We start from the raw sequence: 57671 nt of genomic DNA, 5'->3' as shown, positions 1-57671 counted from the left end.
ATTAGACGGGCTCAATGATAAACAAAGAGAAGCGGTGGCAGCGCCGTTGGGTAACCACCTCGTACTGGCTGGCGCCGGTAGTGGTAAGACACGAGTGCTGGTTCATCGCATTGCTTGGTTGTTATCGGTAGAGCAAGCATCACCGTATTCGATTATGTCGGTGACCTTTACCAACAAAGCGGCCGCAGAAATGCGTGGGCGTATTAATGAGTTAATGCACGGCTCAAGTGCGGGGATGTGGAATGGTACGTTCCACGGACTATGTCACCGCATGCTACGTGCTCATTACCTTGATGCGCGTTTGCCGGAAGATTTTAATATTTTAGATTCTGATGATCAGATGCGTTTATTGCGTCGCTTGATCAAAGCGCAGAATCTAGATGAAAAGCATTGGCCCGCTCGTCAGGCTGCTTGGTATATCAATGCCAAGAAAGATGAAGGCTTACGTCCTAAACACGTTGAAACCTATAGCGATCCTGTAGAGCAAACTTGGCTGCGTATTTACACCGCTTACCAAGAAGCGTGCGATCGTGCGGGTATGGTCGATTTTGCTGAACTATTGCTGCGATCTTACGAGTTATTGCGCGATAACAAGCATATCCGTGAACATTACCAAGCACGCTTTAAGCACATTCTGGTTGACGAGTTCCAAGATACCAACAGCATTCAGTTTGCGTGGTTACGCTTAATGGCGGGACCTGATTGCCATGTGATGATCGTAGGTGATGACGACCAGTCTATTTATGGTTGGCGTGGGGCAAAAATTGAAAATATTCAGCGTTTCTTAAATGAATTTAAAGATGCGTCGTCGATTTTCCTTGAACAAAACTACCGTTCGACCGGCAATATTCTAAATGCTGCCAATGAGTTGATTGCCAATAACAACGAACGTATGGGCAAGAAACTTTGGACTGACGGTGGTGAAGGTGAGCCGATTTCGCTCTATTCTGCGTTTAACGAACTCGATGAAGCGCGTTTTGCGGTGGGGAAAATCAAAGAATGGCGCGATCAAGGTGGCAGCCTCAACGAAACGGCTTTCTTGTACCGTAGTAACGCCCAATCACGGGTATTAGAAGAAGCATTAATTCAAGCTGGACTGCCGTACCGTATCTACGGTGGTATGCGATTCTTCGAACGCCAAGAGATCAAAGATGCGTTGTCTTACATGCGTTTAATCTCCAATCGTAATGATGATGCCTCGTTTGAGCGTGTGGTAAATACCCCGACGCGTGGTTTGGGCGATCGCACGTTAGAGACGATTCGTTTAGCTGCTCGCGATCGTGGTTTAACCATGTGGCAATCGAGTATTGCCTTGCTTGAAGAGCAAGTTTTAGCAGGTCGTGCGGCGAATTCATTACGCCGTTTTATCGAGCTGATTAATGCGCTTGAAGACGATACCGCTGACTTGCCAATGTATCAGCAGACTGATGAAGTCATTCGACATTCCGGTTTACGTGCAATGTACGAGCAAGAAAAAGGCGAAAAAGCCCAAGCGCGTATTGAAAACTTAGAAGAATTGGTCACAGCAACTCGCCAGTTTGAAATCCCAGAAGAAGCAGAAAGCATGACGCCACTGGCGGCCTTCTTAGCCCATGCGGCATTAGAAGCCGGTGATGGTCAGGCGGATGACTTTGAAGATGCGGTGCAGTTGATGACGATGCACAGTGCTAAAGGTCTAGAATTCCCAGTAGTATTTATGGTGGGTGTAGAAGAGGGGATGTTCCCTAGCTCACGTACCACAGAGGAAGTGGGACGTTTAGAAGAAGAGCGTCGTTTGTGTTACGTGGGGATGACCCGTGCAATGCAAAAACTGTATATCACGTATGCTGAAATGCGTCGTTTATACGGTAAAGATAACTTCCACAAACCTTCACGCTTTATCCGCGAAATTCCCGACCAGTTCGTCGAAGAAGTCCGCATGAAAGCGCAAGTGTCACGTCCGGCAAGCAGTGGTCGTTTTAGCCAAACACAGGTGAATAACAACTTTAATGAGACAGGTTTTAACCTAGGTCAGCGTGTTGAACATCCAAAATTTGGTGAAGGCACCATCATTAACTTTGAAGGCAGTGGCGCACAAAGCCGTGTGCAGGTGGCGTTTAATGGTGAAGGCATTAAGTGGTTGGTGACTCAGTACGCCAAGCTTACACCAATGTAATAGTATGCGTTTTTAATTGTTCGTAACACTTAACAATAAAGCCCAGCAATCATCTTTTGAGTGCTGGGCTTTTTTCTTTTATCTGCGTATTAGCGCGGTTATTGGCTGATCACTTTACCTTCTCGACGAGGATCGGCTGCCCCAATAAGCTGATTTGGCGCAATACTTATCGCTTGAATACCTGAATTCAGATCTTTGATTTGGATTTTATAGCCCAGCTTCTCAAGCTTTGGCGCCCACTCTGCCGCGGGCGTGTTTTTTTCAAGTTCAAAGGTACCGAAGCGATTATTCATATTCGGTAAGTTGATCGCTTGTTGTAAATCCATCCCCCAATCAATATACGCGACTAAGGTTTTTGCAAGATAACCAATGATCTGACTTCCTCCGGGTGAGCCGATGGTTAGCACTGGCTGGTTGTTTTTCATCACAATCGTGGGTGTCATTGACGAGCGAGGTCGTTTACCTGGCTCTATTCGGTTAGCAACAGGAACTCCCTCAATTTGGCTGCGGAATGAAAAGTCCGTTAATTCATTATTGAGTAGAAATCCCCTGACCATTAACCGTGAACCAAAACTGTTTTCAATCGTCGAGGTGAGTGAGACCACATTACCTTCTTTATCTACAATCGATAAATGGCTGGTGGAAGGCAGTTCGATCGCTTCATCACTGGCGCGGTTATTGGCATGATTCCAAGGTGGCATTCCCGGTTTTACTTGGGGTAATGCTTTATTTCCCTCGAGTAATTTAGCACGCTCGGCAAGGTAGTTCGGATCGAGTAAGCCACGAACAGGCATTGGCACATAATCACTGTCTGCCATATAGCGACCGCGATCAGCAAAAGCTAAACGCGAGGCATCACCAATTAACTGCCAACTTTTGACGTTATCGGCACCGAGCTTATCCAAGGGATAATGATTGAGCATGGCCAATATTTGCCCCAAGGTTAATGCGCCAGAGCTGGGTGGCCCCATTCCACAAATTTGATATTGACGGTAGGGGGCACAAATAGGCTCACGTTGTTTAACGCTGTAGCTGGCGAGATCCATCGTGTTTAATACCCCAGGATTACCTTCTGCGTTTTGGACGGTATTAACAATATCTCGTGCAATATCGCCTTGATAAAAGGCTCTTGGGCCATAATCAGCAATTTGACGTAAGGTATTTGAATAAGCGTTATTAACTAACTTACTTCCTGCTTGAAGTGGTTTGCCTTGTGAGTCAAAAAAGTAGGCTTTAGTCGTAGGGTAGCGACTAAGATTTTCTGCATCGTTCTCAACCATTGCAGCAAGCCGAGGGCTGACGATGAACCCTTCTTTGGCTAATTTGATCGCAGGAAGAAACAGCGTTTTCCATGGCAATTTTCCGTATTGCTGATGACTGCGCCATAGCAGTTTAATCGTACCCGGTGTACCGACAGATCGTCCACCGACAACGGCATCATAGAATTTTAGCGGCTGACCTTGATTGTCTTGAAACAAACGGGGAGTCACAGCAAAAGGGGCTGTTTCTCGACCATCAAATGTCGTCATTTGGTTATTGTCATTATCCCAATACACCAAAAATCCACCACCACCGATCCCTGATGATTGTGGCTCAACTAAGCCTAATATTAGTTGCGCGGTGATCATTGCATCAACAGCACTGCCACCCTGACGTAAAATATCAGCTCCTGCTTGACTGGCATAAGGATTGGCCGTGGCGATCATCCACTCTTTACCTGAAACCAACGGTTGTGATTGTTGGTTAGTACTCGGCTCAGGTTCAATGTGATCAGAGGCTTGTTGAACTTCATTGGCTAATGCTGGAAATGAAAAACAACAAACACTCAATAAAAAGGCTGTAGCGGAGGTGAACCTTGGCATCTTCAATCCTTATGAGTGGAGTAATGTCGTTAACTGAACGCTATTTTATACTTTTATTTGCTTGAGTTAGATAATAAAAATGAGAGTTCTATCATACATGTCGAATGATTATCTAAAGGCAAACAAGTTAGCTGCTAATTTTTATTATTCGATGATTTCTGATGAGTTCGGATCCCATCAATACTAAATAACAACAGCGCTAACCAAATACAGCCAAAGGTAATGCCATGTTCTAATTTAAACGGCTCTTTATAAATAAAAGTCGCTAATACGAACATCAAACTAGGGCCGATATATTGTAGAAAACCTAAGGTAGAGAGCTTTAATTTCGTTGCAGCACCGGTAAAACACAGTAAAGGCAAGGTAGTGACAATACCGGCAGCGACTAACAGTAAATTGAGATTGAAGGAATTATCCGTCAGGTTAGCCGTTGGGCTGCTACTGATAAAAAAGAGATAAATAGCGGCTAACGGTAACAACACAAAGGTTTCAATAAATAAGCCAGTTTGAGCATCAATATTGATTTTTTTTCGTAATAGGCCATAAAACCCAAAGCTGGTCGCAAGTGCAAAGGCAATCCAAGGTAATGACCCAAATTGAATGAGCTCGGCAATAACACCGATCGCAGCGATTAAAACTGCCGCCCACTGTAAGCGACGTAACCTCTCACCCAGTAACAACATGCCGAGTAGCACATTTAACAGTGGATTAATGTAGTAGCCTAAACTGGCATCTAAAAGATGATTGTTATTGACCGCCCAGATGAAAATAAGCCAATTACAACCGACAAGTAACGCAGATATTGTGAGTAGGAAAAGCGTTTTCGGTTGAGTGAGAACGGCTTTGACACGCACCCACTGGCGGCTGAATGCAATAATGAGTGCAAGGAAGAAGAACGACCAAATCACGCGATGACTCAGTATTTCGAGCGGAGGAACGCTGGTAATGGATTTGAAGTAGATCGGCGCTATTCCCCACATGGTATAGGCAGAAATAGCGAGAATGATCCCACGCTTAGCGAGATTGTTGTTATCTTCCATGAAACTCCAAATCTAACATTGGTTAACTTTTATTCTATAGCAGTATATAAACAAGATCGCTTGATATACCAGTATTTATTTTATTGCTGAAAAGATGATGGAAAACCAGAGCATCGAGTTTTTAATTGATAGCCAAGTTACTACCTCGCATCAAAGGGGGCTTTAGGTATAGAATGAACGCCCCGTTTAGCCAAGAGACTTATCATGTCATCCGTCTGCCATCATGGACCCAGTTCTGCATTATCAGCATCTACGAGCGAGTCTGTTTTACAGGAAATTTTCGGTTATCAGCAATTTCGTGTAGGTCAACTGGATGTGATTGATGCCGTCAATCGTGACGAAGATTGCTTGGTGATTATGCCAACGGGTGGTGGTAAGTCATTGTGTTATCAGATCCCTGCCTTATTAAAAGAAGGGATCACGCTGGTTATTTCACCGCTTATTTCATTGATGAAAGATCAGGTCGATCAACTTAAAGCCAATGGTGTTGCTGCCGCCTATATCAATTCGACGATGGAACGTGATGAGATCCTCGCCGTGTTTGATGCGATGAAAGATGCGACTGTAAAGCTAGTCTATGTCTCGCCAGAGCGCGTATTAACGTATGATTTTATTGATCGTTTACGTGACGTACCGCTGGCGATGGTCGCGGTTGATGAAGCGCATTGTATTTCGCAATGGGGACATGATTTTAGACCAGAATATGCCGCTCTCGGACGATTGAAGCAGTCGTTTGAAAACCTACCGATAATGGCATTAACTGCCACGGCAGATGAAACCACCCGCCATGATATTGTTAGCCGCCTAGGATTGCAGAGTCCTCATGAGTATCTAGGCAGTTTTGATCGCCCGAATATTCGTTATATTTTGTGGGAAAAACATAAACCGTTAACACAAATTATTCGCTATGTTGAAGGTATGCGTGGGCAGTGCGGCATTATTTATTGCAATAGTCGTAAGAAAGTAGAACAGATCAGTGAAAAACTGCGAGATAAAGGCATACGTGCAGAGGCCTATCATGCGGGGTTAGATCATGTTGAGCGAGCCAATGTTCAAGAGGCGTTTCAACGGGATGATATTCATATCGTGGTTGCCACTGTTGCCTTTGGTATGGGGATCAATAAACCCAATGTGCGTTATGTCGTGCATTTTGATATTCCTCGTAACATTGAATCGTATTACCAAGAAACAGGTCGAGCAGGGCGTGATGGTTTACCTGCTGAAGCGGTAATGTTATACGATCCTTCAGATTTAGCATGGCTTCGCCGTTGTTTAGATGAAAAAGAAGAAGGGCAGCAAAAGGACGTCGAGCGTCATAAACTGCATGCGATGGGCGCTTTTGCTGAAGCACAAACCTGTCGTCGTCAGGTATTGTTGCATTACTTTGGTGAGCACCGTGATGAGCCATGTGGTAATTGCGATGTGTGTTTAGATCCGCCGCAGCGTTTTAATGCGGTCGAAGTGGCGCAAAAAGCCTTGTCTTGTGTCTACCGTGTTAACCAAAGTTTCGGTATTACCTATATCGTTGAAGTGCTTCGTGGGATGCAAAACCAACGAATCCGCGAGCATGGACATGATAAATTAAGTACTTATGGTATTGGGCGTGAATACAGCCATGAATATTGGGTGAGTGTATTACGCCAGTTAATTCATTTGGGGTACTTAACCCAGAATATTAGCCGTAATTCCGTACTGCAATTAACAGAAAAAGCCCGCCCACTATTACGTGCTGAGATTGGTTTAGAACTTGCAGTTCCGCGACTGGATAATATTGCCCGTAACATGAAAGTGAATAAACTCGCGAATCGCCAGTACGATAAAAAATTGTTTGCCAAGTTACGTAAATTGCGAAAAGCGATTGCTGATGAAGAAGATCTACCGCCTTATGTGGTGTTTAACGATGCCAGCTTAATGGAAATGGCAGAGCGATTACCGACGTCAAATGGCGACTTTCTTGCGGTGAACGGGGTGGGTCAGCGTAAACTAGAAAAATACGGAGAGGTTTTTTTAGGCTTGATCCGTGATCATTTATTGGCAATTGAAGAGCCGCATTAAAATATCGAATCTAGCAAGTTGAGTATAGATATAAAAAAACCGGGCTCATGGTAAGCCCGGCTAGAATGCGTTAAAGAAACAGCCTTAATAGGGTGTTTGGTCACGACAAAACAGCTTGCGTATTTTTGGTGGAATATTCATTTCACCGAGCTGCTAGGTTATGCGACGGGACTCGCGATAACGTACTCCAGCAGCAGCCCAATAAGACCACGATGATAAGTGGAATACTAGAGCAACCTTAACCTTTGTAATGCTAATTAACACTTGGTTACATCAAGGGATAACAAGGATTGAAGCCCGCTATTTAAAGCAATAAATAGGAGTCATGATGACAGCAGTAATAAGTCACGTATTCGGTATTCGTCAGTTTGATCGCGACGCACGTTTTTTATCGATTAAAAGCCCGGCATTTGATTTCGATAGTTTTGATACGATCGCAGAATCTTTCTTACTCGCCATTGATGCTAAGATGGTAGAGAAAGAGAGTAATGCAGATCTACATATTTGGTTGATTGATTTTGAAGGTTGTCGTTTGCTGTTAAAAGGTGAGCATTACAGCGGTGAGTTATGGCTTGAAGCCATGAGTGATGACGATGAAGAAACACTCACTTTTATTGCGAGCTTATTAAATTAATCTCGCTGGTAAGATCAAAAGCTAGGCAAGCAAGCTGGTTTCTGTATAATCGCCGACCTGGTCGTTGTTGGCGATAAAACGCTGGCAGCAAAGTATGTTTGGGTTCCCTCCCCCCATTGACAAAAAGGTCTCACATGACGACTGCTTTATCTCAATCTAATGCTATAGCTTCACCCTCTTTTACTCCACAACAGCAACGTAAAGCCCTAGGTTATTTAGTGCTATTTCATTTACTCGTAATTGCATCGAGTAACTATTTAGTGCAGTTACCTTTTACCGTATTTGGTTATCACACCACCTGGGGAGCGTTTACTTTTCCGTTTATCTTTTTAGCTACCGATCTTACCGTGCGTATTTTTGGGGCTGGAATGGCGCGTAAAATTATTTTCCGTGTCATGATGCCTGCACTGCTCGTATCGTATTTATTATCGGTCTTGTTCTTCCAAGGCGAATACCAAGGGCTAGGACATTTAACGGAATTTAATCTGTTTGTTGCTCGTATTGCGATTGCCAGTTTTATGGCTTACTTGTTAGGACAAATTTTAGATGTGTCGGTATTCAACCGCCTACGCCAATTAAAACAATGGTGGATAGCCCCTACGGCCTCCACTATTTTTGGTAATGCGATTGATACCATTGCGTTCTTTGGTATAGCGTTTTACCACAGTCCCGATCCGTTTATGGCAGCAAATTGGACGGAAATTGCGTTGGTGGATTACAGCTTTAAGTTAATTATTAGTCTCGGACTATTTGTGCCTATTTATGGCGTATTACTTAATTACTTAATTGATAAGCTGACAACGTTACCACCGCAAACGTTAGTGGCGGCAAAGACTAATCAATAGTTTTGTTACTAGTGATAAGGGTTAAAGAAGAAACCGATCCTAAGATCGGTTTTTTTATACAGTGAAGACACTGGTTAAAAAATATCGTGTCAAATGACAATTATTCTCAATAAAATACTTGCATCTCAAGTGAGAATGGTTATTATTAACATGCACTCAGGCGATAGGGATGGAACATAATCATATCGTCTTGATGGCACGACATTGCTCACATTGCTTCCAGTGTACTACAGCTCCGGTTGCGTGTTATTAGTGTAGGGCTAATAACCGAACACCACTTCTGCTGAGCGACGCTACTCATCGTAGCGTCGCTTTTTCTTTTTTAAGATCTGTCTAGTCTATTCTTATCTTCCATTGATCCGTTATCGTTAAGCCGTTTATTTTTTTCTATTGCATTCACGATGGCATAGTCTGTCTTTATGTGTGATTTTACTGTGCCACGATCGAAGCGTCTTTATTGATCACTATTAAGATAAAAAAGAGATCAACTTTCTATGCTTTAGTTTTTTATCGAAGATAAATTTTCACTGATAGGTATCTCTGCCATTAAATAGTGTATAAGCGGCTAAAATTACCGCAATTTAGTTATTTTTGGTTTTGATACTAAACAAATCGTCTGATTTTTATGATGTTATTACCGCATTTGGCTTTATCACTATGAGGTTTTCCACAATTAATGATCAAATAGGGATCGAGGATCGAAATTAAGGTTCATGTCTAAGTTGTTGATTGTGTTTGTAATAGTTTCTTATTTGTCAAATTACCCAAAAAACGATCAACTGGCGTAAATTAAATACTAACAAAGTTATCCACAGAAAAAGTGAGAATAGAATAAAACATTGGTTAACACTTGCGACAGGGCGTGGCATTCTATGGTTATTGCATTTTTCCTGTCGCTCAACGCCTAATATGGTCGATAATAGAGCTACTAACCTGAACGACAAACGCTTGGATATAAGAATAACCCTATGGCAACTATTCCAGAAAATCCATTGATCCTGATTGATGGATCCTCTTACCTTTATCGCGCTTACCATGCTGCACCGAATTTCACTAATTCTGACGGTGAGCCGACGGGCGCAATTTATGGTGTTGTAAACATGCTACGTAGCATGTTACGTCAATTTTCAACCGAACATATCGCAGTGATCTTTGATGCGAAAGGGAAAACCTTCCGTGATGATATGTATCCTGAATATAAAGCCAATCGTCCACCGATGCCGGACGATCTTCGCAGTCAGATCGAACCATTGCATGCGGTGATCAAAGCGATGGGGCTACCATTGATCGCGATCTCTGGGGTTGAAGCTGATGATGTGATTGGCACGTTATCCACACAAGCATCACAACAAGGTATGCCAGTACTTATCAGTACAGGTGATAAAGATATGGCGCAGCTGGTGGATCAAAATGTTACTTTGATCAATACCATGACTGATGTTGTGATGGATCCCGCTGGTGTTGTGGATAAGTTTGGGATTGGTCCTGAATTGATCATCGACTACCTTGCTCTGATGGGCGATAAAGTGGATAACATTCCAGGTGTGCCTGGGGTTGGTGAGAAAACAGCAAAAGCATTGCTTACCGGTATCGGTGGGTTAGATGCCTTATACGATAATTTAGATGATATTGCTGCTCTCGGTTTCCGTGGTTCAAAAACCATGGCGAAAAAGCTGATTGATAATAAAGAAGCAGCTTACATGTCATATAAGCTTGCCACCATCAAATTGGATGTTGAGCTAGATGTAACACCTGATGAACTGCGTAAGGGCGTACCAGATACAGATGCTCTCACCGAGCTGTTTGGTAAGTTACAGTTCCGTCGTTGGTTAACTGAAATGCTTGATGGAAGTGATGGCCGTATTGTTGCTGACGAAAAATCAGGTGATGTGCCAGCTGAAAAAAAAGTCGTTGCACCAACGATTGATCGTAGTGGGTATGAAACGGTTTTAGATAAAGAAAGTTTTGCAACATGGCTTGAACAATTAACAGCGGCAGAGGCGTTTGCCTTTGATACCGAAACCGATGGTTTAGATTACATGACGGCGAATGTCGTCGGTGTGTCTTTTGCGATTGAAGAAGGTAAAGCGGCTTACGTCCCTGTGGCTCACGATTATCTTGATGCGCCAGCGCAGCTTGACCGTGATTGGGTACTTGAGCAGTTAAAACCGTTACTTGAAGATCCAAAACAAGCGAAAATTGGCCAAAACCTTAAGTTTGATGCCAGTATTGTTGCTCGTTATGGCATTGAAATGCAGGGTATTGTGTTCGATACCATGCTTGAATCTTATGTATTTAATAGCGTTGTTGGGCGTCATGATATGGATAGCCTTGCCCTACGTTATTTAGAGCATAAGAATATCAGCTTTGAAGAGGTTGCAGGTAAAGGTAAAAAGCAGCTAACGTTCAATCAAATCGATTTAGAGCAAGCGGGCCCTTATGCTGCTGAAGATGCTGACATTACTTTGCGTTTGCACAATACGTTGTATCCTAAAGTAGAAGCTGACGACAAACTTAAGCATGTCTTTGAAACTATCGAAATGCCATTAGTGCCAGTACTTTCACGTATGGAGCGCACGGGTGTTTATGTCGACAGTATGTTGCTTGGCGCACAATCAACAGAGATCGCTGCTCGACTTGATGAAATTGAGAAAAAAGCGTTTGAAATTGCGGAGCAAGAATTTAATTTAAGCTCGCCAAAACAGCTTCAAGCGATCCTATTTGAAAAAATGGGATTACCTGTTTTAAAGAAAACGCCATCTGGTACACCGTCAACCAATGAAGAAGTATTGCAAGAGCTGGCGCTTGATTACCCACTGCCTAAGTTACTCTTAGAATATCGTGGACTTGCAAAACTGAAATCTACTTACACCGATAAGTTGCCTAAGATGGTGAATCCTGCAACGGGTCGAGTGCATACTTCTTACCATCAAGCCGTGACTGCAACCGGACGTCTATCATCAAGCGATCCAAATTTGCAGAATATTCCAGTACGTAATGAAGAAGGTCGTCGTATTCGCCAAGCGTTTGTCGCACAAAGCGGCTATAAGATCTTAGCGGTCGATTACTCTCAAATTGAATTACGTATTATGGCGCATTTATCCGGTGATAAAGCATTATTAGATGCTTTCCGTCATGGTAAAGATATCCACGCCGCAACGGCCGCTGAAATCCTTGGCTTAGATATTGAGCAGGTAAGTAGTGAGCAACGTCGCCGTGCTAAAGCGATCAACTTCGGTTTGATCTATGGCATGAGTGCATTTGGTTTGGCGAAGCAGCTAGATATGGGACGTAATGAAGCACAAAACTACATGAATGTGTATTTTGAGCGTTATCCAGGTGTTTTAGAATACATGGAAAGCACGCGTAATGCGGCTTCAGAGCAAGGTTATGTTGAAACGCTCTTTGGTCGTCGCTTATATCTACCAGACATTAAATCACGTAATGGTTTACGTCGAAAAGCAGCGGAGCGTGCAGCAATCAATGCGCCAATGCAAGGAACCGCAGCTGATATCATCAAGTTGGCGATGATTGCGGTTGATGGTTGGGTGCAACAACAACCGGAAGGCGATGTGCGTTTATTAATGCAAGTACACGATGAATTAGTGTTTGAAGTGAAAGAATCAGCACTTGAAGCGGTAACTGCATCAGTTAAAGCATTAATGGAACAAGCAGCGACGCTGGATGTACCGCTTATCGCAGATACTGGTTACGGTGATAACTGGGATCAAGCGCACTAATTTTTATTGGTAATAATAAGAATAATAATAAATAGTCAGCACGATGCTGGCTATTTTTTTTGTTAAAAATAAGCGACAAATAAAAACCAATATGTAAAATTTACTTACAACAAAGTGAAAAAAAACTACATTTAGGGGTTCCAAAAACTGCACGTTTGATATACAGTTACAGGTGTAGGGTACAGAGGTAAGATGTTCTATCTTTCAGACCTTTTGTTTCACGTTATTGGATTTGGCTGATTCAGCCGCCCTGGTCTCACTTTGGACCGGGGCGTTTTTTATTGTGCGCTCGAAAATTTTTTCTCTCCGTTTATACCTTTCTTTGTTGTCTGTTGATTATTTCTTTCTTTTTCGTTTCTCTCTATTTAGCTAATTACTAATCAAATTATGGTCGTTCATTGGTCTATTTGATCTTTTTGGCTTATTTGTTCGCCTTTTTCTCTTAAATTTTCTTTTTAGTTGTTATTTTTTTAGAGTAAATACTTTAAAAAATAAAAACAGTCGCTATACTAAAAACAGCTTCTTGTTCATATTTGCTGTCAGTGCTGATGACATTATCAGCCGTTCAACAAATCCATGAAATAACCATTCCTACACTATTGGGAGTGGTTTTTTTTTGCTCTTTTTTTGGTTAAATGTGTTTGTAATAAACTTCCAGAACTAAACATGGTTTATTAACATTTTATGTTGTTATTTTGTTAAGAAAATAATGTACTAAGTAGAGGCGGGTAAGCAATATTTATATCGGAATTCAGAGGGGAATATGGTCGAGAGTCGCAAAAAAACATGTAAGTTGAGTCATATAAAGGGAAGGGATTGCACTAAGAGTGGAAATCATTATTGTTTGTTGCACAAAACTAAAATACCTCCTGTTTCTCTCTTAATTTGCCCCACCGAGATGGTGGGGAACTTTTATAGCTCCAATCCTTAGAGCTATATAAACAACGTATTTTACTCGTTGTCTTCTTCTACTTGCTCAGGGAAAGCATCATCACCACCGGCAAGCACACGTTGGCGCTCTAGCTCTGGTGCGTACCACTCATCCAATTTACGGCGAACTTGATCGACGCCAATACCTTTTAACGAAGAGAAAGCTTCAACTTGTACGTCACCTTCTAACTCTTTAGTCATTTGGCGGATTTTTAGCACCTGTGCTTTACGAGCACCACTTTTTAGCTTGTCTGCTTTAGTCAGTAAGACCAGCACAGGTAAACGGCTTTCAAGTGCCCAATTAATCATTTGTTGGTCAAGATCTTTCATCGGATGACGGATATCCATCAATACCACAAGGCCTTGTAAGCACTCACGACGCTGAAGGTATTCTCCTAGCGACTTCTGCCATTTTAATTTCATTTCAAGAGGGACTTGTGCAAAACCATAACCCGGTAAATCGATAAGGTTACAGCCTTGAACCACTTCAAACATATTGATCAGTTGAGTACGACCAGGCGTTTTTGAAGTACGCGCTAACCCTTTTTGATCGGTTAAGCGGTTTAGCGCACTCGACTTGCCCGCGTTAGAGCGACCAGCAAATGCAATCTCAACGCCTGCATCTTGCGGCAAGTGACGAATATCTGGCGCACTTGTGATAAAACTTGTATTTCTGTAGTTGAGAGGTTGATTCACTGTTAACTCCGTCCAGTCTTCATGTAGTCGACTGATTGCTTTTATGTGAAGATGTGTAAAATATGTGAAACCGAGCTTGGTTTGTGATCGTATTGTATACTATGTAAGTGAGCATTACTTGTGGTAGTGGAAGCCCTATAATTATAAACGGAATGTCATGAAGAAATTAATATTAATATTAAGCCTTCTTGCTAGTTATTCGACCACGGCTGAAGAAGGCAACATCGAAGCAGGTAAACTGAAAGCTGTAACGTGTGCCGCCTGCCATGGTACAGATGGCAATGCAGCATTGATGCAGCAATCCCCGAAGCTTGCTGGACAGCATCCTAAATATCTTGAAAAGCAATTAAAAGAATACAAACAGGCAATGGCTACCGGCGGAAAACAGGGACGTAATAATCCTGTTATGGGAGGAATGGCCATGGCCCTTTCTGATCAAGATATCGCAGATATCGCAGTATATTATGCTTCTCTGCCTATATCAGATAATACTTCCCCCAAAGAATCCGTTGAAGTCGCGCAACAACTTTATCGTTTTGGCGATACTGAACGTGGTATTGCTGCCTGTATTGCGTGTCATGGTCCTCGTGGCAATGGTACGAGCTTATCTGGATTCCCTAAGATCTCTGGTCAAAATGCAGAATACGTAAAACTTCAACTGGAAGAGTTCCGTTCAGGTGTCCGTGCTAATGATATGAACGCGATGATGCGTTCGGTTGCTGCAAAATTAAGTGATGATGAAATTAATGCGTTGTCACAATATGTCGGCGGCTTGCACTAAAATCGCTTGATCCGAATTGAAAAAAAGCAGCCTAAAGGCTGCTTTTTTATTGCCTGATAGTTATCGTTTTATATCTTTTAGTGTTTCATTCAGCAAGACTATTTTTACTTCTGTCTTATTTGCTCAACAGCTTGTAAGAGATCTGCCATTTGTGAGGGTTGTTTTAGCTCGAAATTTTGCAGATAAAAATACATTATCCTTCAATAACAATGGTTTGCGTTTTTTTAGTGGTTTGTGCTTTTAAAAGTGTGATATCGGTACATTGTTTCAGTTTTTGGTTACTGTAAATTATCTCGTGTCGACAGGGAAAGCGACAAGGGATGGAAACGCTAGGATGGCATGAGCAGGAGCTCAAAGGATCACAGGACGTCTAGTTAGGATGACTAGGGTTGACGCAAGAAGCGTATTGGATTGTCAGGAAGACACTTACGGATAAGATTTTGCAACGACATGATGTCGTCGCAATAAGTGGTACGTTATGGATAACGTGCTCACAAGGATGGTGGCATTATTATCAGGATGATAGTAAGCGAAATGGAACGCCAACTCAGGACGAGTTGAATTACTATGGACAGGACACGGAAGAGTAAAACTCATCAGGATGATGACGAACAACAAGTTCGCAAGGAAAGCACTAATAACAAAGGGAACGTTGCTTAACCGGGACGTTACACGCTAGTTAGGATGACTAGACAGAATATAAGCCAGTGGCTTACATATAGAGCGATAGGTGCAAGCCTATCGCTTTTTTCTTTTCCCCTCTTTTTCTATCTGCATTATAAACAAGTTAACTTGTTGATCTTTTATCTATCATTATCGTATTTACAGATAAACTTGCACAATTTGTCGGCAAAACTACATCTTGACCGCGATTGGGTATAGAATAGCCCGCTCGATTTTACACCAGTTCCGATTTTGCTAATAATCGGCAACACCGGAGAAGTGATCATGCAGCCATGTCCACTGTGCCATAGTGAACAGCATGGAGTATTTGTTGAAGATAAAAATCGCTGCTATTTTCGTTGTCAGCAATGCGCGTTAATTTTTGCTGATCCTGAGGCTCAGTTATCGCCAGAACAAGAAAAAGCGGTTTATGATCAACATCAAAATAATCCAGATGATATGGGTTATCGCCAATTTTTAGGTCGTTTAGCGACACCATTAGTGGAACGTTTACCGGCTGGGCCATTAGATGGTTTAGACTTTGGCAGCGGTCCTGGTCCAACACTTTCCATTATGTTGGACGAAATGGGATATAATATGGCGATTTATGATCCATATTTTGCACCTGATCCTAGTGTATTAACGCGTCAATATGACTTTGTTACGTGTACCGAAGCCATAGAACATTTTAATCAGCCTGCGAAGGAATGGGGGCTGCTGCTGAGTATGATTAAACCTGGCGGATGGCTGGGGTTGATGACAAAGCTAGCAACCGATGCCGAAGCGTTTACACGTTGGCATTACAAGAACGATCCAACCCACGTTAGTTTCTTTAGTCGCGATACGTTCCGCTTTTTAGCGCAACGTGATGGCTTAGAAGTTGAGTTTGTTGGAAATGATGTGATTTTGCTGAGGAAAACCCAGTAATGACCCGTAAAAAAAGAGGCCGTAAGATTGGCTCTGAAGGCCCAGCGGTATACCGCGATAAAACGCCGAACCAATTAGAGATCGAATCTCGCCAGCGCCAGAAAGCGAAAAAGCGTAAAGGCTTAAAAACTGGTAGTCGCCATTCTGCCGTTGAAGAAACTAAGCAGCGTAATGCCGCGCAGAAAAAAGACCCACGTCTTGGTAGTAAAAAACCAATTCCTTTGATTGTTGAGCCGAAAAAGCCAATGACCAAACAGCAACGCCGTATGTCAGCAGAGCAAGAATTAGCAATGCTTGAAAATGATGCGCAGCTGATGGTTCTTCTTGATCGCTTAGATGCTGGTGAAAAGTTAGGTGCAGGCTTACAGAAACAAGTCGACCAAAAACTTGATCGTATTGAGCAGCTTATGAAGCAGCTTGGTTTGATGGAAGAAGATGAAGTTGAATTGTTCGAGGAAGATGAGTACCGCCCAGCGGTTAAGTCTGATGATGATTTACTCGATCAATTTGAAAAGATGGATTTAGATAAATTCGGTAAGGAGTAACCGTTGCAGGATTTGACGCTTCTGCTTGTTATTGGTGGCACAATTGTAACCGCGCTTGGTATTTATGCGGGCACGCTACTTGTTAAGCTATACCAACAAAATCAACGCCATAAAGTTTTTTTAGCCCGTGCTGAACAACAGCAAAAAGAGGCGATAGAAACGCGTAATAATACGATTTTAGAGAGCGTTTATGTGATTGCCGCAGCGACCAAGCAAGGACAATGTGATTTGTCTGAAGCGGCGATTCGTTTGTATAAGTTGATGGAAGCGCTACAGGCTGATAAGAGTGTTGATTTTGCAGCCACTTATCCAGCAATTACAGAGCTGTATGAGGTAGTAAAAGATATGCCTCGCGGTGAAGCGCGTCAACAAACAGAGAAACGTGCTCGAATGCGCTTTGATCTGGAGCGAATGAAGGCTGAAACTCGATTACAAGAAGCTATTGCGATCGAACTGGATGCCATCCTGTCTACGAAGTCTTAATGACTTGATCTGAACGATTACAGTCATCGTCTAATCTGATTAGGCGATGACTGTATTGTCTTATAAACTATAAGTGTTATTCGTCTTACTATCATTACACGTTTAACTCTTTATTCTCCCTACAATATTGGAAATATGTCATGTCAAATGAGCAGATTATTTGGGATCAGGCCCTGATTGAAAAGTATAACTACTCAGGCCCGCGTTATACCTCTTACCCAACTGCATTAGAGTTTAATGAAGCGTTCACGTCTGCTGAATTTGAGATGGCATGTAAGCAATATCCTGATCGTAAGCTATCGCTTTATATTCATATCCCATTTTGTCATAAGCTTTGTTACTACTGTGGCTGTAATAAAATCATTACCCGTCATCAGCATAAAGCGGATGACTACTTGGATAAGCTAGAACAAGAAATTAAACAACGTGCGACTTTATTGGGCAATCGCCAAGTGAGTCAATTGCACTGGGGCGGTGGTACACCGACGTTCCTTACTGCAGCGCAGATCAGTCGTTTAATGAATAGCTTGCGTGCAGCGTTTAATTTTGATGATGATGCTGAGATCAGCATAGAAGTCGATCCGCGTGAAATTGAACTCGATATTCTTGACCATTTACGTGGCGAAGGCTTTAACCGTTTAAGCATTGGGGTGCAAGATTTCAATAAAGACGTGCAAAAATTGGTTAACCGTGAGCAAGATGAAGCGTTTATCTTTGCGATGGTTGAGCGTGCACGTGAATTGGGATTCCGTTCAACGAACCTTGATTTGATTTATGGTTTACCGCTACAAAATCGTGAAATGTTTGCGAAAACATTAGAGCAAGTACTGGCGATGAATCCGGGGCGTTTATCGGTGTTTAACTACGCCCACATGCCTAAATTGTTTGCGGCACAGCGTAAGATCAGCGAAGAGCTATTACCGAGTGCCAAAGAAAAATTAGGTATTCTGCAAGATACCATTGCGACGTTGACGGGGGCAGGATACCAATTTATTGGTATGGATCACTTTGCCAAACCGGATGATGAATTAGCCATTGCCCAGCGTGAAGGGATTCTGCACCGTAATTTCCAAGGTTATACCACTCAAGGTGAGTGTGATTTATTAGGTATGGGTGTATCCGCTATTTCTATGATTGGTGATTGCTACGCACAGAACCAAAAAGAGTTAAAGCATTACTACCGCGATATTGAAGAAAAACAAAACGCACTGTGGAAAGGGGTTTCGCTCGATGCGGACGACTTACTGCGTCGTGAAGTGATCAAAGCCCTTATTTGTAATTTCCAGCTTGATAAGAAAGTGATTGAAGCGGAATTTAATATCAATTTTGATCAATATTTTGCTGAAGATTTAGAGCTTTTAAAGACCTTTATTGATGATGAGTTAGTAGCAGTGGATCAGCAACATATCTTCGTTGAGCTGAAGGGACGTTTATTGATCCGTAATATTTGTATGTGTTTCGATAAATACTTACGTGATCGCGCTCGCCAACAGCAGTTTTCACGAGTGATTTAATCTTCTTGGATTAAATAATAAGCCCCATTCGAGCAATGCTGGAATGGGGCTTTTTGTTATCTGATTTTTATCGCGTGAGTGATTAACTGCGTTGTGCTGCCATCTCGCGAAGTGCTTGTTTCTCGCTTTCATTCAAGAAGGCGATCTCTAAGCCATTGCGTTGTGCTTGTTCGATTTGCGCTTGGCTTAATCCAACAGCGGGTGCTGCTACCTCATATTCGTAAGGTAATTCAATACCTTCAACGGCAGGGTCGTCAGTGTTGAGGCAGGCTAAAATGCCATGCTCGAGGAATGGCTTGATAGGGTGATCTTTGATATTGCTAATAGTACTGGTTTGAATGTTTGAGGTAATGCACGATTCAATACCAATTTTATGCTCTGCTAGATAATCCATCAGTTTTGGATCTTGAATTGCCTTTACACCGTGACCAATACGTACTGCGCCAAGCTCATTAATGGCTTGCCACATACTTTCAGAGCCAGCTGCTTCACCAGCATGAACGGTTACACGTAAGCCCGCATCACGAACCTGTTTAAAGTGTGCGTTAAATTGTGCGCCTGGCTGACCTAATTCATCACCGGCTAAATCGATAGCGACCAATTTATCTTTGTGAGCGAGTAAGCCATCAAGCTCTTGCTGGCAAGCCTCAACACCAAAGGTACGACTCATAATACCGATCAAGTTCGCTTTGATGCCAAAGTCACGACAACCAGCTTCTACTCCATCAATAATGGCTTCAACCACACCAGCGATCGGCAAGTTGTGCTTCATTGCCATGTAGTAAGGTGAGAAACGTAGCTCGGCATAATCAATTTGTGCATGCAAGGCATCTTCAACGTTTTCATAAGCGACACGACGACAAGCATCGAGATCGCCTAATACAGCAACACCCCAGTCTAGCTTTGATAAAAAAGCCACAAGACTTGGCTCAGCTTCAACGATCTGAACGTGTGGGCGTAAACTTTCTAGATCATGGCCCGGTAGCGCCATATTAAATTGCTGGCCAAGTTCTAGGATAGTTTGAGGGCGAATATTGCCATCAAGGTGACGGTGTAGATCCGTTAAAGGAAGATGCTTGTTGATCATTATGATTATTCCGATGAAAACTGAGCGTTAAGTATAAGCAAAGTGTATAACGTGAACATAATCGTTGCAGCTAAATGTGATCGTCTTCACCTGCAACCCGATTTATGTTGTGATAGTTAGTCGTTAATACCCAGCTCTTTGAGCTTTCTGGTAAGGGTATTTCTTCCCCAGCCTAATAATCGAGCCGCTTCTTGCTTATGACCGTGGCTATGTTGTAGCGCAGTCTCTAGCAAGATTTTTTCAAACTCAGGTAGGGCTTCTGCCAATAAGTTTTCATTACCTTGCTGTAATTCTTGCTTGGCCCATTGCTGTAAGCCTTGTTGCCAATGTCGATTATCTTGCTGAGTTGATAAAGTGTTTTGAGTATTTTCAAGTAACTCAGGGGGGAGATCGCTAGGTAAGACCTCGCTGCTGCTTGCCATGACAGTAAGCCAGCGACAAATATTTTCTAATTGGCGAACATTACCCGGCCAATCTAGTGCTGCTAGCTGTTCGGTCGTGTCAGGGTGCAGGGTTTTGACTTCTACTCCTAACTCGTTCGACGCGCGTTGTAGGAAGTGGCGCGCCAGTTGAGGGATATCTTGGCGACGATCTTTTAGAGACGGTAAATGCACCCGAATAACGTTTAAGCGGTGAAACAAATCCTCACGAAAATCACCACTTGCGACAAGACGCTCTAGGTTTTGGTGCGTTGCTGCAATAATACGGACATCGACGTTAACAGGAGAATGCCCACCGACACGATAGAATTGCCCATCCGCTAAGACACGCAGTAAACGGGTTTGAATATCTAATGGCATATCACCGATTTCATCGAGAAACAGTGTTCCACCATTGGCTTGCTCAAATCGCCCCTGACGAACACTGTTGGCGCCAGTAAATGCGCCTTTCTCATGCCCAAACAGTTCTGATTCAATCAAGTCTTTGGGAATAGCAGCCATATTCAGGGCAATAAAAGCATTTTTACTGCGTGGACTATGGCGATGTAAAGCGTGAGCGACAAGCTCTTTACCTGTGCCAGATTCGCCGTTAATTAACACCGAGATGGATGAGCGAGAAAGGCGACCAATAGCACGGAAAACTTCCTGCATAGCAGGGGCTTCACCGATAATTTCAGGTACTGCTTTTATTTCTGTTTCTGGTTGCTGTTGACGTTTCTGCTCTTGGCTATGACTAACCGCGCGCTCAACCAAACTTACGGCTTCATCAATATCAAATGGCTTAGGGAGATATTCAAATGCCCCACGTTGATAGGCGTTCACAGCGGCATCTAAGTCTGAATGTGCCGTCATGATTATCACCGGTAAGAGTGGGTAATCTTGTTGTAAGAGTTTTAGTAACGTTAAGCCATCTGTTCCCGGCATTTTAATATCAGAGACCAATACATCTGGGACATTGCGCTCTAGCGCTTCAAGTACACTATCGGCATTGGCAAAGGTTTCACACTTCATGCCTGCTGTTATAAGTGTCTTTTCCATTACCCAGCGAATAGAGCTGTCGTCATCGACAACCCAAATTAATCCTTTGCTCATACGTTACTCTCCTATCGTTATTATTGTATTGGTAAATAGATCGTAAAGTTGGTGTGTCCTGGCCAGCTAATCACTTCAATTTTGCCGTTATGTTGGTCTATTAAGTTTTGCGAGATCGATAGCCCTAACCCTGTGCCATCAGCATTACCGGTTACCATTGGATAGAATAAGGTGTCTTGGATTTCTGCTGGGATCCCCGGACCATTATCGATAATTTCAATTTTCGCGGCGATACGGGCATATTTGCCTTGGATCAAGGCTTGATGGGCTGTGCGAGTTTTGAGTTTAATGATCCCGCCATTTTGTTTTTTTAGAACATGAGCGGCGTTACTGACAATGTTGAGTAAGGCTTGCTCGAGTTGTTCGGTATCCATTTCTATCTCGGGCAGACTTGGATCGTAGTCGCGCTCAATCACAAGGTTATTGTCGTTTTCCAGTATGACCAGCTGACGTACTTTTTCTAATACGAGATGAATATTATCGGTCTTTCTGATGCCTGGCCGTTGCGGGCCTAATAACCTATCGACCAAATTACGTAATCGGTCGGCTTGCTCAATAATCATTTGGGTATATTCGACATAACTAGGGTCGGGTAGTGCTTTTTCAAGTAGCTGTGCAGCGCCTCTTAAGCCACCTAGTGGGTTTTTTATCTCATGAGCTAACCCTCGCACTAATTCTTTCGCTGCTTGCTGCTGAGCTAATTGAGAGAGCTCTTGGCTAATACGACGTTGTTGATCGATAGGTTTAAGCTCCAGCATCACGAAAAGATTTTTTTGCCACGAAATAGGGCTGGCATTCAAGCTGAGAAGTTGACGCTGTTCATCAATCACAAAAGCGACATCGCTATCAGCTAGGCCTTGACCACTTTGTAGTGTGGCTGCGATTAAATCGAGATCAAGAGATGAATACTGTAATAACTCTGGTAACGTAATGCCCAGCAAACGGCGCTTACTCGACGATAACAGTTGTTCTGCGGCAGGATTGACATAACGAATCGTTAAGTGCTCATCCAGTAAAATGATTGCAGTAACAAGGTTATCAATAATTATAGGGGTAAAAGCGGTAGTCACAATCAGCATCCTTGTTGATTACCTAAACCATCAATAGGCTTATTTAGGTCAAATGCACCAAATTGGTGCATCTGAGTATAACCTGTTTATTGCTGATCGGGCACTGTTAATTGGTGAAACTGTGGATTAGCGAGGCTGTACTGGCATTGGCTTGTTCGCCTTCACTGTGGCTCGATGCAGATAAACGGTAATACTGTCTGACGATGCAATAACCTTGCCGCCTTTAACTAGTTGAATTTGTAATTGGTGGCTGCCACGATCAATGTTATCTAATGTCCAAGTGAGTTCCGTTTGAGGCTCGCCTTTCAGCACGCCATCTAATACTAATTGCGCTTGGGTTTGATTGTTAAGTTTGCTGTTGGTGACCGCATGAATATTGATGATACCTTCGTTATTGCGGATGGTTTGCTCATGCATAGGCGAAACTAAACTGACGGTTGTAATGGTTTTTGCTGGCTCTTCTACCACGGTAATATCAGTGGTTTGAGTGTCAATAGTATCTGCGGTTTGTTCAATATTGCCACTGACTTCTGTCACGCTTAAAGGGTAAGCAGTGGCATCGGGGGTTTGAGGTTGATCGGTAAAGTGCACCACGCCATTTTCATCTGTCCATGAGTAGATGGTAGAGGCTTGGGCTGAACTCGCAGCGGTCCATATTAGGGTAATAAAAATTGGGCTGAGTAGATTAAAAAAACGAGAGAGTTTCATCCGTTAACTCCAAGTTTGTTTGCACGAACAAGAGTGGTCGTGAATAAGATTCATCATTGTCGTTGGTTTGCGGGTGACAACAAGATCAAAAAGGCCTGCTTGTGAAGCAGGCCTAAGTATTTAATGTTTAGTAATTAAGTGATTACTTAAACAGAGTAGTAAAGTTCAAACTCTAGTGGGTGAGTTGTCATGTTTACTTTCTCAACGTCTTGAGATTTCAGTGCGATGTAAGAATCGATGAAGTCATCAGAGAATACGCCGCCAGACGTTAGGAACTCACGGTCGTCGCTTAGTGCTTGTAATGCGCCTTGTAGCGATTCTGCAACTGTTGGGATTTCAGCTGCTTCTTCTGCTGGTAGGTCGTACAAGTCTTTATCCATCGCTTCGCCTGGGTGGATCTTGTTCTGGATACCGTCAAGGCCAGCCATTAGCATTGCAGCAAATGCTAGGTATGGGTTAGCCGCTGGATCACCGAAACGTACTTCGATACGACGTGCTTTAGGGCTTGGTACTACAGGAATACGGATAGACGCTGAACGGTTACGCGCAGAGTAAGCTAGCATTACTGGAGCTTCAAAGCCTGGAACTAGACGCTTGTATGAGTTCGTAGCAGGGTTAGCAAATGCGTTGATTGCACGCGCATGCTTGATGATACCACCGATGTAGTAAAGTGCCATTTCAGAAAGGCCGCCGTACTTATCACCAGAGAATAGGTTTACACCATCTTTTGCTAGTGATTGGTGAACGTGCATACCAGAACCGTTATCACCTACTAGTGGCTTAGGCATAAAGGTTGCTGTTTTACCGAATGCGTGTGCAACGTTATGAACAACATACTTGTAGATCTGAATTTCATCCGCTTTTGTTGTTAGCGTGTTGAAACGTGTTGCGATTTCGTTTTGACCTGCTGTTGCTACTTCGTGGTGGTGAGCTTCAACAACTAGACCCATTTCTTCCATGATTAAACACATAGCAGAACGGATGTCTTGTGATGAATCAACAGGTGCTACTGGGAAGTAACCGCCTTTAACACCTGGACGGTGACCTTTGTTACCGCCTTCGAAATCAGAACCGGTATTCCATGCAGCTTCTACGTCATCAATTTTGAAGAAAGAGCCAGACATGTCAGTGTTAAACTTAACATCGTCAAATAGGAAGAATTCTGGCTCAGGGCCGATAAGAACCGTGTCTGCGATACCTGTTGAACGCATGAACTCTTCTGCACGCTTCGCGATAGAGCGAGGATCACGGTCGTAACCTTGCATTGTTGCTGGCTCTAAAATATCACAACGGATATTTAGCGTAGCGTCTTCAGTGAATGGGTCTAGTACCGCGCTTGATGCGTCAGGCATCATTACCATGTCTGATTCGTTGATACCCTTCCAACCTGCAACTGAAGAGCCATCAAACATTTTACCTTCTTCGAAGAAATCAGCATCAATTTGATGAGATGGGATCGAGATATGCTGTTCTTTACCTTTTGTATCGGTAAAACGTAGGTCAATAAACTTAACTTCATTTTCCTGGATCAGCGCTAGTACGTTTTCTACTGACATCTTGAGTAACCTCCGGTGTTATATAAGGGCATGGCCGCAAATCTAGTGTTGCTCATTTCTGAGAATGAGCAGTTCTGAATGTTCTTAAGCGAAAACCATGCCAATTTTTAAAAGCTTTAAGAATGCGGTTTTTACGCATTGCTAAAGCTTAATTAATCCATTTTTGCACTATCTTGATGCATCGGTGCACTGTTTTGGTGCGACGATGTGTCATTAACAATAATAGAACATGCTTACTATCGCGATGTTAAAAATTATTGTCAATTCATAATCTCCTTAAAAAAGAGTTTTTATTATTAAAGGAGAACTGTGTGCCTCTAATGATGTTTTTATCCGTAGGGAGTGAGAAAACAGGGTTAAGTGGGGATTTATGGTCTGAATAGAAGGGTTCAAAAAAATAAAATCAGGCCAAAAAGCGAGTAAAAATGCGGCTCTAGAGCATGGTCATAAAAAAGCTGGTGATATAAATCACATATTTCGTGGGTTTTGGCGTAAAATCTGTTAAATTATGAGCCGTTTTTTTAATCAAGTAGCCTCTAGTGAAGATGCTGCATGTTCTGAGTGAATGTGAAACTAATGTCTAATCAATCGATCGATAAATTAAGAAATATCGCAATTATTGCTCACGTTGACCACGGTAAAACTACCTTGGTTGATAAACTTCTACAGCAGTCTGGCACGTTAGAGGGTCGCGGCGAAGCCGAAGAACGTGTGATGGATTCTAACGATATCGAGAAAGAGCGTGGCATTACCATTCTTGCTAAGAACACAGCAATCAACTGGAATGACTACCGCATCAACATCGTAGATACCCCTGGACACGCCGATTTCGGTGGTGAAGTAGAGCGTATCATGTCTATGGTTGACTCTGTATTGCTTATCGTTGATGCAGTTGACGGCCCGATGCCTCAAACTCGTTTCGTAACGCAAAAAGCGTTTGCATACGGTCTTAAGCCAATCGTTGTTATCAACAAGATTGACCGTCCAGGTGCACGTCCTGAGTGGGTTATGGATCAAGTATTTGACCTATTCGATAACCTTGGTGCAACTGACGAACAACTAGACTTCCAAGTGGTTTACGCATCAGCACTAAACGGTTGGGCAACACTAGAAGAAGGCGAAACTGGCGAGAACATGGAACCATTGTTCCAATCTATCGTTGATAACGTTGCAGCGCCTTCAGTAGATGTTGATGGCCCACTACAGATGCAAATCTCTCAGCTAGATTACAGCTCTTACGTTGGTGTTATCGGTGTTGCGCGTATTACTCGTGGTACAGTGAAAGCTAACCAACAAGTCACTATCGTAAGTGCTGACGGTTCTAAGCGTAACGGTAAAGTAGGTACAGTTCTAGGTTACCTAGGTCTTGAGCGTCATGAAGTTGAAGAAGCGAAAGCGGGCGACATCATTGCAATCACAGGTCTTGGCGAGCTTAAGATTTCTGACACTATTTGTGATCAGAACTGTGTTGAAGCGCTAACGCCTCTTTCTGTTGATGAGCCAACAGTTACTATGACTTTCCAAGTAAACAACTCTCCGTTTGCTGGTAAAGAAGGTAAGTTCGTTACTTCACGTAACATCCTAGAGCGTCTTCAAAAAGAACTAGTACACAACGTTGCACTACGTGTTGAAGAAACAGCTGACCCAGATAAATTCCGCGTATCAGGCCGTGGTGAACTTCACCTATCTATCCTGATCGAAAATATGCGTCGTGAAGGCTACGAGCTAGCAGTATCACGTCCAGAAGTTATCATCAAAGAAGAAGACGGCCAGCTAATGGAACCGTTTGAAACTGTGACAATCGACGTGGTGGAAGAGCACCAAGGCGGTATCATGGAAAATATCGGTCTTCGTAAAGGTGAGCTAACTGATATGGCACCAGATGGTAAAGGCCGTGTTCGCATGGACTTCATGATGCCTTCTCGTGGTCTTATCGGTTTCCAAACTGAGTTCATGACACTGACTTCAGGTTCAGGTCTTCTTTACCATACGTTTGATCACTACGGTCCTCACAAGGGCGGTACTATCGGTCAGCGTAACAACGGTGTATTGATTTCTAACGCAACAGGTAAAGCACTGACTTATGCATTGTTTAACCTACAAGAGCGTGGCCGTCTATTTGCTGAGCACGCAGACGAAGTTTACGAAGGTCAGATCATCGGTATTCATAACCGTTCTAACGACCTTACAGTTAACTGCCTGAAAGGTAAGCAGCTTACAAACGTTCGTGCTTCTGGTACTGACGAAGCGCAAACTCTTTCTCCAGCTATCAAGTACACACTTGAGCAAGCACTAGAATTCATCGATAACGATGAACTAGTAGAAGTGACACCTTTAAGCATCCGTATTCGTAAGAAACTTCTTACTGAAAACGATCGTAAGCGTGCTGGTCGTACAAAGTAATTACTGATTAATTTCATTAGTTATTAAGCAATCCCTCGGTTGGTAACAATCGGGGGATTGTTGTATCTGAAGGGTGGAAATATGGGGGGATTGTGGCGAATGGTTGAAGATAAGTGTCGGGCAGGGAAGTTAGGGCAAAGAAAAGGTGAGCCGCTGGCGCTGACTCACCTTGTCGATAGCTTATTTCTTTAGATGACCAATAAAGCGGTTAGATTCTGCAATAGCGCTGTTCATATCGCGGATTGCTTGTTGGATCTCGCGTTGCAGTGAGTTGAACTCACCTTGTAGTGAGCCAATGGCGGCAGCATTTAGGTTATGCTTTAGGTATAATGTGTTATCACGCAAAGTATCTAACACCGGCTCCATTTTTTGCTCTGCACGTTTCATCGCAGATAGCATTTTTTGATACTGTACTTTGGTAGCGCGTAGCTTGTTTGCACTATCACGTTTCAGTGTTGCACTCTTATAAAGCGCAAGCTCGTCATTCCATTCTTCAAACAATGCATCAGCCACATCTTCAATAGCAGCGATACGATCTTTGACTTTATTGACTGCTGCTTCACTGTCTTTGTATTGATCATTAACGTCATTGTATGCGGCTTCTAACTCACCACCATTGAAATTATTTAATGCTTTAAGCCCTTCAAGCGCACTGGTAAATTGCTGTTGTGCATCTTTTTGTGCTGCGTTGGCGTCTTCTACCCGATCAACCATGATGTCACGTTTGTGGACGCCAACTTGCTCCATCGCTGAGTAATAGGCTGATTGACAGCCTGAAAGTAAGCTAACGCTAAGTAAAATAGCAAGAAAATAAGGCATGTTATGCTCCTAGTAAGGCATGCTGCGCTGAAATAAATCAATCTTAACGTTTGTTCTAACAAGAGAGAATTGATTGATAAGACGCAAATAAAGAGTTGAGAGAAGGCAAAAAAATGAAAGCCTTTTCACAATGTGTATAAGATTAATAGAACAAAGTTATAAGGCTGACAACAAACCAATGGCGAAGTTGCAATTAGGTCCCAAAATCCATCTGATGATGGATTATTTTTCGTATTTAATCCAGCGAGTGAATCATGATCGTTTAACGGTTACCGCAGGCTCAATGGCTTATGTCACTTTATTATCACTGGTGCCGCTCATTACTGTTGTTATTTCGGCGTTATCAGCAGTGCCAGTATTTGCAGGACTCGGTGAGCAATTACAAAACTTTGTGATCGAGAATTTCGTACCAGCGGCTGGCGCGGTCGTGAAAACCTACTTAAATGAGTTCGTTTCTAATGCTGGCAAAATGACGGCTGTCGGTATTGCGGCTTTGTTTGTGGTTGCCATGATGTTGATTTCATCAATAGATACCTCGTTAAATTATATCTGGCGAATTAAACAGAAACGTCGTTGGGTTATTTCATTTTCAATCTATTGGATGATTTTAACGTTAGGACCGATTCTGTTGGGTTCTAGTATTGCGGTAAGCTCTTACCTTGGTTCACTGGCATTGCTTGAACATCAAGCATTACACGGCCTTTTACAGCAGTCCTTACGCTGGTTTCCTTCTCTTATGTCTAGCTTGGCATTTTTATTGCTCTACTTATTAGTGCCGAATGGTAAAGTGACGTTCCGCCATGCACTGATTGGTAGTCTAAGTGCGAGTATTTTATTTGAGCTAAGTAAGAAAGGTTTTGCGATTTACCTCGCGCATTTTCATTCTTATCAGATGATTTACGGCGCCTTAGCTGCAATTCCTATCTTATTTGTTTGGATTTATTTATGTTGGTGCATTGTTTTACTGGGCGCAGAGATCACCGCTAGTTTAGGTGAGCGTGGTTTTTGGGATCAGGCGAATCAGTTATCATTACCGACAGAGCAAAAATCGGATGACACGTCGCAGAATATGAAAGAGGAAGAAAAATGATTGCACTGATCCAACGAGTTACTGAGGCTAGCGTGACGGTGGATGGACAGATCACTGGCGCGATTGGCAAAGGCTTGTTAGTGCTGTTAGGCGTTGAAAAAGGTGATGACGAAGCAAAAGCACAAAAGCTGCGTGATAAAGTGCTCGGTTACCGTGTCTTTAGTGATGACGATGGCAAAATGAATTTAAACGTGCAGCAGGCGGGTGGCAGTGTGTTGGTGGTTTCACAATTTACGTTAGCGGCGGATACTAAAAAGGGTATGCGGCCAGGTTTTTCGAGTGGGGCTGCACCTGTTGATGCTGAACGTCTTTATGAATATTTTGTCGAACAATGTAAGGTAAAAGAAATTCAAACTGAAACGGGTATCTTTGCTGCCGATATGCAAGTAGCACTAAATAACGATGGTCCAGTGACGTTCTGGCTACAAGTCTAGAAAATCACATTAGTATCAGATATACACCATAAACCGAGAATGGAAAGAGAGGGAATTCATGTTTCGATTAGTGACGCCTCAAACAGATGAGCAGTTGGCGAGCTATTACCATTTTCGTTGGCGGATGTTGCGTGAACCTTGGCAGATGCCACAAGGCTCTGAACGTGATGCGTATGATGAATTGAGTGAACATCGTATGATCATCAATAATCGTGATCAGGTGGTGGCGATTGGGCGTTTATATTTAACGCCTGATAATGAGGGACAAGTACGTTACATGGCGGTTGATCCTAATGTTCGCCGCCATGGTTTAGGTGGCTTAATTTTAATGGCTTTAGAGTCACTCGCAAGGCAAGACGGTGCTAAGCGGATGGTGTGTAATGCCCGTGAAGATGCTATTCCTTTTTATTTAAAAAATGGTTTTGCCAGTGAAGGTGAATTGAGTGATGAGCGAGGTCCTGTTCGTCACCAACAAATGCTGAAACATCTAGAGCCATTAAATGAAGTTGTGCGTCATCCTGAATGGTGTCAGGAGTTACAAACACTGTGGCAACAACAGATCCCGATCAGCGATAAAATGGGGATAAAAATCAACCAATACACAGGTTATCGCTTTGAGGTGAGTGCGCTGTTTAATGCTAATTTAAACCCCAATGAGTTTATGTTTGCGGGGAGCATTTTTACCATGGCAACCTTAGCGGGATGGGGTTTTATTTGGTTATTGCTGAAAGAACGTGGATTAGAGGGCAATATCATTTTGGTTGATAGCCATATCCGCTATTCAGCACCTGTGACTGAACGACCTAAAGCGGTGAGCACCATAGAAAACTTACGTGGTGATATTGATCGCTTAGCGAAAGGTCGTAAAGGTCGTATCAGTGTCGATGTGAATGTGTATAGCGGTGGTAAAGTTGCTTCCAGTTTTACCGGTACTTATTTGATCTTGCCGCTACACGTTGAAAACGAATTCACTTCTATTTGATCGGCATGCCAACGACGATCGACTTGTTGGCAGTTTTCCTTTAATACCCACTCCAGTTGTTGCTGTGTTGGGAGCGCCAGATCCCATTGACTGGTGAGTGATAGGCTAAAATTATCATTGCTTGCGAGCCAAGTAGGAATGGTAATTCTTCCCCTTTCAGCCGTGATATTCAGTGGCGATAGTATTAATGCTTGAGCATTACTATCGCTATTTTCATTGCTGCTACCTAATACCGTACCGAGTAAATTCCCTTTTGTTTTCCAATGAGTGAGTAATTGGGTTGGTGCAATATTATCTAAATGAATATCTCTAAAGGTGAGAGCGGTTTGTCCAGATAAACTGTAATTGAAGCTTTGGCGATTACTTGCTAATCCTTGTGCGTGTAATGTTCCGTCAATTTTACCGTTTAATGGCAGTGGTAATTTGAACCAACGATAAATGAGAGCAGCGGGAACACTATCGCTAGAGATAGAAAGAGACCAAGGCTGACCTTGTTGTGCTAATTGAATATCCGCATTAGCTGTTAGCATGCCATCAGTAAAAGGTAAGACAAATTTATTGATCGCCCAATCGCCATTGGCACTGCTCATTTCTACAATCGGATCGATAAAAACAATTTGGTTGATGCTGGCAAAGCCAAGGCTGGTATCAAGGTTGCCTTGCCATAAGCCCCATTGATGCTGATGCTTTACTACTACACCATTACCATCAATATTGATCCCGGCGAGTTGAAACGGTAGCTGAGTGTCTGTTGATGTTAACTGTATATTATTGATATCAAGCTTGTCGATAGTTAGCTCTGATAGCCTTGAGGTTAATGTTTTTGTCGTATGGAACCAGTGTGGAGGAAGAAAGCCTTTTATTCCTGAGGCCAACAATTTTTTTAGTTTGATCTTGTCAGGTGAAATGTCACCATCCATACGTATATAACCATTGAGTAACTGAGCCGAAATACCCTGACTGTTGATCTTTTCCGGCATGAAATTCAGCTCAACGATCGGTTGTTCAAATACGATATCGTGCCATTTCGCATTACTGGCACTGACAGATAAATGGGCGTTATCTTGTTGCCAGTAACTGTTAGGCCATGACCAGTTTTCTAATGACAAACTAATATTATCAGCAGCCCAAATAGGTTGTTCAATACTACTATCTAAAACGTCAGCGCGTTTAATCATGATATGACGAACGGGTGTGGCATCTGCTAACCATTGCGGCCATGCGGCTAATGGTTGTGATTGTTGGATGCGAAGGTTGGTTAGCGTGAGTTGATCTAACGTTAATAACTGGGTGTCACTGTTATAGTTTGCCGTACCATTAAAGTTCGCTTGTTGCCATCTCCCTGAAAATCCTGTCAGTTGCCACTGTTGCTTCTGTTTTGTCCCGTTTAATAACAGATTTTCTAGCGTTTGATTGTGCCATGTTATTTGAGGAACGCTTAATTGAAACTGCCCGCTAAATTGCAGCCACCAAGGTTGCTGAGGATCAATATATTGCCAATTATCGATTTGAAGCTGTGCATGGTTGATTGTTATCGCGGGAGTGGCTATTGAGAGATCATTAATTGCTAAACGATCAATAGAAAAGGCTGAGAGTTGTTCAAATTTATCCCATTGCTGATGATGTAAATCGATCCCATCAATAATGACATTGGAAAACACCAGACGCTGCGTTTGTAATGAACGTGATGAAAGTTCGAGAGTGATACTGTCAACTGACAATAAGGTTTTATTCGCCTTTTTTACAGTGAGTGGTTGAAGCGTTATTTGTAGTGGTTGTTTTATATCATAGTGTAATTGTGTTTCAGCTAACTGATAGTGGGAGAAAAAGGCGAGGGTATGGTTGAGTATGGGAGTGGCATAGCGGGTTTGCAGCAATACGAGCAGTGCCACAATACTCAGTCCGCCAAGCAGTAATACAGAAGCAATAAGTTTGGCAACCCAACGCATAATTCATTCCCTGAAAGCCATTAACACATTTTATTATCTATATGATGAGATTGGCGCAAATATTAGTACTTGGCAAGATATGTGAGTCGGATTTGAGGCACGCTATGGTTTTGAATTTATAGTAGATCAGTGATGTGAGAGATAAAAAAGCCCCTACCGATAGGGGCTGGGTTGTTTGACACTTAATCGAGCTGCGGGCCTGCTTTGACTAAAGACTCGCCTTCTGCGGTATCAGTATATTTATCGAAGTTTGCGATAAATCGACTGGCAAGATCTTTGGCTTTACTTTCCCATTGTAGTGGGTCGGTATAGGTATCACGAGGATCTAGAATTTCAGAGGCGACACCGGGTAATGCCGTTGGTACGGTTAAATTGAAAATAGGAATTTGTTTGGTTGGTGCGCTATCAATTGAGCCATCTAAAATCGCATCGATAATGCCACGAGTATCTTGGATCGAAATACGTTTACCGGTGCCATTCCAGCCTGTATTGACTAAGTAGGCTTCAGCTCCCGCAGCTTCCATACGTTTCACTAACACTTCAGCATATTTTGTTGGGTGGAGGGTTAAAAAAGCATTACCAAAACATGCAGAGAAAGTCGGTGTCGGCTCTGTAATACCACGTTCCGTTCCCGCGAGTTTTGCAGTAAAACCTGATAAGAAGTGATATTTAGTTTGCTCGGGGGTTAGCTTTGATACCGGAGGTAATACACCAAAAGCATCTGCCGATAAGAAAATAACCTTATTGGCATGGCCACCTTTTGAGATAGGTTTTACGATATTATTGATATGATAAATCGGGTAAGACACGCGAGTGTTTTCTGTTTTTGAATTATTATTAAAATCGATAGAACCATCATTACGTACGGTTACGTTCTCCAGTAACGCATCACGACGAATAGCATGGTAGATATCAGGTTCAGCTTCTTTTGAAAGATTAATGGTTTTTGCATAACATCCACCTTCAAAGTTAAACACACCGTTGTCATCCCAACCATGCTCATCATCACCAATTAATGCTCGCTTAGGATCCGTTGATAAGGTTGTTTTACCTGTGCCAGATAAGCCAAAAAAGATAGCGGTATCACCATTTTCCCCTATATTGGCAGAGCAATGCATAGAGGCAATGCCTTTGAGAGGTAAAAAGTAGTTCATCATCGCGAACATCCCTTTTTTCATCTCACCGCCATACCATGTACCGCCAATAAGTTGCATTTTTTCAGAGAGGTTAAATACCGTGAAGTTCTCTGAGTTCATGCCGTGCTCTTGCCATTTAGGATTAGTACACTTCGAGCCATTCATGATCACAAAATCGGGCTCAAATGTTGCTAACTCTGCTTCTGTTGGGCGAATAAACATGTTTTTAACGAAGTGTGCTTGCCAAGCGACTTCAGTGATCACTCGAATACATATACGTGTATCAGGGTTAGCGCCACAATAGCCATCTACCACAAAAAGACGTTTGTTAGAGAGTTGCGCTGTTACGAGAGATTTAAGATCATGCCATGCTTGTTGGCTAAGTGGTTTATTATCGTTTTTGCCTTGATCTGACCACCACAAGGTATCTTGGGTGGTGTCGTCTTTGACAATAAATTTATCTTGTGGTGAACGACCAGTAAATATCCCTGTATCAACAGCAATTGCACCGAGCTCGGTGACAATGCCTTTTTCAAACCCTTTTAACTCTGTTTTCGTCTCTTCTGCGAACAGTATTTCGTAAGAAGGATTACGAATCACATCTGTAACATTGAGTATTCCGTATTGGGACAAATCCATGTTCGTTGCAACCTTATTATCGACACACATTGTGCTCATTGGCGCTCCTTGGGTAAGATGTTGTTTAACTATTAACCATAACGGGCTAAATCAGGGATATACATCATAAATAACCCTAGCTTTTGCAAAGGCTAACGGGCGTGTGAATTAGATGTTTTTATTTAGTTTACAGGGCGGTTAAAGCAGAAATCTAGGGGGTTGAATTATTATTTCTGGTGAAAAAAGAAGCGCTTTTTAGTGATTCACTTTCAAGTTTTAGCTGGAATGTTGTTTTGCAATATGAGAAAGCCGGCATATATGCCGGCTTTGTAATTATATTTCAGGCTTAATACGAAGCGAGAATTAATGAACCTTGCTATCGTCAGCATTGCCTGCATTTTCACGAAGTGCTGCAATATCAATGCTATCGAAGTCATAGTCGGTACCACAGTAATCACAATGCAGTGATACTTTTCCATCTTCCGCTAAGATTTTTTCAATCTCGTCAGGGTGAAGGCTAATAACTGCTGAACCACTACGATCACGAGAGCAGCTACATTCAAAGCTGACGGCTTGTGGTTCGAATACTTTTACTTCTTCTTGGTGGTATAAACGGTACAGTAGATCTTGTGCATCTAAGCTAAATAGTTCGTCATCTTTTACCGTATCAGTAATTGTTTCTAAGTGCTCAAAATCGCTTTCACCGCCCTGACCATCGGGCATTACTTGTAATAGCATACCCGCAGCTTTAGGTTGGCCTTCAAACTCACCGGTACGGAGCCAGATACGTGTTTTTAGCTGCTCAGAGTTTTTAAAGTAAGTCTCTAAACATTCCGCCATGGTTTCACCTTCAAGACCAACGACACCTTGGTAACGCTCACCTTTGGTAGGAAGGATTGTGATCACCATGTAGCCTTTGCCCATTAGATCATGGATAGTGCTACCGTCTTTAATGTCACCTTCCCAACGAGCTACACCACGTAGCTTTTGGTTCTGATCGCCATTAATCACAGCGAGGCTAACAGGACCATCACCTTGTAATTGTACGGTGATTGAGCCTTCAAATTTTAGCGTTGCTGTTAATAGACTGGTTGCGACTAACAATTCACCAAGTAGTGTTTTGATTGGTGCTGGGTACTCAGTGGTTGAAAGAATTTGTTGGTAAGTATCACCTAACTGTACTAACTCACCACGTACTGAAACGCCATCAAATAGGTAACGGTTTAAAAAATCTTGTGTCATTTTCTCTTTCTCTCCAGCTGTGGTGCCAACCCTGCATCATATTTGGTAGTGCATCTAAGTGCGTTATACCCAGTATTTCAATGAACTCATGTGGCTCAGCATTTGGCTTACTTGATATAAAGTACTCTGCTATTACCAACGATGAATTGATTAAGGCTGGCAACCTTTTATTCTGATGTATTGATGTTTTTGAATCTCATGATGTCACGACGCTGTTTTTTATCTGGTCGTTTGATCGGACTCGGACTATCAAAAGCATTGAGTTTGCGCATTTGTGCATGGCGTTCCCGTAATTCAATACTTTGTGCTGTTTCTTGATATAGCAATTGTGCTTCCGGTGCACCACGGCGGGTATCAGAGATTTTTTCGATGGTAACGGTTTTTTCATCGTTACCTTGGCGCAATTTTACTTCTGCGCCAACTTCAACCATCTTACTTGGTTTTGAGCGTTGTCCGTTATATTGCACTTTGCCGCCATCTATCATCGTGCGAGCAACAGAACGTGTTTTATAAAAACGTGCAGCCCATAACCATTTATCAAGACGAACCTGTTTTAGTTCGGATGTCGCTTGACCCATAACGGTTCCTTTATTCAAAGGGGCGATAAAATATCATATTGTTTTAATAGCGTCAGCTATCACCTATTTCTAATAAATGGTGATGTTAATCGGGGTTTTCAATCATCAAGCAAGAATTTATTACAAATTATCGTTAGTCTTTTGAGTAATTTGCTTCTTTTTTACAATAATGAATAGCATTCAATGTGTTAAAAAGAGATCATAAAAGTTGATTACAATACCCCTTGTTTATATAGGGAGCGATAATATACCTCCCGATATTCATTGAATGGATTTCCACTATGCAAGTATCTACATGGCTGCCCATGATAATCACAAAGCGCCCGCTATCTCAGCGTACACTTACACGACTACTAACGTGGCTACTAGTGGTTATTTTAGCGTGGATTTCTGGTCGTATGGTGTGGATGTTATTAGCGCCGCCAGCGACAGTGGCACCTTGGCAAGCGAAGTCAGTAAAAGTGGCTACATCAGGATCTGATATTAATGTCGGTAACTTATTGTCCATGAATCTATTTGGGCAATATAACGCGCAGCCAAAGCCGGTTGAAGCCACGGTTAAAAAAGACGCGCCACAAACGCGATTGAATTTAAAGTTAGTTGGGGTTGTCGCGAGCAGTGATCCTCAATCCGCCTTTGCCGTGATCACAAACAACGGTAAGCAGAATACTTATGGTGTCAATGAAGTTGTTGATGGTACCCGTGTGACATTAAAAGCGGTGTATAACGATCGCGTTATTATTAGCAATAGTGGTCGTGATGAAACCGTGATGCTTGAGGGATTAAAATTCTCTAAATCAGCCCAGCCAGCTACGCAAAAATCAACCTCGAATAACGCGACTAAACCGAATGTCGACAGCTCGAAATTAGCTGAGATCAAAAAGAAAATTTTAGCTCAACCTCAATCTCTATTTAGTTATATCCGCTTATCTCAAGTGAAGAAGGATGGCGAAGTACAGGGATATCGAGTGAATCCGGGTAAAGACCGAATTTTATTTGATTCTGTTGGCCTGAAAGCGAATGATTTAGCGGTGGCGATTAACGGAAATAGCCTGACCGATCCAAGTGTGATGGCAAAGCTCTGGGCTGAGCTTTCTTCAGCGACTGATTTTACTTTGACGGTTGAACGCGGCGGTCAAGTTCATGATATTCACATTGAACTGCAATAATAGCAGTGCATTGCGTGACAAAAAAGACGAAAACGCAGGAGTTTTTTGTGAAAAAATTAATGGGTAAAAGTGCCCTATGGTTAGCAAGTAGCTTGCTTTGTAGTTCGGCAATGGCTGATGAGCTAAGTGCCAATTTCAAAGGGACAGATATTCAAGAGTTCATCAATATTGTTGGACGCTCATTACATAAGACGATCATTATTGATCCTGCGGTTCGTGGTCAGGTAAATGTGCGCAGTTATGATCTTCTTAATGATGAACAGTATTACCGTTTCTTCCTTAACGTATTGGAAGTCTATGGTTTTGCTGTTGTGGAAATGGAAGATGGCGTACTAAAAGTTATTCGTGATAAAGATGCCAAAACCTCTGCTATCCCAGTTGTGGGCGCGAATGACAGTAATGTGCCTGGTGATGCTGTGGTTACGCGTGTGATTGCAGTAAAAAACGTGTCAGTGCGAGAGCTCTCCCCATTATTACGCCAACTTAACGATAATGCGGGTGCAGGTAACGTTGTCCACTACGATCCTGCCAATATCATTATGATCACTGGTCGTGCTGCGGTGGTTAACCGTTTAGCGGATATTATTGAGCGTGTCGATCGTGCTGGTAATAAAGACGTGACCGTCGTGTCGCTGAATAATGCTTCGGCACCTGAGATGGTGCGTATCGTTGAGGCGTTAAATAAAAGTGCTGATGCGAAATCAACCCCAGGATTTTTGATCCCGAAAGCGGTAGCAGATGAACGTACCAACTCAGTATTAATTTCAGGCGATCCTAAAGTTCGGGAACGTTTAAAAGCCTTGATTCATAAGCTTGACAAAGAAATGGCAGCAAGCGGCAACAGTCGCGTTATTTACTTAAAATACGCCAAAGCCGCTGATATGGTTGATGTGCTAAAAGGCGTGTCTGAAAATATCCAAGCGGCAAATAAGAGTAATACGCCACAAGTGAGTCAATCGAGTAAAGATGAAGTCATGATTTCTGCGCATGACGCGACTAACTCTCTGATTATCTCTGCGCCAAGTGATGTGATGAATAAACTTGAGTCGATTATCTCTCAATTAGATATTCGTCGTGCCCAAGTCCATATCGAAGCCATGATTGTTGAAGTACAAGAAGGTGATGGTGTCGATTTCGGTGTGCAGTGGGGCTCACAAGACGGCGGTGTTATCCAGTTTGGTAACAGTGGTGCACCAATTGGTGGTTTGCTATCTGCGCAAGAAGCAGCGAAAGACAAAACGACAACACAAAAACGTTACGATCCTGATACCGGTGCGGAATTACCCCCTATCGTGACGACAGAAAGTGGTGATTTAGCACCAATGGCTGCTTTCCTTGGTGGTGTGAAAGGGGCTGCTGCTGCAATTGCATTGGGTGATTGGACTGCGTTAGTGACAGCCGTTCAAGCAAACCGAAATGTGAATGTATTATCGACACCGAATATCACGGTATTGGATAACCAAGAAGCGAATTTATCGGTTGGTCAGGAAGTCCCTGTGACGACTGGTTCACAAACCGGCTCTAATAACGATAATCCGTTTACTACGGTTGAGCGTAAGGATGTCGGTATTCGACTTAAAGTCACCCCGCAGATCAACGAAGGGGACTCGGTTCAAATGAAGATTGAACAGGTTGTCTCGCAAGTGGCTGATGCTAATGGTGCCGTTGATATTCGTTTTGATAAGCGAGAGCTAACCACATCGGTATTGGTTAAAGACGGTAACATGATCGCTTTAGGTGGCTTAATGCAAGAGAAGACCCTTGAATCTGAGCAAAGAGTACCGATTTTAGGTGATATTCCTGTGCTTGGTGCGTTATTCCGCTCTACCAATAACCAAACTGAAAAAACCAACCTAATGGTTTTCATTCGCCCAACTATTTTACGTGATGGGATGAGTGCTGACGGTTTGACTCAGCGTAAGTACAACTATATTCGTGCGCAGCAGTTATACAAAGCAGAGCAAGGTATGCGCTTGATGGACGCAGATATGCCGGTATTACCAAAATACGGTGAAGACATGGATTTACCAGCTGAAGTGCGTGCCTTTGTTTCTCAGTTGGAGCAACACTAATGGCTGATGGGTTTTTAGAAACAGAATCAATGGTAACGTTTCGATTACCTTTCTCTTTTGCCAAACGCCATCATGTGGTGGTAGAGGCTGGTGAGCAAGGATGGCAACTCTATTTCAGTGGACAACTGTCTGCTGCAGTACTTGCTGAAGTGCGTCGAGTGCTAGGTTGCTGTTTTACGCCCATCGCATTAAATGACAGTGAGTTTGAGCAAAAGTTAACACAAGCATACCAACGTGATTCATCAGAAGCGCGCCAGTTAATGCAAGATTTGGGCTCTGATAGCGATGATTTCTTTGCGCTTGCTGAAGACTTACCTGAAACAGAAGATTTGCTGGAATCGGAAGATGATGCACCTATTATCAAATTGATCAATGCCATGTTGGCCGAAGCGATCAAAGAAGGGGCATCTGATATCCACATCGAAACCTTTGAAAAAGTACTGTCAATCCGTTTTCGTATTGATGGCATGTTACGTGAAGTCTTACAGCCAAGTCGTAAATTGGCACCGCTGCTTGTTTCACGTATTAAGGTTATGGCAAAGCTTGATATTGCAGAAAAACGTATTCCTCAAGATGGTCGTATTTCACTGCGAATTGGTGGTCGTGCGGTTGATGTACGTGTATCAACCATGCCTTCTTCTCATGGTGAGCGAGTGGTATTGCGTTTATTAGATAAAAACGCGACACGTCTTGATTTGCATAGCTTAGGTATGACGCCGGAAAACCATCAAGCGTTTAGAAAAATTATCGAGCGTCCACACGGTATTATCTTGGTCACAGGTCCGACAGGTTCGGGTAAGTCCACGACGTTGTATGCGGGTTTGCAAGAGCTAAACAGTGCTGAGCGCAATATCTTAACGGTCGAAGATCCGATTGAATTTGATATTGATGGCATTGGACAAACTCAAGTTAACAGCAAAGTTGATATGACGTTTGCGCGAGGTTTGCGTGCCATTCTTCGTCAAGATCCCGATGTGGTGATGATCGGTGAGATCCGTGATTTAGAAACTGCAGCTATTGCTGTTCAAGCATCACTGACAGGCCATATGGTGTTATCTACCCTCCACACTAATACTGCGGTCGGGGCGATCACCCGTTTACGTGATATGGGTATTGAACCTTTCTTAGTGTCATCGTCATTGCTTGGGGTGTTAGCCCAGCGATTAGTGCGTACGCTATGTCAAGATTGTCGTCAGCCTTATGAAGCCGATAGCCAGCAGAAAAAGCTATTTAATTTAGCTGAATCTGAACCACTGACATTATATCGCCCATCTGGTTGTGAGCACTGTAACCAAAAAGGTTATCGTGGTCGTACGGGTATTCATGAACTATTGCTGGTGGATGAACAAGTACAAGAGTTGATCCATGGCGAGGCGGGTGAGCAAGCGATTGAGAAATACGTGCGTCAATATACACCGAGTATTCGCGATGATGGTTTAGCGAAAGCACGTCAAGGGATCACCACACTTGAAGAAGTGATGCGTGTGACGAAGGAGGGCTAATGGCGGCATTTGAATATAAAGCCTTAGATGCCAAAGGCCGACAGAAAAAAGGGGTGATTGAGGGGGATACTGCCCGTCAAGTACGCCAACAATTACGTGAAAAAGGCATGGTGCCGATAGAGGTTACTCAAACCTCAGGTCAAAGTCGCAGTAAAACCCCGACGCGTAAACAGTTCAGCTTTAAACGTGGGATCAGTACCAATGAACTTGCCCTGATCACCCGTCAGTTAGCAACACTGGTACAAGCCTCAATGCCATTAGAAGAATGTATCAAGGCGGTTGCTGAGCAAAACGAAAAGCCACGCCTAAAAAACATTTTATTGGCGGTGCGTTCTCGGGTAGTAGAAGGATATACCTTAGCTGACAGTATGGCGGAATATCCTCATATTTTTGACCAACTCTTTCGCGCCATGGTGGCGGCGGGAGAAAAATCGGGCCACCTTGATACGATTTTAAATCGTTTGGCAGACTACACCGAAAACCGTCAACAAATGCGCAGTAAATTACAGCAAGCGATGATCTATCCCATCATGTTAACGCTTGTCGCTGTGTCTGTGGTGGCATTTTTGCTAGCAACGGTTGTGCCTAAAATTGTCGATCAATTTGTACAAATGGGGCAACAATTACCCACCATTACCGAAGTGTTATTGGCAGCAAGTAATTTTGTTCAGCATTGGGGATTAGTGGTCGTTGTGGTGATTGTATCAATCATTGCTTTGATCAAGACAGCCCTCAAGCAGCCTAAGTATCGGATGAAGTGGGATCGAGGGATCTTACATGTACCAGTGATTGGTAAAGTCGCACGAGGGTTAAATACCTCACGTTTTGCGCGAACATTATCGATTTGTACATCCAGTGCGATTCCATTACTGGATGGGATGAAGGTCGCTTCTGATGTCATGACTAATACGTATGTGAATAAGAAAATTTTATCTGCCGCAGATAATGTACGTGAGGGGGGAAGTCTACGAGTATCCCTTGAGCAAACCAAATTGTTCCCACCGATGATGCTACACATGATCGCGAGTGGTGAACGAAGTGGCGAGTTAGAGCAAATGCTAACTCGTGCAGCAGATAACCAAGATCGTGATTTTGAATCACTTGTTAATATGGCACTAGGGGTCTTTGAGCCATTATTAATTGTCGCTATGGCTGGGGTGGTAATGTTTATTGTTATCGCAACCTTAATGCCAATTATTGAACTGAACAACATGGTTGGGATGTAGTTTTTCTTCGGAGGTTTTAATGCAACAAAAACAACGTGGTTTTACCCTATTAGAAGTAATGGTGGTAATTGTTATTTTGGGCGTATTGGCGAGTTTAGTCGTTCCCAATCTATTAGGTAACAAAGAAAAAGCTGACCAACAAAAAGTTGTGACAGATATTAGTGCGCTTGAACAGTCTTTAGAAATGTACAAGTTAGATAACAGCGTATATCCAACAACCGATCAAGGTTTAGAGGCATTGGTGACAAAGCCGTCTTCTTCTCCTGAGCCGCGTAATTACCGTGATGGTGGTTATATTAAGCGTCTACCTAAAGATCCTTGGGGTTATGAGTACCATTATGTGGCACCAGGTGAACATGGCGCGATTGATATCTTTAGCTTAGGCGCAGATGGTCAAGAAGGTGGTGATGGTGTGAATACCGACATCGGTAACTGGAATATGTTGGATTACAACAAGAAGTAATAAGTCTTTATGATGAAGCGTAGTGCAGGTTTTACTCTCATTGAAATGATGTTGGTGCTGGTGTTACTCGCAACCAGCGCAGTTGCGGTGATCTCAACTTTACCGGATAACAAACGAGATGAGGTAAAAGAGCAAGCAGTACGTTTTCATCACCTCGCCCAACTATTGGGTGAGGATGCAATGCTTAATGGTGTGGACTACGGCATTCGTGTTGAGCCACACCAATATAATTTTTTGCAATTAACTCAAGATGGCTGGCAACCGCTAGAAGGTGCAAAATTTTATACCGATGTGAAGTTGGACAACGCGATTACAACTCAGGTTGAGATTGGCGGAGCGTGGAAAGATAAAGACCGACTTTTTAAATCAGATTCACTGTTTAAAGATGAAGACTTATTTACAAAGTCAGACGAAGAAAAGAAAAAGATCAAACCTCAAATTGTGGTTATGGCGAGTGGTGAATACACACCGTTTACTTTACGTTTTGAAGTCGACGGTGAAAATCAATTTTGGCGAGTCAGCGCCGATGAAGTGGGTAATTTAGTCTTGCTTAAGCCAGGTGAAACCTTAGAACAGGCAACAAAACGTGAGAAGTAAACAAGGTTTTACCTTATTAGAAGTGTTAGTTGCCTTAGCCATTTTCGCTGTTGCTGCGCTGGGTATTATGAAAGCGGTTAGCCAACACTTAAATACGCTGGGCTATTTAGAAGAAAAAACCTTTGCTGCGATGGTGGCTGATAATGAACTCGCGCAATTACATTTAAGCGGTCAGTATCCAACTTCAAGTAAGACAGGTAAGTCGACATTAGCCGATCGTGAATGGTATTGGACAGTAAAAAGTGTCAAAACGCAGCAGAGCTTATTACGCCAAATTGAGATTTCGGTAGCAAGCGATCCACAGCGTGAACATTCGGTAATAACGGTAAAGACTTATGTCGTCAATTAATCATTCCCGCCAGCGCGGTTTTACGTTACTGGAAGTACTTGTTGCAATAGCTGTTTTTGCCATGCTGAGTTTATCCGCTTATCAAGTCATGAATAACGTGATGCGTAGTGATGCGCAATCAAAAGATCATAACCAAAGATTAAAAGAAATACAGCGTGCCACGATTATGATGGATAACGATTTTCGTCAAATTGTTGCCCGTAAAAGCAGGCTTAATGGCGAAGAGCCTAACGATAAAGTGTTACAAGCTGGTGAGTACCTTTTGGATTCGAGTAGCGATGGGATCATGTTCGTGCGAACAGGCTGGCAAAATCCCCAAGCCATGTTTCCACGCGGTGATGTTACCCGCGTTGGCTATCGTGTGGTTGACGATCAATTAGAGCGTGTTTGGTTTCGCTACCCAGATAATGTTATTGGTGAAAAGCCACTGGTTAAGGTGTTATTAGATGGTGTGACTAAATTGCAGTTTTCCTTTTTCACCGATAAAAAATGGCAAGATAAATGGGATACCGCAGATAAGTTACCAGAAGGTATTAAAGTGACGATGACACTGAAAGATTTTGGTGAAATTGAGCGTATTTATCTCGTACCTACATCTGCATTATCTGCTTCTGCTGATTCGGAGCAATCACAATGATGAAAAAACAGCGCGGTGTCGCGTTAATTGTGGTGCTCTTGCTCGTCGCGTTAATGAGCTTGATCGCTGTGCAAATGACGGGACGTTTACAACATAATTTTCATCGTGTTGAGAATCAAATTCAGCATCAGCAGGCTTATTGGTACAGTTTAGGGATTGAAGCGTTAGCTGAAAAAGGTCTCGCTTTAACGTTTAAAGACAGCAAGATCATCGACTTAACTCAGCCATGGGCGATAGAAGATCAAACCTATCCGATTGATGGTGCGGTAGTCACCGGTAGCATGTTTGATAAGCAAGCTTGCTTTAACATTAATGCGCTTGGTGCTGTAAAACCCGTCGCTGATGGCAGTAAGCAGCCATTTTTGGTGACCTACTTTCAAAACATCATGATCGACAGTGGTGTTGATGATTATTCTGCAGAACAAATCGCAGATTCTAGCTGGGAATTTATTGATAAGAATACCACGGTGCAATCAAGCTACGGTGGTGAAGACAGCACGTATGAAGCATTTCAACCACCTTACTTACCCCCTAATGGTTGGTTAGCGGATCGCAGTGAATTACGTGCGATTAACGGGGTGACGGCTGATATTTATGAGAAAGTAAAAGGGTTGGTGTGTGCATTGCCAACCGATGACTTTAAACTCAATGTAAATACGATCACTCAAAGACAGGCTGTATTACTGTCAGCTTTATTTTCGCCAGAGCTTTCATTGGACGCTGCAAAAAAAATTATTAAAGATCGCGATGCCCGTCGTAAAGGGTGGGATAGCGTTGATGATTTCATGAAAGAGCTACCACAAGGCGATCAAGCTGATAAACAAGAACAACAGAAAAAGTACTTAACGGTCAGCAGTAACTATTTTTCATTAGATGCTGAAATACAAATAGATAACGCCAGATTACGAGCGGTAACGCTATTTAAACGAGATGATAATAACAAGGTGACGGTAGTACGTCGCCAGTATGGAGGAATCCGTGAGCGAATTTCTGACGATAAGACTGAGTAGTCGGCCTGAGGTGCCGGTGCAATGGCTTGTCTGGTCGCCACAGCAGAACGAAGTGATTGCATCAGGTCAGTTAGCTGATATCACGCAATTAGATCAGCTAGTGGAATATGCGGGTACTCGGCCGGTATATGGTTTAGTGCCTACCAGTGAGATGCTATTAACACAAGTTACTATTCCTGCAGGCAGTAGCCGCCAATTGACCGCTGTTTTACCTTATCTCTTAGAAGAAGAATTGGCGCAGGATGTTGAAAGTTTACATGTTCAGTTGCTGCATCGGGAAGATGATGTTGCAACGGTAGCGCTTATTGAGCATCAAAAGATGCTGCAATGGTTATCAGCATTTAAAGAATGTGGTTTAGAGCTAAAAAAAGTTATTCCAGACTGTTTGTGTTTGCCGTTGTTTGATGATGGTTATAGTGCTGCTGAAATTGAAGGGCAATGGTTGATCCGTCAATCAGAGTTTATGGGGATTTGTGCGGAAACGAGTTGGTTAGATGCATGGTTCAGTGCCCAAAAAGCGCCAATTATGTTAGCTGCAAGTGATGATGACGAGGACAACGACGAAGAGGCAGAGCAAGCTGCCATTGAATCTGCGGTGGCGGATGTTGAATCGAATCCAAGTCAAGTTGTCATACACCACTATACATCAGCACCTCAAGGTGTCAGTGGGCGTTGGCAAGCACATGCACCGGAGCTCGTGATGCAACTGTTAGCGTTAGGGGCTGCGGAAAGTAAAGTTAATTTACTATCAGGGGCTTATAAACCCCAAGCTGCTTGGCGTAAGCATTTAAAACCATGGCGTAAAGTCGCGATTGCCGCAAGTTTAGTACTTGTAGCTGTAGTCGGAGAACACGTGATGGCGTTACAACAGCTAGAGCATCAAGCCAAAGCGTACCGTGCTGAAAGTGAGCGGATCTTCCGTCAGGTTTTACCTCAGTTTAAACGTATTCCGTCACAGAGTTATTTGAAAAATCAAATGAACGCAGCATTGAAAAGCTTAGGTGGGCAGGGAGCGGATAACGGTATTTTAATGTGGTTAAGTGAGTTAAAGCCGGCATTATCAAAAGCACCGAGCGTGAAAATTGTTAATCTAAAATACGATCAAAAGCGGGGCGAACTGCGTTTACAAGCAACGGCTTCTGACTTCCAAGATTTTGAGAAGTTACGTAGTGTGTTGACGAAAGACTTTACCGTTGAGCAAGGTCAATTAAGCAAAGAAGATGGCTTAGTCAGTGGTGCCGTCGTGCTAAGGAGAAAAGCATAATGGCAGAAATTAAAGCATGGTGGAAAGCATTAAGCCAGCGAGAGCAGTATCTTGTTATGGGTGCTGGCGGTGCTTTATTGCTAGCTATCTTATACTGGGGACTATGGCAACCATTAAATCAACGCACTGAATTAGCACAAACACGTATTCAAAGTGAACGTCAGCTATTGTCATGGGTTGAAGGTAAAGCAAATAAGATCACGGCGTTTAAGCGTGCTGGTGGTACGGTAAATGTCAGTGACAAAGGACTTAACCAAGTGGTAAATGAAACGACGGAACGTTTTAAGATTGAATTGATCCGTATGCAACCACGTAATGATGCGATTCAAGTATGGGTGAAGCCTGTACCGTTCAATGCATTACTTAATTGGCTCTCTTACCTGCAAGATAACTTTGGGATTGAAACGCAATTTATTGATATCTCGAAAACTGATCAAAATGGCATGGTTGAAGTAAACCGATTACAGTTAGGACGAGGTTAAAGGTGAAATTTAAACTCGCTATCGGCGCAACATTTGGGGTGGTATTTATTGCCAGCACTATTGTCCATTTACCGGCTAATTGGGCATGGCAACAAGCACCAAAAGTTAATGGTTTATCATTAAGTGGTATTCAAGGAACTCTATGGCAAGGCTCTGCTAAGACCGTTGTGTGGCAAAATCAAAGTTTAGGTCAAATTCAATGGGACATGAAACTGGGTAGTCTATTTACAGGTAAACTCGCGTTTGATGTCCGATTTGGCCGTGGCAGTGATATGCAACTACAAGGTAGTGGTATTGTCGGTTATAGCACCTCGGGACCGTTTGCTGAAAAGCTCTTAGTCTCTGTACCAGCAGCGAATGCCATGCAGTATGCCAAGTTACCTGTGCCGTTGACATTAACAGGTAATATTGAACTTACGGTACGTGATTATCTGTATGCTGCGCCGTATTGTAAAACCTTGAATGCAACCTTGGCTTGGGCACAAGGTAAGGCGTCAACACCCATGGGAAATATTAATCTAGGCCCTGTTTTTGCCGATTTAAGTTGTCAAGAAGGTGCTATTTTAGCAAAAGCCTCACAGTCGTCTGATGATGTTAGTAGTGATTGGCAAGCAAACTTAGCTAAAAATAATAGTTACAGCTTATCAGGATGGTTTAAACCGGGGGCTACATTCCCTGAGCAATTGTCTCAACAATTAAAATGGTTAGGCGATCCTGATTCAAAAGGGCAATATAAAATTAATTACTCAGGGCGTTTGTAATTATCTAATCGTCGCGATGTGAGTGGTTATTAATCACAAACTGAATAGTAAGAGGCAGTCTAAGTAGACTGCCTCTTTATTTATCTGCGCGATTAGCTTTTAATGAAGCATAGGCACAAACAAAATTTTTCTTCGCGATAACATGACATAGGGCTTTAAGATGGCGATCAGTAAAGATAAACCTCAAATCTTATCTGCAGAGGTTGTTGCTCAATCACGACTGTTTAAAATTGAATCATTGGATTTGCGTTTTTCTAACGGTGTTGAGCGTACCTATGAACGTATGAAGCCAAGTGGTCGCAATGCGGTGCTGATTGTCCCTGTGACGGAGCAAGGCGATTTATTGTTGATCCGCGAATATTCAGCAGGTACTGAACGTTATGAATTAGGCTTTCCTAAAGGTTTAATTGATGAGGGGGAAACACCGACTGAAGCGGCCAATCGTGAATTAAAAGAAGAAATTGGTTTTGGTGCCCATCAACTACAACCATTAAAAGAAGTGATATTAGCCCCGTCTTATTTTTCCAGTCGCATGACATTGTTTTTAGCGCAAGATCTGTATCCTGAGAAACTTGAAGGTGATGAGCCTGAGCCGTTAGACATTATTCGTTGGCCATTAGCACAAGCAGAAGAGCTTCTGACGCATGTTGATTTTGCCGAAGCGCGGAGTATTACCGCATTGTTTTTAGCATTGAAGCAATTAGCACGAAAGGAGTAACCAATGGCCTATTCGCATTTACTGCCTGATGTGGTTGAGATCGCTCGAGCATCAGGTCAATTGATTTTAGATATTTATCAACGTGGTCAGTTTGAGAAACAGATCAAAGATGATAATACGCCAGTGACAAGTGCTGATCTTGCGGCTCATAAGTTAGTGATGGAGCGATTGACTCAATTAACGCCTGATATCCCCGTGTTATCTGAAGAAGATGCTAGCGTACCATTAACAGAGCGGAGCCAGTGGAAACGTTATTGGTTAGTTGATCCATTAGATGGTACGCAAGAATTTATCGCTGGTAGCGGTGATTTTGCGACAATCATTGCGTTAGTTGAAGATAACCGTCCGATCATGGGAGTGGTTTATGCGCCCGTATCTGGGGTGTCATATTATGCCTATGCAGGGAAAGGCGCGCATAAGATTACCGCTGAAGGTGAAAGTGTCAAAATTGCAACTCATCATCATGAAGAGAATACGAAGTCTATTGTTGTGGCCATTAGCCGTCGCCAAGAAATCAGTTCTATCACATCGCGATTAGATCCAAGCTACAACTATGAACTCGTCCCATTAGGATCTGCAGCATTAAAATCATGTTTGGTGGCAGAAGGTGCGGTAGATTGTTATTTACGCTTGGGACCGACAGGTGAGTGGGATACCGCAGCAACCCAGTGTATTGTAGAAGAGGCGGGCGGTCGTATTCTTAATACCCATTTGACACCGCTGTCTTATAACGAGCGTAATACATTAGAGAATCCAAATTTTATTACCTTAGGTGATGAAGGCTTGCCTTGGGCTGATATCTTAGAGCCGGATGATCGGATGATGAATGTCGATTAGGATGCAGGATAAAAACGGAGCAGATAAGCTCCGTTTTTTATTGGCTAATAGTTTTGGCTATAGGGTTAGAATAAACGGTTTAGGCCATTGAGTGCTGCCACTCGATAGGCTTCTGCCATTGTCGGGTAGTTAAAGGTGGTATTGACGAAATAATCTATCGTATTACCTTCACCTTTTTGTTCCATGATCGCCTGTCCGATGTGAATAATTTCTGCAGCGCGCTCACCAAAACAATGAATACCTAAGATCTCTTTGGTTTCTCGATGGAATAAAATCTTTAAGCTTCCCACTTCTGTGCCAGCAATTTGCGCACGAGCAAGATGCTTAAATTGGGAACGTCCCACTTCATATGGCACTTTCTCTGCGGTTAGTTGCTGCTCTGTCTTACCTACCGAGCTGATCTCAGGAATGGTGTAAATACCCGTTGGAATATGATCAATTAGCTGACCTTGAGCTTGTCCTTTACTGATCGCTTGTGCTGCAAATCGACCTTGGTCATAGGCTGCACTAGCAAGGCTTGGATAACCAATTACATCCCCCACCGCATAAACATGATCGACTTCGGTTTGATAACTGCGGTTAACCTTGAGCTGTCCACGAGAGTCAGGGGTTAAGCCAACATGTTCGAGCGCGAGTTTATCGGTATTACCAGTACGGCCATTGGCATATAAAATACAATCTGCACGCATTTTCTTGCCAGATTGTAGATGTAGGATCACCCCGTCATCAGTCCCTTCAATCTCTTCAAATATCTCATCATTACGTATCATCACCCCGTTGTTCCAGAGGTGATAAGACAGGGAGTCTGATATTTCATTATCAAGAAATTCCAGTAAGCGTTGACGGGTGTTAATTAAGTCAACTTTAACGCCAAGGCCACGGAAAATAGACGCGTATTCACAACCAATCACACCTGCGCCGTAAATAATAATATGGCGAGGATCGTGCTCTAAACGTAAAATTGAATCACTGTCATACACGCGGGGGTGATCAAAATCGACACCGTCAGGATGGTAAGGACGAGAGCCTGTTGCAATAATAAATTTATCAGCACTGTAGCGCTCAAGGCTGCCATCATTGCTTTTTACTTCAACATTGTGACTGGCAATAAAGCGTGCCTCACCATGAATAATTTGGCATTGGTTACGGTCATAAAACCCCTGGCGCATCCGTGTTTGCTTATTTACAACGACTTCAGCATGACCGAGGATTTGGCTAAAGGTGCTGTGAAGTGTTGAGTTGTTTTTGCAATAAAGCGGGTTTTGATTAAATTCAATAATACGACTAACAGCATGACGCAGAGCCTTCGATGGAATCGTTCCCCAGTGCGTACAGCCCCCACCAACACTGTCTTCGCGTTCAATAATCGCAACGTTGAAACCGGCTTTAGTTAATCCCATAGCAGCACCTTCACCGCCAGGGCCACTACCAATAATAATCACATCAAAATGACTGTTATTACTGCACTGCGTATCCGTCATCACATTATTCCTATCTGTATTGGTAACATTTTTGCATCGTAAGTGTAACGATTTGTAATCAATAGGAGAATCAATAGATGGTCAGAGCTGGCGAGGGATCACGCTCTATCGCTGAGTTGGAAGAATAAATGCGAATAATTACCCTAAACGGTGAGGTGGTAGATTGTGAAGTGTGTGAATAAATGATGTTAATCTGGCTTTGCGTGAAGGCGGTTGAGCCAGTAGTATAGGACTATTCTTACGCGATGGTTTATCTTCATTTAGTTGCGTATTATGGTCAGAAAACTATAGAGAAGCAGATGTCCATGGGGATCAGGGCTCAACAGAAAGAAAAAACCCGTCGCTCGCTTATCGATGCTGCGTTTAGCCAGTTAAGTGCAGACAGAAGTTTTTCTAATTTAAGTTTACGAGAAGTTGCTCGTGAAGCTGGGATTGCCCCAACATCGTTTTATCGTCATTTTAAAGATATGGACGAATTAGGTTTAACTATGGTGGATGAAGGTGGATTGATCCTTCGTCAGCTAATGCGGCAAGCTCGTCAACGTATTGCGACCGAAGGGAGTGTGATCCGCACCTCGGTTGAGACGTTTATGGAGTTTATCGAAAGTAGTCCTAATGTCTTTCGTCTACTATTACGTGAACGTTCAGGCACATCAACAGCATTTCGTGCTGCTGTTGTCCGTGAAATACAACACTTTGTTGCTGAACTAAGTGAGTATCTTGAGGCCAAAACTGGGGTGGCGCACGAAGAAGCGTATACCCAAGCAGAGGCGTCTGTTACTTTAGTCTTTAGTTCAGGAGCGGAAGCGTTAGATCTGGATAGCCATGCTCGTGCTGAGCATGCAGAAAGATTGATTATGCAATTAAGAATGATTGCAAAGGGTGCTTATTGGTACCGAAAAGAGCGTGAGCGTCGAGAGCTCAGGCAAAAACTATAACCTTATTTCGATTTTGTGGTGAAGGATATGGACAAGCAACAAGTTAAAGCAGAACGTAAAACTCTAGTTCTATCATTACTAGCGGGTGTATGCGGTAACGCAACATTAGCAGTACTAACGTCAAGCAGCGTGGCATTCTCTATTTTCCCTGTGCTTGCATTTGTATTGGCGGTGTACTGCCTGTACCAAGAATACCTACGTAAGCCAATGACAGAAGGTACGCCTGCGATTGCAACGGCATGCTTTTTTGTCGGCGCATTTGGTTACTCTGCATGTCTTCGTGCAGCAATTCCAGAAATGGGCTCGAACTTCTTACCATTAATGATTGCACTAGCGCTGCTATTCTGGGTGAGCTACAAAATGGGTATAATGAATAAAAAAGCCAAGCCAGAAGTTGAATCGAAATAATTTCATTAAGATCAAGAATAAAAAAGGCGCCTTCAGCGCCTTTTTTATTACGGGCTACTTGGTAATATTATTTACGTTCAAGTAATACACCAGCTTCCATATGATGGGTATATGGGAATTGATCAAATAAGGCAAAACGTGTGATTTTGTGTGTTTCACACAGGATGTCTAAATTCTCTTTGAGTGTTTCAGGGTTACAAGAGATATACATGATACGCTCATAACCTTGCACCATACGGCAGGTTCCCTCATCCATCCCCGATCGTGGCGGATCGACAAAGATCGTATTGCAGTTGTAGCTTTGAAGATCCACATTTTGATCTTTTAAGCGGCGGAACTCACGCTTACCTTCCATTGCATCAGTAAAATCTTCTGCAGACATGCGAATGATTTGTACGTTATTAATGTTATTAACCGCAATGTTGTATTGCGCAGAATCTACAGATGGTTTTGCTAATTCTGTTGCTAATACGCGTTCGAAGTTTTGTGCTAGTGCCAGTGAAAAGTTACCGTTACCACAGTAAAGTTCAAGCAAATCACCCTCGCTGTCTTGAGTGCAGTCAACAGCCCATTCAAGCATCTTTTGTGCAACTTCACCATTCGGTTGGGTAAAGCTGTTTTCAACTTGCTTGTAGGTTAGGGTGCGATCGTGCACTTTTAATTGTTCGATAACATAGTCTTGATCCAGTACGATTTTCATCTTACGAGCACGGCCGATAAGATTTAGCTTAAAACCTTCATCATTTAGGCGCTGTTTTAGCTGCTTAGCTTCTGCTGTCCACTCATCATCAAGTTGGCGGTGGTAAAGCATAGAAACAAGGATTTCCCCACTAAGGGTTGATAAGAAATCGACTTGGAATAATTTATGGCGTAGCGCTTTAATGGGTTTGATCGCATCAACCAGCATCGGCATCAAATCATTGATCAGACGGCTTGCCGCAGGAAATTGATCAACGCGGTATTTTTCACGTGTTTCTTGGTTAAACATGATATAGAAAAGATCTTCACCCTCATGCCAAACACGGAATTCTGCACGCATGCGGTAATGCTCTGCAGGAGAGGCAAACACCTCGAGTTCAGGGGTATCAAAATCAGCACAAATGTTTTGAATACGCTCTGCCTTTTCATCCAACTGTTGCTGATAATCAGCGGTGTTAAGGATGGTGGATGTCATAGTGTATGCCTCGACTGCTCAAAATAAGAGCGCAGATTTTATTGCATTGCACAGTGATGTCCAGTGTTACGCCGAGAAAAAGTCTTTTATTGCGTAATTTATTTATAACTAATAGCAAACAAAACTAGACATAAAAGCGATACATCACTAGCATCTGCACTGCGCTGGTTAACCATGGGATGGTACGGGAATACGGTGAAAATCCGTAACTGACGCGCAGCGGTAATAGAGAACGAACGCACACGGATGTATTCCAAACACTGTTTTAACAATATGATTAATCAATAGATATGGAATGATGTATTGTTGAGATGGGAAGTTGATGCCTAGGCGACCTTCTTCAGGTCATGCTCTTAAGTCCGAATACCAACCAGCGGTAAAGCACTTTTGCTTTGTTATATACGCGACTTAGGATCCTCAAATGAAAAAAACACTTTTAGCGCTGGCGGTCACGTCGGTGTATTTCCCTTCTTTTTCTATAATAGCAGCAGAAAATAACACCCAAACCGATGATGTGATGGTTGTCACTGCCAACCGTTTTGAACAACCTGTGACTTCAGTACTTGCGCCATTTAATGTCGTGACCCGCCAAGATATCGATAAGATACAAGCCAAAACACTCACAGAAGTGATTAGTTTATTACCGGGTGTGCAGGTGACGCAAAATGGTGGGCGCGGCCAGCTAGCCAGTATTATGGTACGTGGTACTAATTCCGATCAGGTACTCGTTCTCGTTGATGGTATTCGTATGGCACGAGCAGCAAAAGGTGCGGTTGATTTTAACCAAGTTCCTTTGACTCAAGTTGAGCGCATTGAATTTACTCGCGGCGCTCGTGCTGCAATCTATGGTTCAGAAGCGATTGGTGGTGTAATCAATATCATTACATTGGCTGATGTTGATTCACCATCAAAAACGAAGCTGAATGTAGGTATTGGTAGTCATAACTATCAAGAGGCGAGTGCATCAGGCGCGTATAAAGTTGGTGAAAATGGTTTGCTGCAACTTGCTGTAGGTTATGAAGATGATGAAGGCTATAACGTTAAGCCACAGCCTGGATTAAATGATGGTGATAAACATGGCTTTGCTAGTCGTAATGCCATGATTGCTTATCATCAACGTTTTAGCGATACCTTAAAAGGGTTTGTCTCTACACGTTGGTATAAAAATCAGTACCAGTATGACAGCTCATTCGTTGATTTCTTTTCTGGTGAACCAGTACATCAATATATGCAGTCAGAGCCTGAGTTATTTGACTATAGCGCAGGATTGGATTTAGATTTAGGGCGTTACCAATCTAAGTTAATTGCAGATTACCAACATCAAACGAATTACGATTACAATAAAGCGGCGACCACGACGCCTGTTGTTGCCAGTCAGGATGAGAAATTCACTCAACGCAATCTACAGTGGAATAACCATTTTACCGTTAACGACAATCTACAATTAGTCGGTGGTGTTGATTGGCGTAAAGAGTCATGGCAAGACAAGCTATCTTCAGATGCCGTTAGCAGAAACAATACGGGTATTTATGGTATTGGTTTAGTGAATGTTAATGATTTTTCATTAGAGTCTAGCTTACGTTTAGACGATAACCAGCAGTATGGTTCTCAGTTTACTTATAACGTGGCTGGTGGTTGGTATATCACTGATGAAGTGCAACTACGTACATCTTACGGCAGTGCATTCAAAGCGCCGAATTTATTCCAACTATATTCACCATTTTACGGCACTGAAACATTAAACCCTGAGAAATCAAAAAATGCGGAAGTGGCTATTGAAGCTAACTACAACGTGATTGATTTAGCTGTTACAGGTTATCGCATGGAGATTGATAACCTTATTGGTTTTAATAACACGTCTTGGAAGTATTATAACGAATCAGGAAAAAGCAAAATCAAAGGTATTGAAGTTGAAGCAGACTTTGATACGGGCTTTTTATCTCACCAGCTCAACTTTGACTTTAAAGATCCCCGTAATAGCCAAGGGCAGCGTTTAGATCGCCGCGAGAAATTCTCGTTTAAGTGGGTAGGTACAGCAAGTGTTGGTGATCTCGATAGCGCACTAACGTATCAATACCATGGCAAACGTCCAGATCAATATGGTCCAACGGGTGAGTTACCGGCTTATGATACTTGGGATCTGGCATTAACATATTGGCTACAGCCAAAACTTGCCTTAAAAGGGCGAGTAGCGAACCTTCTAAATGAAGATTATGAGACTGCTGGTGGTTATCAAATGCCTGGCCGTACTTATTACACCAGTATTAACTACCAATTCTAATCGAAAACGCAAGATTAAGGCCGCTAATATAGCGGCCTTTTTAATAAAGCTTGTACATAACGGGAAGATTCAGTACTAACCTTTGTGGTTGATGATCAGTTTTTCCAACGATCTCTAGATATTACATGGAAAATATAGAGAGAACTGAACGATTTTATTATCAGCGGTATCAGTTAGCTAACTGGGCTGTTTGCGAGAACTGAAGATCGCAGTATCATAAGGTGAGTAATGTTTATTAGGTATGGTACGAGTGAAAAAGATTGTTATTTTTGATTCTGGTGTAGGTGGTTTATCTGTTTATAAAGAAATCTACGATCTTTTACCGCAAGTGCAATATATCTATGCCTTCGATAACGCCGCCTTCCCGTATGGTGAGTTACCCGATAATATACTTATTGAGCGTACCAATCATATTGTCTCGACATTAGTTGAGCAATATCAAGCAGACTTAGTTGTTATTGCGTGTAATACCGCAAGTACAATTGTATTACCGACCCTGCGCCAAAATCTTAACATTCCTATTGTAGGCGTTGTTCCAGCGATTAAACCTGCTGCGAAGTTAAGTAATACCAAAGTCATTGGCTTATTAGCAACGCCTGCAACGGTTAAGCGTGAATATACGCATCAGTTAATTAACCAATTTGCTAGTGATTGCGAAGTTAAAATGATTGGTTCAACCCGATTAGTAGAAATGGCTGAGCAAAAGCTACGTGGTGAATCTATTTCTCTTCATGAACTCAGTGAGATTTTAGCGCCATGGCAACAGCAAGTAGATAGCATTATTTTAGGTTGTACACATTTCCCATTAATTAAAGAAGAAATAAAAGCTGTTCTTAATAATGAAGTGAATGTTGTGGATTCCGGTAAAGCGATAGCGCTACGCGTATCGTCCTTGTTAGGATTATCTGCACAAGAAAAACAACCCCATAATAAAATAAATAACCTTACATACAGCAGCGCCGCTACACAAAGTGTAGCGGCGCTGAATAAAAGTTTACGTCAAATAGAGCTGGGTACTATTCAGTCTCTACAATATCCGTATCTGCGTTTTTAGGCTCATTAGCTTCACGTACTTTTAACGTACGTTGACCGTATTCTTTATTGTTTAATTGCTCGATAGCACTATCTGCATCTAAGCTACTCATTACAACAAAGCCAAAGCCTCTGCGCTTGCCTGTACGTTTATCCTTCATTAGGCGTACAGCAAAAACATCGCCATGCTCAGCGAATAGATTTTTAACATCAGTCTCATTAGCGCGATAAGGAAGGTTACCAACATAAAGGGTTTTGCTGCTTTGAGAGGTTTCAGTATTATCGACAGGGGCCACTTCTTTAGGTTTTTGCATGAAGTAAAGTGCAGCACCGACAGCAATTGCACCTAAAGCAAAGCTAACAGAAGAATGAAGAGTAGGAATAAGGCTAAGAATTAATGCACCGATAATAGCGATAGCTAGAGCGGTTATTATGGTTGGATTATTTGATTTCATATTTAATTAAACTACATCGTCAAAATGGAAGGAAGAATGCGTAATGTTTCTTTTAACATCGAACTCACAATGATATTACTTTCATTGAGTTGTAATTACTAGCGAGTGAACCATCAGTTCATCAAATGTTGTAATTACAAGCGTATCAACCACAGTAGATGAAATAACGAGCAAATACATTATTTTTTTCAAAAAAGACTTGTCAGAGTGATCGAAGTCTCTATAATGCCGCTCCATCGAAAGGGAACACGAACAAACAAATGATCGAGTTCAAACTTTTTGAATTATTAATATCGAATAACGATTAAATCTTTGGTTTTGCCAAGGGTAGTTAATAAGAAAGTTTAAAGTTAGAATTTCTTCTTGACTACAGTTAAGGGCTGAGTAAAATACGCATCCCTGACCAATATTAAGTATTGAGTCAACGTTCTTTAACAATTTGACCATGCAATCTGTGTGGGCACTCGTTGAAAAGTTAAGTCGAAAGATTTATCAATGATACTAGTGACCAATACAAATAACTTCGGTTATTTGGCACAGTCAATTCAAATATCCTAACTAGCTTCTAGTTAGCGGTATTTTAACAGTATTCATTGAGCCGGTCGAAAGACCACAAAAACTTTAATTGAAGAGTTTGATCATGGCTCAGATTGAACGCTGGCGGCAGGCCTAACACATGCAAGTCGAGCGGTAACAGATTGATAGCTTGCTATCAATGCTGACGAGCGGCGGACGGGTGAG

Annotated in this window: 48 protein-coding genes, 1 rRNA gene and 1 riboswitch (1 of these 50 running past the window's edge); of the genes, 33 read left to right on the top strand and 16 right to left on the bottom strand. The window is 42.6% G+C overall.

The features are described 5' to 3' along the window. Nucleotides 1-2155: the 3' portion of a DNA helicase II gene (uvrD, locus tag C9J38_RS15085; RefSeq protein WP_107207801.1), read on the top strand. The gene continues 17 nt to the left of window position 1, outside the view; only the last 2155 of its 2172 coding nucleotides appear in the window; the start codon falls outside the window, past its left edge; it ends in the stop codon at nt 2153-2155. Between the two features lie 98 nt (nt 2156-2253). On the opposite strand, the gene ggt is transcribed toward uvrD, so the two are convergent. Together ggt and rarD are read right to left on the bottom strand one after the other, a co-directional pair. After that, nucleotides 2254-4017 (bottom strand): gamma-glutamyltransferase, encoded by a 1764-nt coding sequence (ggt, locus tag C9J38_RS15080; protein ID WP_107207800.1) that lies wholly within the window; start codon nt 4015-4017, stop codon nt 2254-2256. Nucleotides 4018-4151: 134 nt separating this feature from the next. Continuing rightward, nucleotides 4152-5057, bottom strand: coding sequence for an EamA family transporter RarD (gene rarD, locus C9J38_RS15075; RefSeq protein ID WP_107207799.1), 906 nt, complete (start codon nt 5055-5057; stop codon nt 4152-4154). 204 nt (nt 5058-5261) lie between these two features. Between rarD and recQ the strand changes: the two genes are divergently transcribed. The 4 genes from recQ to polA all read left to right on the top strand — a co-directional run bounded on the left by recQ (nt 5262) and on the right by polA (nt 12331). Beyond that, complete coding sequence (gene recQ / locus C9J38_RS15070; RefSeq protein WP_107207798.1) at nt 5262-7112, top strand: ATP-dependent DNA helicase RecQ; 1851 nt, start codon at nt 5262-5264, stop codon at nt 7110-7112. Nucleotides 7113-7440: 328 nt separating this feature from the next. After that, nucleotides 7441-7746: a DUF3630 family protein gene (locus C9J38_RS15065; protein WP_107207797.1), complete on the top strand. Its 306-nt coding sequence runs from the start codon at nt 7441-7443 to the stop codon at nt 7744-7746. Between the two features lie 134 nt (nt 7747-7880). After that, a complete protein-coding gene (locus C9J38_RS15060; protein ID WP_107207796.1) occupies nt 7881-8591 on the top strand; it encodes a 7-cyano-7-deazaguanine/7-aminomethyl-7-deazaguanine transporter in 711 nt (236 codons plus the stop codon). A gap of 968 nt (nt 8592-9559) precedes the next feature. Then, nucleotides 9560-12331: a DNA polymerase I gene (polA, locus tag C9J38_RS15055; RefSeq protein ID WP_107207795.1), complete on the top strand. Its 2772-nt coding sequence runs from the start codon at nt 9560-9562 to the stop codon at nt 12329-12331. Between the two features lie 951 nt (nt 12332-13282). Here the strand turns inward: polA and yihA are convergent. After that, the gene (gene yihA / locus C9J38_RS15050; RefSeq protein WP_105061451.1) at nt 13283-13957 is read right to left on the bottom strand and encodes a ribosome biogenesis GTP-binding protein YihA/YsxC; all 675 of its coding nucleotides are present in this window, start codon (nt 13955-13957) and stop codon (nt 13283-13285) included. Nucleotides 13958-14114: 157 nt separating this feature from the next. Here yihA and C9J38_RS15045 point away from each other — a divergent pair, with 157 nt between their 5' ends. The 5 genes from C9J38_RS15045 to hemN all read left to right on the top strand — a co-directional run bounded on the left by C9J38_RS15045 (nt 14115) and on the right by hemN (nt 18870). Then, a complete protein-coding gene (locus C9J38_RS15045; RefSeq protein WP_107207794.1) occupies nt 14115-14738 on the top strand; it encodes a cytochrome c in 624 nt (207 codons plus the stop codon). A gap of 948 nt (nt 14739-15686) precedes the next feature. Continuing rightward, nucleotides 15687-16328, top strand: a complete 642-nt coding sequence (locus C9J38_RS15035; protein ID WP_107207792.1) for a class I SAM-dependent methyltransferase — start codon at nt 15687-15689, stop codon at nt 16326-16328. After that, complete coding sequence (yihI, locus tag C9J38_RS15030) at nt 16328-16873, top strand: Der GTPase-activating protein YihI (RefSeq protein WP_045084567.1); 546 nt, start codon at nt 16328-16330, stop codon at nt 16871-16873. Before C9J38_RS15035 ends, yihI begins: the two co-directional genes overlap by 1 nt. 3 nt (nt 16874-16876) lie before the next feature. Beyond that, nucleotides 16877-17356 carry a DUF2489 domain-containing protein gene (locus tag C9J38_RS15025; protein WP_107207791.1) on the top strand — a complete coding sequence of 160 codons (480 nt, stop codon included), beginning with the start codon at nt 16877-16879 and terminating at the stop codon, nt 17354-17356. Nucleotides 17357-17496: 140 nt separating this feature from the next. Next, a complete protein-coding gene (gene hemN / locus C9J38_RS15020) occupies nt 17497-18870 on the top strand; it encodes an oxygen-independent coproporphyrinogen III oxidase (protein WP_107207790.1) in 1374 nt (457 codons plus the stop codon). A gap of 82 nt (nt 18871-18952) precedes the next feature. Here the strand turns inward: hemN and add are convergent, their stop codons facing one another. From add to glnA, 5 genes are all read right to left on the bottom strand, one after another. Next, entirely contained in the window at nt 18953-19957 is a 1005-nt protein-coding gene (gene add / locus C9J38_RS15015) for an adenosine deaminase (RefSeq protein WP_107207789.1), read from the bottom strand. A gap of 116 nt (nt 19958-20073) precedes the next feature. Continuing rightward, the gene (glnG, locus tag C9J38_RS15010; RefSeq protein WP_107207788.1) at nt 20074-21489 is read right to left on the bottom strand and encodes a nitrogen regulation protein NR(I); all 1416 of its coding nucleotides are present in this window, start codon (nt 21487-21489) and stop codon (nt 20074-20076) included. A gap of 20 nt (nt 21490-21509) precedes the next feature. Further along, nucleotides 21510-22559, bottom strand: a complete 1050-nt coding sequence (gene glnL / locus C9J38_RS15005; protein ID WP_107207787.1) for a nitrogen regulation protein NR(II) — start codon at nt 22557-22559, stop codon at nt 21510-21512. 126 nt (nt 22560-22685) lie between these two features. Further along, on the bottom strand, nt 22686-23267 hold the full coding sequence (locus tag C9J38_RS15000) for a DUF4124 domain-containing protein (RefSeq protein ID WP_107207786.1): 582 nt from the start codon (nt 23265-23267) through the stop codon (nt 22686-22688). A 146-nt stretch (nt 23268-23413) separates the two neighbouring features. After that, nucleotides 23414-24823: a glutamate--ammonia ligase gene (glnA, locus tag C9J38_RS14995; RefSeq protein WP_005372511.1), complete on the bottom strand. Its 1410-nt coding sequence runs from the start codon at nt 24821-24823 to the stop codon at nt 23414-23416. 576 nt (nt 24824-25399) lie between these two features. Between glnA and typA the strand changes: the two genes are divergently transcribed. Further along, a complete protein-coding gene (gene typA / locus C9J38_RS14990) occupies nt 25400-27226 on the top strand; it encodes a translational GTPase TypA (RefSeq protein WP_107207785.1) in 1827 nt (608 codons plus the stop codon). Between the two features lie 180 nt (nt 27227-27406). Here typA and C9J38_RS14985 read toward each other — a convergent pair whose 3' ends face one another. Beyond that, nucleotides 27407-28045 (bottom strand): DUF2959 domain-containing protein, encoded by a 639-nt coding sequence (locus C9J38_RS14985; RefSeq protein WP_107207784.1) that lies wholly within the window; start codon nt 28043-28045, stop codon nt 27407-27409. Between the two features lie 178 nt (nt 28046-28223). Between C9J38_RS14985 and C9J38_RS14980 the strand changes: the two genes are divergently transcribed. The 3 genes from C9J38_RS14980 to C9J38_RS14970 are packed head-to-tail and all read left to right on the top strand — an operon-like array spanning nt 28224 to nt 30551. Continuing rightward, nucleotides 28224-29135: a virulence factor BrkB family protein gene (locus C9J38_RS14980; protein ID WP_107207783.1), complete on the top strand. Its 912-nt coding sequence runs from the start codon at nt 28224-28226 to the stop codon at nt 29133-29135. Further along, entirely contained in the window at nt 29132-29569 is a 438-nt protein-coding gene (dtd, locus tag C9J38_RS14975; RefSeq protein WP_045084559.1) for a D-aminoacyl-tRNA deacylase, read from the top strand. Before C9J38_RS14980 ends, dtd begins: the two co-directional genes overlap by 4 nt. A gap of 58 nt (nt 29570-29627) precedes the next feature. Next, nucleotides 29628-30551 carry a bifunctional GNAT family N-acetyltransferase/hotdog fold thioesterase gene (locus C9J38_RS14970; protein WP_107207782.1) on the top strand — a complete coding sequence of 308 codons (924 nt, stop codon included), beginning with the start codon at nt 29628-29630 and terminating at the stop codon, nt 30549-30551. On the opposite strand, the gene C9J38_RS14965 is transcribed toward C9J38_RS14970, so the two are convergent. The 4 genes from C9J38_RS14965 to hslR all read right to left on the bottom strand — a co-directional run bounded on the left by C9J38_RS14965 (nt 30503) and on the right by hslR (nt 36074). Next, nucleotides 30503-32500, bottom strand: a complete 1998-nt coding sequence (locus C9J38_RS14965) for an AsmA family protein (RefSeq protein WP_107207781.1) — start codon at nt 32498-32500, stop codon at nt 30503-30505. The two genes, C9J38_RS14970 and C9J38_RS14965, sit on opposite strands and share 49 nt — an antisense overlap. 182 nt (nt 32501-32682) lie before the next feature. Continuing rightward, entirely contained in the window at nt 32683-34314 is a 1632-nt protein-coding gene (gene pckA / locus C9J38_RS14960) for a phosphoenolpyruvate carboxykinase (ATP) (RefSeq protein ID WP_107207780.1), read from the bottom strand. 303 nt (nt 34315-34617) lie between these two features. Beyond that, nucleotides 34618-35496, bottom strand: a complete 879-nt coding sequence (gene hslO, locus C9J38_RS14955; RefSeq protein WP_107207779.1) for an Hsp33 family molecular chaperone HslO — start codon at nt 35494-35496, stop codon at nt 34618-34620. Nucleotides 35497-35663: 167 nt separating this feature from the next. Then, nucleotides 35664-36074, bottom strand: coding sequence for a ribosome-associated heat shock protein Hsp15 (gene hslR, locus C9J38_RS14950; protein WP_107207778.1), 411 nt, complete (start codon nt 36072-36074; stop codon nt 35664-35666). A 281-nt stretch (nt 36075-36355) separates the two neighbouring features. Between hslR and gspC the strand changes: the two genes are divergently transcribed. The 14 genes from gspC to cysQ all read left to right on the top strand — a co-directional run bounded on the left by gspC (nt 36356) and on the right by cysQ (nt 49161). After that, nucleotides 36356-37243 carry a type II secretion system protein GspC gene (gene gspC / locus C9J38_RS14945; protein WP_107207777.1) on the top strand — a complete coding sequence of 296 codons (888 nt, stop codon included), beginning with the start codon at nt 36356-36358 and terminating at the stop codon, nt 37241-37243. 59 nt (nt 37244-37302) lie between these two features. Then, nucleotides 37303-39315: a type II secretion system secretin GspD gene (gspD, locus tag C9J38_RS14940; protein WP_199187123.1), complete on the top strand. Its 2013-nt coding sequence runs from the start codon at nt 37303-37305 to the stop codon at nt 39313-39315. Then, nucleotides 39315-40817 (top strand): type II secretion system ATPase GspE, encoded by a 1503-nt coding sequence (gspE, locus tag C9J38_RS14935; RefSeq protein ID WP_107207775.1) that lies wholly within the window; start codon nt 39315-39317, stop codon nt 40815-40817. The genes gspD and gspE overlap by 1 nt, the downstream gene beginning before the upstream one ends. Beyond that, entirely contained in the window at nt 40817-42043 is a 1227-nt protein-coding gene (gene gspF, locus C9J38_RS14930; protein WP_107207774.1) for a type II secretion system inner membrane protein GspF, read from the top strand. The genes gspE and gspF overlap by 1 nt, the downstream gene beginning before the upstream one ends. A gap of 19 nt (nt 42044-42062) precedes the next feature. Next, nucleotides 42063-42506: a type II secretion system major pseudopilin GspG gene (gspG, locus tag C9J38_RS14925; protein ID WP_005372551.1), complete on the top strand. Its 444-nt coding sequence runs from the start codon at nt 42063-42065 to the stop codon at nt 42504-42506. 9 nt (nt 42507-42515) lie between these two features. Next, a complete protein-coding gene (gspH, locus tag C9J38_RS14920) occupies nt 42516-43103 on the top strand; it encodes a type II secretion system minor pseudopilin GspH (protein WP_107207773.1) in 588 nt (195 codons plus the stop codon). Further along, entirely contained in the window at nt 43093-43452 is a 360-nt protein-coding gene (gspI, locus tag C9J38_RS14915) for a type II secretion system minor pseudopilin GspI (RefSeq protein ID WP_107207772.1), read from the top strand. The genes gspH and gspI overlap by 11 nt, the downstream gene beginning before the upstream one ends. Continuing rightward, a complete protein-coding gene (gspJ, locus tag C9J38_RS14910) occupies nt 43439-44089 on the top strand; it encodes a type II secretion system minor pseudopilin GspJ (protein WP_045084553.1) in 651 nt (216 codons plus the stop codon). The genes gspI and gspJ overlap by 14 nt, the downstream gene beginning before the upstream one ends. Continuing rightward, complete coding sequence (gspK, locus tag C9J38_RS14905) at nt 44086-45099, top strand: type II secretion system minor pseudopilin GspK (protein ID WP_107207771.1); 1014 nt, start codon at nt 44086-44088, stop codon at nt 45097-45099. The genes gspJ and gspK overlap by 4 nt, the downstream gene beginning before the upstream one ends. After that, a complete protein-coding gene (gene gspL / locus C9J38_RS14900) occupies nt 45068-46363 on the top strand; it encodes a type II secretion system protein GspL (RefSeq protein ID WP_233218513.1) in 1296 nt (431 codons plus the stop codon). Before gspK ends, gspL begins: the two co-directional genes overlap by 32 nt. Then, nucleotides 46363-46845: a type II secretion system protein M gene (locus C9J38_RS14895; RefSeq protein WP_105061428.1), complete on the top strand. Its 483-nt coding sequence runs from the start codon at nt 46363-46365 to the stop codon at nt 46843-46845. Before gspL ends, C9J38_RS14895 begins: the two co-directional genes overlap by 1 nt. A 2-nt stretch (nt 46846-46847) precedes the next feature. After that, a complete protein-coding gene (locus tag C9J38_RS14890; protein WP_107207769.1) occupies nt 46848-47606 on the top strand; it encodes a type II secretion system protein N in 759 nt (252 codons plus the stop codon). Between the two features lie 160 nt (nt 47607-47766). Continuing rightward, entirely contained in the window at nt 47767-48324 is a 558-nt protein-coding gene (gene nudE / locus C9J38_RS14885) for an ADP compounds hydrolase NudE (protein WP_107207768.1), read from the top strand. A gap of 3 nt (nt 48325-48327) precedes the next feature. Continuing rightward, nucleotides 48328-49161 (top strand): 3'(2'),5'-bisphosphate nucleotidase CysQ, encoded by an 834-nt coding sequence (cysQ, locus tag C9J38_RS14880; protein WP_107207767.1) that lies wholly within the window; start codon nt 48328-48330, stop codon nt 49159-49161. A gap of 65 nt (nt 49162-49226) precedes the next feature. Here the strand turns inward: cysQ and sthA are convergent, their stop codons facing one another. Beyond that, nucleotides 49227-50642, bottom strand: a complete 1416-nt coding sequence (gene sthA, locus C9J38_RS14875; RefSeq protein ID WP_107207766.1) for a Si-specific NAD(P)(+) transhydrogenase — start codon at nt 50640-50642, stop codon at nt 49227-49229. A 305-nt stretch (nt 50643-50947) separates the two neighbouring features. Between sthA and fabR the strand changes: the two genes are divergently transcribed. Further along, nucleotides 50948-51580 carry an HTH-type transcriptional repressor FabR gene (gene fabR / locus C9J38_RS14870; protein ID WP_107207832.1) on the top strand — a complete coding sequence of 211 codons (633 nt, stop codon included), beginning with the start codon at nt 50948-50950 and terminating at the stop codon, nt 51578-51580. A gap of 27 nt (nt 51581-51607) precedes the next feature. Beyond that, a complete protein-coding gene (locus tag C9J38_RS14865) occupies nt 51608-51988 on the top strand; it encodes a YijD family membrane protein (protein ID WP_107207765.1) in 381 nt (126 codons plus the stop codon). 67 nt (nt 51989-52055) lie between these two features. Here C9J38_RS14865 and trmA read toward each other — a convergent pair whose 3' ends face one another. Beyond that, entirely contained in the window at nt 52056-53162 is a 1107-nt protein-coding gene (gene trmA / locus C9J38_RS14860; RefSeq protein WP_107207764.1) for a tRNA (uridine(54)-C5)-methyltransferase TrmA, read from the bottom strand. 148 nt (nt 53163-53310) lie between these two features. Then, nucleotides 53311-53552: riboswitch (cobalamin riboswitch) on the top strand. 31 nt (nt 53553-53583) lie between these two features. Between trmA and btuB the strand changes: the two genes are divergently transcribed. Then, complete coding sequence (gene btuB / locus C9J38_RS14855) at nt 53584-55443, top strand: TonB-dependent vitamin B12 receptor (protein WP_107207763.1); 1860 nt, start codon at nt 53584-53586, stop codon at nt 55441-55443. Nucleotides 55444-55684: 241 nt separating this feature from the next. After that, nucleotides 55685-56497, top strand: a complete 813-nt coding sequence (gene murI / locus C9J38_RS14850; protein WP_107207762.1) for a glutamate racemase — start codon at nt 55685-55687, stop codon at nt 56495-56497. Here murI and C9J38_RS14845 read toward each other — a convergent pair. Further along, nucleotides 56460-56930 carry an RNA-binding protein gene (locus tag C9J38_RS14845; protein ID WP_107207761.1) on the bottom strand — a complete coding sequence of 157 codons (471 nt, stop codon included), beginning with the start codon at nt 56928-56930 and terminating at the stop codon, nt 56460-56462. The two genes, murI and C9J38_RS14845, sit on opposite strands and share 38 nt — an antisense overlap. Before the next feature lie 622 nt (nt 56931-57552). Here C9J38_RS14845 and C9J38_RS14840 point away from each other — a divergent pair. After that, nucleotides 57553-57671, top strand: a 16S ribosomal RNA gene (locus C9J38_RS14840); the annotation flags it as partial.

Origin of the sequence: Photobacterium sp. GB-210, from assembly GCF_003026075.1 — a bacterium.
Taxonomy (GTDB): Bacteria; Pseudomonadota; Gammaproteobacteria; order Enterobacterales; family Vibrionaceae; genus Photobacterium.
This window is presented reverse-complemented; position numbering and strand designations above follow the sequence as displayed.

Coding starts and splice junctions, on each gene's coding strand:
- ggt (WP_107207800.1), bottom strand. CDS start 4,017: ATGCCAAGGTTCACCTCCGCTACAGCCTTTTTATTGAGTGTTTGTTGT.
- rarD (WP_107207799.1), bottom strand. CDS start 5,057: ATGGAAGATAACAACAATCTCGCTAAGCGTGGGATCATTCTCGCTATT.
- recQ (WP_107207798.1), top strand. CDS start 5,262: ATGTCATCCGTCTGCCATCATGGACCCAGTTCTGCATTATCAGCATCT.
- C9J38_RS15065 (WP_107207797.1), top strand. CDS start 7,441: ATGACAGCAGTAATAAGTCACGTATTCGGTATTCGTCAGTTTGATCGC.
- C9J38_RS15060 (WP_107207796.1), top strand. CDS start 7,881: ATGACGACTGCTTTATCTCAATCTAATGCTATAGCTTCACCCTCTTTT.
- polA (WP_107207795.1), top strand. CDS start 9,560: ATGGCAACTATTCCAGAAAATCCATTGATCCTGATTGATGGATCCTCT.
- C9J38_RS15045 (WP_107207794.1), top strand. CDS start 14,115: ATGAAGAAATTAATATTAATATTAAGCCTTCTTGCTAGTTATTCGACC.
- C9J38_RS15035 (WP_107207792.1), top strand. CDS start 15,687: ATGCAGCCATGTCCACTGTGCCATAGTGAACAGCATGGAGTATTTGTT.
- yihI (WP_045084567.1), top strand. CDS start 16,328: ATGACCCGTAAAAAAAGAGGCCGTAAGATTGGCTCTGAAGGCCCAGCG.
- hemN (WP_107207790.1), top strand. CDS start 17,497: ATGTCAAATGAGCAGATTATTTGGGATCAGGCCCTGATTGAAAAGTAT.
- add (WP_107207789.1), bottom strand. CDS start 19,957: ATGATCAACAAGCATCTTCCTTTAACGGATCTACACCGTCACCTTGAT.
- glnG (WP_107207788.1), bottom strand. CDS start 21,489: ATGAGCAAAGGATTAATTTGGGTTGTCGATGACGACAGCTCTATTCGC.
- C9J38_RS15000 (WP_107207786.1), bottom strand. CDS start 23,267: ATGAAACTCTCTCGTTTTTTTAATCTACTCAGCCCAATTTTTATTACC.
- glnA (WP_005372511.1), bottom strand. CDS start 24,823: ATGTCAGTAGAAAACGTACTAGCGCTGATCCAGGAAAATGAAGTTAAG.
- typA (WP_107207785.1), top strand. CDS start 25,400: ATGTCTAATCAATCGATCGATAAATTAAGAAATATCGCAATTATTGCT.
- C9J38_RS14985 (WP_107207784.1), bottom strand. CDS start 28,045: ATGCCTTATTTTCTTGCTATTTTACTTAGCGTTAGCTTACTTTCAGGC.
- C9J38_RS14980 (WP_107207783.1), top strand. CDS start 28,224: ATGGCGAAGTTGCAATTAGGTCCCAAAATCCATCTGATGATGGATTAT.
- dtd (WP_045084559.1), top strand. CDS start 29,132: ATGATTGCACTGATCCAACGAGTTACTGAGGCTAGCGTGACGGTGGAT.
- C9J38_RS14970 (WP_107207782.1), top strand. CDS start 29,628: ATGTTTCGATTAGTGACGCCTCAAACAGATGAGCAGTTGGCGAGCTAT.
- C9J38_RS14965 (WP_107207781.1), bottom strand. CDS start 32,500: ATGCGTTGGGTTGCCAAACTTATTGCTTCTGTATTACTGCTTGGCGGA.
- pckA (WP_107207780.1), bottom strand. CDS start 34,314: ATGAGCACAATGTGTGTCGATAATAAGGTTGCAACGAACATGGATTTG.
- hslO (WP_107207779.1), bottom strand. CDS start 35,496: ATGACACAAGATTTTTTAAACCGTTACCTATTTGATGGCGTTTCAGTA.
- hslR (WP_107207778.1), bottom strand. CDS start 36,074: ATGGGTCAAGCGACATCCGAACTAAAACAGGTTCGTCTTGATAAATGG.
- gspC (WP_107207777.1), top strand. CDS start 36,356: ATGCAAGTATCTACATGGCTGCCCATGATAATCACAAAGCGCCCGCTA.
- gspD (WP_199187123.1), top strand. CDS start 37,303: ATGGGTAAAAGTGCCCTATGGTTAGCAAGTAGCTTGCTTTGTAGTTCG.
- gspE (WP_107207775.1), top strand. CDS start 39,315: ATGGCTGATGGGTTTTTAGAAACAGAATCAATGGTAACGTTTCGATTA.
- gspF (WP_107207774.1), top strand. CDS start 40,817: ATGGCGGCATTTGAATATAAAGCCTTAGATGCCAAAGGCCGACAGAAA.
- gspG (WP_005372551.1), top strand. CDS start 42,063: ATGCAACAAAAACAACGTGGTTTTACCCTATTAGAAGTAATGGTGGTA.
- gspH (WP_107207773.1), top strand. CDS start 42,516: ATGATGAAGCGTAGTGCAGGTTTTACTCTCATTGAAATGATGTTGGTG.
- gspJ (WP_045084553.1), top strand. CDS start 43,439: ATGTCGTCAATTAATCATTCCCGCCAGCGCGGTTTTACGTTACTGGAA.
- gspK (WP_107207771.1), top strand. CDS start 44,086: ATGATGAAAAAACAGCGCGGTGTCGCGTTAATTGTGGTGCTCTTGCTC.
- C9J38_RS14895 (WP_105061428.1), top strand. CDS start 46,363: ATGGCAGAAATTAAAGCATGGTGGAAAGCATTAAGCCAGCGAGAGCAG.
- nudE (WP_107207768.1), top strand. CDS start 47,767: ATGGCGATCAGTAAAGATAAACCTCAAATCTTATCTGCAGAGGTTGTT.
- cysQ (WP_107207767.1), top strand. CDS start 48,328: ATGGCCTATTCGCATTTACTGCCTGATGTGGTTGAGATCGCTCGAGCA.
- sthA (WP_107207766.1), bottom strand. CDS start 50,642: ATGACGGATACGCAGTGCAGTAATAACAGTCATTTTGATGTGATTATT.
- fabR (WP_107207832.1), top strand. CDS start 50,948: ATGGGGATCAGGGCTCAACAGAAAGAAAAAACCCGTCGCTCGCTTATC.
- C9J38_RS14865 (WP_107207765.1), top strand. CDS start 51,608: ATGGACAAGCAACAAGTTAAAGCAGAACGTAAAACTCTAGTTCTATCA.
- trmA (WP_107207764.1), bottom strand. CDS start 53,162: ATGACATCCACCATCCTTAACACCGCTGATTATCAGCAACAGTTGGAT.
- btuB (WP_107207763.1), top strand. CDS start 53,584: ATGAAAAAAACACTTTTAGCGCTGGCGGTCACGTCGGTGTATTTCCCT.
- murI (WP_107207762.1), top strand. CDS start 55,685: ATGGTACGAGTGAAAAAGATTGTTATTTTTGATTCTGGTGTAGGTGGT.
- C9J38_RS14845 (WP_107207761.1), bottom strand. CDS start 56,930: ATGAAATCAAATAATCCAACCATAATAACCGCTCTAGCTATCGCTATT.